This window comes from Bradyrhizobium sp. AUGA SZCCT0169, from assembly GCF_018130085.1.
In the GTDB taxonomy this organism is placed as follows: domain Bacteria; phylum Pseudomonadota; class Alphaproteobacteria; order Rhizobiales; family Xanthobacteraceae; genus Bradyrhizobium.
In genome coordinates this window covers 1-56,218 of the sequence record NZ_JAFCMC010000026.1, presented here as the reverse complement: position 1 = coordinate 56,218, position 56,218 = coordinate 1, and the positions used below count along the sequence as shown (strand labels likewise).

General features: G+C 62.7%; 54 protein-coding genes, 1 tRNA gene and 1 pseudogene (1 of these 56 cut by a window edge). 25 read left to right on the top strand and 31 right to left on the bottom strand.

Annotation, left to right across the window (positions count from 1 at the left end; genetic code table 11):
* Positions 1-529 carry the final stretch of a carbohydrate porin gene (locus JQ609_RS24805; RefSeq protein WP_212275382.1) on the top strand. 1,472 nt of this gene lie to the left of the window's left edge, so only the last 529 of its 2,001 coding nucleotides appear in the window; its start codon lies off the left edge, out of view; its stop codon occupies positions 527-529.
* 24 nt (positions 530-553) lie between these two features.
* On the opposite strand, the gene JQ609_RS24800 is transcribed toward JQ609_RS24805, so the two are convergent.
* The 4 genes from JQ609_RS24800 to JQ609_RS24785 all read right to left on the bottom strand — a co-directional run bounded on the left by JQ609_RS24800 (position 554) and on the right by JQ609_RS24785 (position 5,709).
* On the bottom strand, positions 554-1,858 hold the full coding sequence (locus JQ609_RS24800) for a hemolysin family protein (protein WP_212209700.1): 1,305 nt from the start codon (positions 1,856-1,858) through the stop codon (positions 554-556).
* Positions 1,859-1,970: 112 nt separating this feature from the next.
* Positions 1,971-3,602, bottom strand: coding sequence for an FMN-binding glutamate synthase family protein (locus tag JQ609_RS24795; protein WP_212209701.1), 1,632 nt, complete (start codon positions 3,600-3,602; stop codon positions 1,971-1,973).
* A 201-nt stretch (positions 3,603-3,803) separates the two neighbouring features.
* The gene (locus JQ609_RS24790) at positions 3,804-4,676 is read right to left on the bottom strand and encodes a patatin-like phospholipase family protein (RefSeq protein WP_249128368.1); all 873 of its coding nucleotides are present in this window, start codon (positions 4,674-4,676) and stop codon (positions 3,804-3,806) included.
* Between the two features lie 259 nt (positions 4,677-4,935).
* Positions 4,936-5,709 carry a ferredoxin--NADP reductase gene (locus JQ609_RS24785; RefSeq protein WP_212209703.1) on the bottom strand — a complete coding sequence of 258 codons (774 nt, stop codon included), beginning with the start codon at positions 5,707-5,709 and terminating at the stop codon, positions 4,936-4,938.
* A gap of 303 nt (positions 5,710-6,012) precedes the next feature.
* On the opposite strand from JQ609_RS24785, the gene JQ609_RS24780 reads away from it, so the two are divergent.
* From JQ609_RS24780 to JQ609_RS24770, 3 genes are all read left to right on the top strand, one after another.
* A complete protein-coding gene (locus JQ609_RS24780; RefSeq protein ID WP_212275378.1) occupies positions 6,013-7,017 on the top strand; it encodes a RimK family alpha-L-glutamate ligase in 1,005 nt (334 codons plus the stop codon).
* Positions 7,010-8,326: a glutamate ligase domain-containing protein gene (locus JQ609_RS24775; protein ID WP_212275376.1), complete on the top strand. Its 1,317-nt coding sequence runs from the start codon at positions 7,010-7,012 to the stop codon at positions 8,324-8,326. Before JQ609_RS24780 ends, JQ609_RS24775 begins: the two co-directional genes overlap by 8 nt.
* A 109-nt stretch (positions 8,327-8,435) precedes the next feature.
* Entirely contained in the window at positions 8,436-9,437 is a 1,002-nt protein-coding gene (locus JQ609_RS24770) for an NADP-dependent oxidoreductase (RefSeq protein WP_212275374.1), read from the top strand.
* Between the two features lie 146 nt (positions 9,438-9,583).
* Here the strand turns inward: JQ609_RS24770 and JQ609_RS24765 are convergent, their stop codons facing one another.
* Both JQ609_RS24765 and JQ609_RS24760 read right to left on the bottom strand, forming a co-directional pair.
* Positions 9,584-12,742, bottom strand: coding sequence for an efflux RND transporter permease subunit (locus tag JQ609_RS24765; RefSeq protein WP_212275372.1), 3,159 nt, complete (start codon positions 12,740-12,742; stop codon positions 9,584-9,586).
* Between the two features lie 9 nt (positions 12,743-12,751).
* Complete coding sequence (locus JQ609_RS24760; protein ID WP_212275370.1) at positions 12,752-13,954, bottom strand: efflux RND transporter periplasmic adaptor subunit; 1,203 nt, start codon at positions 13,952-13,954, stop codon at positions 12,752-12,754.
* 206 nt (positions 13,955-14,160) lie between these two features.
* Between JQ609_RS24760 and JQ609_RS24755 the strand changes: the two genes are divergently transcribed.
* Positions 14,161-14,997: a hypothetical protein gene (locus tag JQ609_RS24755; protein WP_212275368.1), complete on the top strand. Its 837-nt coding sequence runs from the start codon at positions 14,161-14,163 to the stop codon at positions 14,995-14,997.
* A 45-nt stretch (positions 14,998-15,042) separates the two neighbouring features.
* Here the strand turns inward: JQ609_RS24755 and JQ609_RS24750 are convergent, their stop codons facing one another.
* The 4 genes from JQ609_RS24750 to JQ609_RS24735 are packed head-to-tail and all read right to left on the bottom strand — an operon-like array spanning position 15,043 to position 17,871.
* The gene (locus tag JQ609_RS24750) at positions 15,043-15,777 is read right to left on the bottom strand and encodes an amino acid ABC transporter ATP-binding protein (protein ID WP_212209710.1); all 735 of its coding nucleotides are present in this window, start codon (positions 15,775-15,777) and stop codon (positions 15,043-15,045) included.
* Entirely contained in the window at positions 15,764-16,414 is a 651-nt protein-coding gene (locus tag JQ609_RS24745) for an amino acid ABC transporter permease (protein ID WP_212275367.1), read from the bottom strand. The genes JQ609_RS24750 and JQ609_RS24745 overlap by 14 nt, the downstream gene beginning before the upstream one ends.
* Before the next feature lie 2 nt (positions 16,415-16,416).
* A complete protein-coding gene (locus JQ609_RS24740) occupies positions 16,417-17,079 on the bottom strand; it encodes an amino acid ABC transporter permease (RefSeq protein ID WP_212275365.1) in 663 nt (220 codons plus the stop codon).
* A gap of 24 nt (positions 17,080-17,103) precedes the next feature.
* Positions 17,104-17,871, bottom strand: a complete 768-nt coding sequence (locus tag JQ609_RS24735) for a transporter substrate-binding domain-containing protein (protein ID WP_249128379.1) — start codon at positions 17,869-17,871, stop codon at positions 17,104-17,106.
* 459 nt (positions 17,872-18,330) lie between these two features.
* Here JQ609_RS24735 and JQ609_RS35820 point away from each other — a divergent pair, with 459 nt between their 5' ends.
* The 6 genes from JQ609_RS35820 (at position 18,331) to JQ609_RS24710 (ending at position 23,472) form a co-directional block, all read left to right on the top strand.
* Complete coding sequence (locus JQ609_RS35820; RefSeq protein ID WP_312014890.1) at positions 18,331-18,489, top strand: hypothetical protein; 159 nt, start codon at positions 18,331-18,333, stop codon at positions 18,487-18,489.
* Entirely contained in the window at positions 18,490-18,675 is a 186-nt protein-coding gene (locus JQ609_RS35815) for a cysteine rich repeat-containing protein (protein WP_409411197.1), read from the top strand.
* Between the two features lie 79 nt (positions 18,676-18,754).
* Complete coding sequence (locus JQ609_RS24725; RefSeq protein ID WP_212275362.1) at positions 18,755-18,964, top strand: hypothetical protein; 210 nt, start codon at positions 18,755-18,757, stop codon at positions 18,962-18,964.
* Positions 18,965-19,129: 165 nt separating this feature from the next.
* A complete protein-coding gene (locus tag JQ609_RS24720; protein ID WP_212275360.1) occupies positions 19,130-20,470 on the top strand; it encodes a TAXI family TRAP transporter solute-binding subunit in 1,341 nt (446 codons plus the stop codon).
* A gap of 258 nt (positions 20,471-20,728) precedes the next feature.
* Positions 20,729-21,868 carry an FAD-dependent monooxygenase gene (locus JQ609_RS24715; protein WP_212275358.1) on the top strand — a complete coding sequence of 380 codons (1,140 nt, stop codon included), beginning with the start codon at positions 20,729-20,731 and terminating at the stop codon, positions 21,866-21,868.
* The gene (locus JQ609_RS24710) at positions 21,865-23,472 is read left to right on the top strand and encodes a benzoate-CoA ligase family protein (RefSeq protein ID WP_212275355.1); all 1,608 of its coding nucleotides are present in this window, start codon (positions 21,865-21,867) and stop codon (positions 23,470-23,472) included. Before JQ609_RS24715 ends, JQ609_RS24710 begins: the two co-directional genes overlap by 4 nt.
* 159 nt (positions 23,473-23,631) lie before the next feature.
* Here JQ609_RS24710 and JQ609_RS24705 read toward each other — a convergent pair whose 3' ends face one another.
* Positions 23,632-24,141, bottom strand: a complete 510-nt coding sequence (locus JQ609_RS24705; protein WP_212209718.1) for a MarR family winged helix-turn-helix transcriptional regulator — start codon at positions 24,139-24,141, stop codon at positions 23,632-23,634.
* Positions 24,131-24,763, bottom strand: coding sequence for a maleylacetoacetate isomerase (maiA, locus tag JQ609_RS24700; RefSeq protein ID WP_212275353.1), 633 nt, complete (start codon positions 24,761-24,763; stop codon positions 24,131-24,133). Before maiA ends, JQ609_RS24705 begins: the two co-directional genes overlap by 11 nt.
* Positions 24,764-24,872: 109 nt before the next feature.
* On the opposite strand from maiA, the gene gtdA reads away from it, so the two are divergent.
* Positions 24,873-25,913: a gentisate 1,2-dioxygenase gene (gene gtdA / locus JQ609_RS24695; protein WP_212275351.1), complete on the top strand. Its 1,041-nt coding sequence runs from the start codon at positions 24,873-24,875 to the stop codon at positions 25,911-25,913.
* A 178-nt stretch (positions 25,914-26,091) separates the two neighbouring features.
* Here gtdA and JQ609_RS24690 read toward each other — a convergent pair whose 3' ends face one another.
* The 4 genes from JQ609_RS24690 to JQ609_RS24675 all read right to left on the bottom strand — a co-directional run bounded on the left by JQ609_RS24690 (position 26,092) and on the right by JQ609_RS24675 (position 30,164).
* Entirely contained in the window at positions 26,092-26,925 is an 834-nt protein-coding gene (locus tag JQ609_RS24690) for an ABC transporter permease (protein WP_212275349.1), read from the bottom strand.
* Entirely contained in the window at positions 26,918-27,691 is a 774-nt protein-coding gene (locus JQ609_RS24685; protein ID WP_212275347.1) for an ABC transporter ATP-binding protein, read from the bottom strand. The genes JQ609_RS24690 and JQ609_RS24685 overlap by 8 nt, the downstream gene beginning before the upstream one ends.
* A gap of 81 nt (positions 27,692-27,772) precedes the next feature.
* Complete coding sequence (locus JQ609_RS24680) at positions 27,773-28,777, bottom strand: ABC transporter substrate-binding protein (protein WP_212275345.1); 1,005 nt, start codon at positions 28,775-28,777, stop codon at positions 27,773-27,775.
* 22 nt (positions 28,778-28,799) lie between these two features.
* Positions 28,800-30,164: an FAD-dependent oxidoreductase gene (locus tag JQ609_RS24675; protein WP_212275343.1), complete on the bottom strand. Its 1,365-nt coding sequence runs from the start codon at positions 30,162-30,164 to the stop codon at positions 28,800-28,802.
* Between the two features lie 116 nt (positions 30,165-30,280).
* On the opposite strand from JQ609_RS24675, the gene JQ609_RS24670 reads away from it, so the two are divergent.
* On the top strand, positions 30,281-30,577 hold the full coding sequence (locus JQ609_RS24670) for a hypothetical protein (protein ID WP_312014585.1): 297 nt from the start codon (positions 30,281-30,283) through the stop codon (positions 30,575-30,577).
* 13 nt (positions 30,578-30,590) lie between these two features.
* On the opposite strand, the gene JQ609_RS24665 is transcribed toward JQ609_RS24670, so the two are convergent.
* On the bottom strand, positions 30,591-31,394 hold the full coding sequence (locus tag JQ609_RS24665) for an enoyl-CoA hydratase-related protein (RefSeq protein WP_212275341.1): 804 nt from the start codon (positions 31,392-31,394) through the stop codon (positions 30,591-30,593).
* 171 nt (positions 31,395-31,565) lie between these two features.
* On the opposite strand from JQ609_RS24665, the gene JQ609_RS24660 reads away from it, so the two are divergent.
* Positions 31,566-32,540: a 2-dehydropantoate 2-reductase gene (locus tag JQ609_RS24660; RefSeq protein WP_212275339.1), complete on the top strand. Its 975-nt coding sequence runs from the start codon at positions 31,566-31,568 to the stop codon at positions 32,538-32,540.
* 43 nt (positions 32,541-32,583) lie between these two features.
* Positions 32,584-33,366 carry an SDR family oxidoreductase gene (locus tag JQ609_RS24655; RefSeq protein ID WP_212275337.1) on the top strand — a complete coding sequence of 261 codons (783 nt, stop codon included), beginning with the start codon at positions 32,584-32,586 and terminating at the stop codon, positions 33,364-33,366.
* 17 nt (positions 33,367-33,383) lie between these two features.
* On the opposite strand, the gene JQ609_RS24650 is transcribed toward JQ609_RS24655, so the two are convergent.
* Positions 33,384-34,112, bottom strand: coding sequence for an aspartate/glutamate racemase family protein (locus tag JQ609_RS24650; RefSeq protein WP_212275336.1), 729 nt, complete (start codon positions 34,110-34,112; stop codon positions 33,384-33,386).
* Between the two features lie 38 nt (positions 34,113-34,150).
* Positions 34,151-34,837, bottom strand: coding sequence for an alpha/beta family hydrolase (locus JQ609_RS24645; protein WP_212275334.1), 687 nt, complete (start codon positions 34,835-34,837; stop codon positions 34,151-34,153).
* Between the two features lie 258 nt (positions 34,838-35,095).
* Between JQ609_RS24645 and JQ609_RS24640 the strand changes: the two genes are divergently transcribed.
* Together JQ609_RS24640 and JQ609_RS24635 are read left to right on the top strand one after the other, a co-directional pair.
* Positions 35,096-36,937, top strand: a complete 1,842-nt coding sequence (locus tag JQ609_RS24640) for a di-heme-cytochrome C peroxidase (RefSeq protein WP_249128366.1) — start codon at positions 35,096-35,098, stop codon at positions 36,935-36,937.
* Between the two features lie 164 nt (positions 36,938-37,101).
* The gene (locus JQ609_RS24635; protein WP_212275332.1) at positions 37,102-38,850 is read left to right on the top strand and encodes an NAD(P)/FAD-dependent oxidoreductase; all 1,749 of its coding nucleotides are present in this window, start codon (positions 37,102-37,104) and stop codon (positions 38,848-38,850) included.
* A 19-nt stretch (positions 38,851-38,869) separates the two neighbouring features.
* Here JQ609_RS24635 and JQ609_RS24630 read toward each other — a convergent pair whose 3' ends face one another.
* Entirely contained in the window at positions 38,870-39,112 is a 243-nt protein-coding gene (locus JQ609_RS24630) for a hypothetical protein (protein WP_211998296.1), read from the bottom strand.
* Positions 39,113-39,404: 292 nt separating this feature from the next.
* Here JQ609_RS24630 and JQ609_RS24625 point away from each other — a divergent pair, with 292 nt between their 5' ends.
* Both JQ609_RS24625 and JQ609_RS24620 read left to right on the top strand, forming a co-directional pair.
* Entirely contained in the window at positions 39,405-40,367 is a 963-nt protein-coding gene (locus JQ609_RS24625; RefSeq protein ID WP_212275330.1) for an alpha/beta hydrolase, read from the top strand.
* A gap of 112 nt (positions 40,368-40,479) precedes the next feature.
* Positions 40,480-41,763: a serine hydrolase gene (locus JQ609_RS24620; protein WP_212209732.1), complete on the top strand. Its 1,284-nt coding sequence runs from the start codon at positions 40,480-40,482 to the stop codon at positions 41,761-41,763.
* A gap of 108 nt (positions 41,764-41,871) precedes the next feature.
* Here the strand turns inward: JQ609_RS24620 and JQ609_RS24615 are convergent, their stop codons facing one another.
* Together JQ609_RS24615 and JQ609_RS24610 are read right to left on the bottom strand one after the other, a co-directional pair.
* On the bottom strand, positions 41,872-43,554 hold the full coding sequence (locus tag JQ609_RS24615; protein WP_212275328.1) for a methyl-accepting chemotaxis protein: 1,683 nt from the start codon (positions 43,552-43,554) through the stop codon (positions 41,872-41,874).
* A 216-nt stretch (positions 43,555-43,770) separates the two neighbouring features.
* A complete protein-coding gene (locus tag JQ609_RS24610) occupies positions 43,771-44,751 on the bottom strand; it encodes a LysR family transcriptional regulator (protein ID WP_212275326.1) in 981 nt (326 codons plus the stop codon).
* A gap of 188 nt (positions 44,752-44,939) precedes the next feature.
* Here JQ609_RS24610 and JQ609_RS24605 point away from each other — a divergent pair, with 188 nt between their 5' ends.
* Positions 44,940-45,464, top strand: coding sequence for a YybH family protein (locus tag JQ609_RS24605; RefSeq protein WP_249128365.1), 525 nt, complete (start codon positions 44,940-44,942; stop codon positions 45,462-45,464).
* A gap of 183 nt (positions 45,465-45,647) precedes the next feature.
* Here the strand turns inward: JQ609_RS24605 and JQ609_RS24600 are convergent, their stop codons facing one another.
* Positions 45,648-46,547 (bottom strand): LysR family transcriptional regulator, encoded by a 900-nt coding sequence (locus tag JQ609_RS24600; RefSeq protein ID WP_212275321.1) that lies wholly within the window; start codon positions 46,545-46,547, stop codon positions 45,648-45,650.
* Positions 46,548-46,688: 141 nt separating this feature from the next.
* Between JQ609_RS24600 and JQ609_RS24595 the strand changes: the two are divergent.
* Together JQ609_RS24595 and JQ609_RS24590 are read left to right on the top strand one after the other, a co-directional pair.
* Positions 46,689-47,141: pseudogene (locus JQ609_RS24595) on the top strand (amino acid ABC transporter substrate-binding protein); the annotation flags it as partial.
* A 166-nt stretch (positions 47,142-47,307) separates the two neighbouring features.
* Positions 47,308-47,871: a putative glycolipid-binding domain-containing protein gene (locus JQ609_RS24590; RefSeq protein ID WP_212275315.1), complete on the top strand. Its 564-nt coding sequence runs from the start codon at positions 47,308-47,310 to the stop codon at positions 47,869-47,871.
* A gap of 54 nt (positions 47,872-47,925) precedes the next feature.
* On the opposite strand, the gene JQ609_RS24585 is transcribed toward JQ609_RS24590, so the two are convergent.
* From JQ609_RS24585 to JQ609_RS24560, 6 genes are all read right to left on the bottom strand, one after another.
* Positions 47,926-48,002, bottom strand: a tRNA-Arg gene (locus tag JQ609_RS24585).
* Positions 48,003-48,121: 119 nt separating this feature from the next.
* Positions 48,122-49,675, bottom strand: a complete 1,554-nt coding sequence (locus JQ609_RS24580) for a heme peroxidase family protein (RefSeq protein ID WP_212209737.1) — start codon at positions 49,673-49,675, stop codon at positions 48,122-48,124.
* 189 nt (positions 49,676-49,864) lie between these two features.
* Positions 49,865-50,134 carry a hypothetical protein gene (locus tag JQ609_RS24575; RefSeq protein ID WP_212275313.1) on the bottom strand — a complete coding sequence of 90 codons (270 nt, stop codon included), beginning with the start codon at positions 50,132-50,134 and terminating at the stop codon, positions 49,865-49,867.
* Between the two features lie 219 nt (positions 50,135-50,353).
* Complete coding sequence (locus JQ609_RS24570; RefSeq protein ID WP_212275312.1) at positions 50,354-51,322, bottom strand: tripartite tricarboxylate transporter substrate binding protein; 969 nt, start codon at positions 51,320-51,322, stop codon at positions 50,354-50,356.
* A gap of 46 nt (positions 51,323-51,368) precedes the next feature.
* Positions 51,369-51,740 (bottom strand): cupin domain-containing protein, encoded by a 372-nt coding sequence (locus tag JQ609_RS24565; RefSeq protein WP_212209740.1) that lies wholly within the window; start codon positions 51,738-51,740, stop codon positions 51,369-51,371.
* A 46-nt stretch (positions 51,741-51,786) separates the two neighbouring features.
* Complete coding sequence (locus JQ609_RS24560; RefSeq protein WP_212275310.1) at positions 51,787-52,425, bottom strand: RraA family protein; 639 nt, start codon at positions 52,423-52,425, stop codon at positions 51,787-51,789.
* Positions 52,426-52,953: 528 nt separating this feature from the next.
* On the opposite strand from JQ609_RS24560, the gene JQ609_RS24555 reads away from it, so the two are divergent.
* Positions 52,954-53,571: a hypothetical protein gene (locus tag JQ609_RS24555; RefSeq protein WP_212275308.1), complete on the top strand. Its 618-nt coding sequence runs from the start codon at positions 52,954-52,956 to the stop codon at positions 53,569-53,571.
* A gap of 171 nt (positions 53,572-53,742) precedes the next feature.
* On the opposite strand, the gene JQ609_RS24550 is transcribed toward JQ609_RS24555, so the two are convergent.
* Together JQ609_RS24550 and JQ609_RS24545 are read right to left on the bottom strand one after the other, a co-directional pair.
* Positions 53,743-53,949 (bottom strand): hypothetical protein, encoded by a 207-nt coding sequence (locus JQ609_RS24550; RefSeq protein WP_249128362.1) that lies wholly within the window; start codon positions 53,947-53,949, stop codon positions 53,743-53,745.
* Positions 53,950-54,021: 72 nt separating this feature from the next.
* Positions 54,022-55,023, bottom strand: coding sequence for a 2-dehydropantoate 2-reductase (locus JQ609_RS24545; protein WP_212275306.1), 1,002 nt, complete (start codon positions 55,021-55,023; stop codon positions 54,022-54,024).
* A gap of 150 nt (positions 55,024-55,173) precedes the next feature.
* On the opposite strand from JQ609_RS24545, the gene JQ609_RS24540 reads away from it, so the two are divergent.
* Together JQ609_RS24540 and JQ609_RS24535 are read left to right on the top strand one after the other, a co-directional pair.
* Complete coding sequence (locus JQ609_RS24540; RefSeq protein ID WP_212275304.1) at positions 55,174-55,776, top strand: YidB family protein; 603 nt, start codon at positions 55,174-55,176, stop codon at positions 55,774-55,776.
* 60 nt (positions 55,777-55,836) lie between these two features.
* Positions 55,837-56,115 carry a GlsB/YeaQ/YmgE family stress response membrane protein gene (locus tag JQ609_RS24535; RefSeq protein WP_212209745.1) on the top strand — a complete coding sequence of 93 codons (279 nt, stop codon included), beginning with the start codon at positions 55,837-55,839 and terminating at the stop codon, positions 56,113-56,115.
* The last annotated feature ends 103 nt before the right edge of the window (positions 56,116-56,218 follow it).

The window sequence follows — 56,218 nt, the reverse complement described above, 5'->3', positions numbered from 1 at the left end:
CGGCAACACCGGCAGCTACCGGAACGCGCTGGGGATAGCAGCGGCGGACCCGACGCTTGACATCAACGACGTCATCGTCGGCATCCGGCGCGAAAACACCAAATACGGATTCTACATCAACGCCGAACAGCAGATCATTAGGGATGTCGGGATGTTCGCCCGCGCGAGTTGGAACGACGGGCGCAACGAAATCCTGTCCTTCACCGACGTGGATCGCAGCGTTTCCGCCGGGTTATCGGTCAAGGGCAGCTATTGGGGCCGCCCCAGCGATACGTTCGGCATCGGCGGCGCCGTCAACGGACTCTCATCTGGCCATCGCGACTTCCTGGCGGCGGGCGGCCTCGGCCTTTTGATCGGCGACGGCCGCCTCAATTACCGCAATGAAAGTATCTTCGAGACCTTCTACGCGTTCGCGATCGACAAGAATTTCACGTTGACCGCCGACTATCAGCGGATTGCCAACCCCGCCTATAATGGCGACCGTGGCCCCGTGCATATTTTCTCCGGGCGTTTGCACGGGGAGTTCTGAGCCTCGGCGTCAGAAGCTTCGGCATCACGCTGGCGTCGTGGCGGCATCGTCGATGCGCGTCGCCAGCGCCTTGTCGATACGCCGGCCGTCGAGATCGACGATCTCGAAGCGCCAGCCCTGCGCCTCCACGTGATCGCCGACGCCAGGTATCGCCCCGAACTGCTGGAGCAGGAAGCCGGCCATGGTTTGATACTGCCGCGACGACGGCAGGACGATCTGGAGCAAATTCGCAAATTCGACGGCGGGCATCCAGCCCGAGATCAGATACGAGCCGTCGTCCCGTTTCACCACCGCCGCTTCGGGCGGCCCCTCTTCGGTATGGAAACCGCCGACGATCGATTCGAGAATGTCGGCACTGGTCACGACGCCCTGGAAGGCGCCGTATTCATCATGCACCAGCCCCATATGCACGGGGGAGTCACGAAGCACCGCGACGACGTCCCTGGCATCGAGGAATTCCGGAATGATCGGCGCATCCCGGACCAGCGTGCGAATATCGGGTGCCTGCCCTGACAAATAGCTGTCCAGCATGTCCTTGGACTGGACAATGCCGAGCGCCGCATCCGGATCCTTGTCGAACACCACAAAGCGGGAATGGTTGCTGCCGGCAAGCGCAGCAAAGATAATTTCAGGCGGATCCGCCAGATTGATCATGCTGACTTCGGGGCGGGGCGTCATGACGGCGCCGACTGGAAGATCGCCAAGACGCATGACGCCCGCGATCATTTCCTTTTCGCCGGGCTCGAGTACCCCGGCGTTCTCGGCCTCGACCACCAATGTGCGGATTTCGTCCTCACTGACCTTGTCTTCGGCTTCACCCCGATGGCCGAGCAGCCACAACAGCCCCTTGCCGGAGCGATCCAGCAGCCACACCAGGGGCGACGAAATTTTCGAGAGCAGCATCATGTAGGGCGCCACGCGCACCGCCACCGATTCCGGATCGCGCAAGGCGATTTGCTTGGGGACCAATTCGCCAATGATGAGTGAGGCGTAGGTGATGACGCTCACCACGACGCCGACGCCGATCGCGTCAGCCAGGCCTTTCGACAATCCCGATTCGACCAGCAGGTTGGTCAGGCGCTGGCCCAGCGTGGCGCCGGAAAACGCACCCGACAGCACGCCGATCAGCGTGATCCCGATCTGGACCGTCGACAGGAACTTGCCGGGATCAGACGCCAGCGCGAGTGCACGGCGGGAACCCGTGACGTTCTTTTCGACCAGCGCGGCGAGCCGTGCCGGCCGCGACGAGACAATGGCAAGCTCCGACATTGCAAGCAGGCCATTGGTGATGATCAGGACCGTCACGATCCCGAGTTCCAGATAAAGCATTGTCTCCCTTTTTACGGGCAGTCATTCCAGAGAGAGGCTTTATCAGAGCAGCGGCCCTGCGGCGATAGCTTGTCGTCCCGGCCTCGAGCCGGGATGACGTAAGCGTGAAGGCTCACCCCGCCGGCTGGAACGAATCCGCCCGGGCCATATCCCAGGCGTCGCGGAAGCGTGCATCGCTGGTGCCGTCGATCAGCTCGCCCGGGCGCAGCGGCGGATAAAGTTTCGCGAACGTCAATGTGTCGTTCGTGGAGGATCGCTGCGAGAAGTGGATCGGCCGTAACTGCTGCGGATGGTCGAGGCCAGCAGCGGCGAGCAGCTCGGCCAACGCATGCAAGGTGGCGTGATGATAGTTGTAGACGCGATCGATCTTGTGCGGCACCACCAGCGCGCGCGCGCGCGACGGGTCCTGCGTAGTCACCCCGGTCGGGCAACGGTCGGTATGGCAGCTCAGCGATTGGATGCAGCCCAGCGCAAACATGAAGCCGCGCGCCGAATTGCACCAATCGGCGCCGATCGCCATCGCGCGCGCCATGTCGAAGGCGGTCGCGATCTTGCCGGCGGCGCCGATGCGGATGCGGTCGCGCGCGTTGATGCCCACCAACGCGTTATGGACGAAATTGACGCCCTCGCGCATCGGCATGCCCAGATGGTCCATGAATTCCAGCGGAGCGGCGCCGGTGCCGCCTTCATTGCCGTCGACCACGATGAAATCAGGATAGATCCCGGTCTGCAGCATCGCCTTGCAGATGGCCAGGAACTCCCAGGGATGGCCGACGCACAGCTTGAATCCGGCGGGCTTGCCGCCGGACAACCGCCGCATTTCACCGATGAAGGCCATCATTTCGAGCGGCGTCGAAAACGCGCGGTGGCTGGCCGGCGAGATGCAGTCTTCGCCCATCGGCACGCCCCGGATCTTTGAAATCTCTTCCGAGACCTTGGCCGCCGGCAACACGCCGCCGTGTCCGGGCTTGGCGCCCTGGCTGATCTTGAGTTCGACCATCTTGATCTGGTCGTCGGAAGCAATGCGCGCGAACAATTCGGGATTGAAGCCGCCGTCCCGGTTGCGGCAGCCGAAATAGCCGGATCCGATTTCCCAGATGATGTCGCCGCCGTTCTCGCGGTGGTAGGGACTGACGCCGCCCTCGCCGGTGTCATGCGCGAAATCACCTTTTTTGGCGCCCGCATTCAACGCGCGTACGGCATTTGGACTAAGCGCGCCAAAACTCATCGCCGAAATGTTGAACACCGAGGCCGAATACGGCTTGGTGCAATCCGGACCGCCGATGGTGACGCGAAACTGCTCGACGGCGCGAGCCTTCGGTGCCATCGAATGATGCATCCATTCATAACCGTCGCGATAGACGTCTTCCTGGGTGCCGAACGGCCGCTTGTCGAGCTGCATCTTGGCGCGCTGATAGACCAGCGCGCGGGTATCGCGGGAGAACGGCATGCCGTCCTTCTCGCTCTCGAAGAAATACTGCCGCATCTCCGGCCGGATCTCTTCCAGCAGAAAACGGATGTGCGCGGAGATCGGATAATTCCGCAGCACCGCGTGGCTCTCTTGCGTGAGGTCGCGAATGCCGAGAACGGTGAGCCCGCCGAAGATCACGATGGGAACCAGCAATATTTCCCACACCTTCAAATTTTGATCGAAGATGCCGATGCCGATCAGCAGTGCCGTGACGACCGCGCAGATCGTCAGCACGATGTAGCGTGGCGAGAACGGCATCAACAGCGTTTCCATGACAACCCCTCAGCCGGAATATTCTTGCGGAATTATTCTTGTCCGCCAGCAGCTTAATCCAACCATTGGCATAAGCACCATACGATATACGGTCCAGCCGTCGCCGACGTGACAGGGGATCGCAAAATATTTGCACAAGCCCGTGGTGGTTGAATCAATTGATCGGAAGCTGCTTTTGCAGTGCAGCGTAACCGTCGTGCCTCAGTGGCTGTGCAGCCGCATTTCCCCGGGAATCTTGCCCTGCTGCAGGCCATGGTGGGCGAGCCACGCATCTGTCGTGGCAATCGCGCGGTCGATGTGATCGGCGGTGCGCGAAAAATCGTAAGGTGATCCCACCAGTGGGCATAGCGGCGGCACCACGAAATATTCGATGCCGGGATCGAGGCCCTCCAGCTCAATGACCAATTGCCGCGCGATCAGCAGCGTCAGCGCGTGCAGCGCATTGGCGACCGCGCCGACGGGAGGAGCCTGCGTGGCGCAGGCGTGCCCGGTTGGCAGGATGATCAACCGCTTGGCGCCTTTCTGAACCGCGACCCGGATCGGCGTGTTGCTGGAGATCGCACCATCGGCGAGATAGTAATTCTTGTAGGGGATCGGCGCGAAAGCGCCCGGGATCGCGGTCGAAGCGACGATCGCCTCCGAAGTCGAGCCTTCCGACAGCACAACGCTGTCGCCGGAAATGATGTCGGTGGTGACGATATGCACCGGCACCTTGGCATCCTGCAGATTGCGATAGGGAATGTGGTCGTCGATCAGCTTGCGGATGCCGTCGTGGGAAATCAGGAAATCGCGGCGCCACAGAAAGCTCAGCACCGCGCGCCAACTCATCGGAAACACGTCGTGCCGGGTTAATCCGCGCCAGATGTCGCCCAGCCGCTCCACGCCCTTGAGCGTCGGATCGCCGGCATAGAAGGCGCCGTTGAGGGCGCCGACGCTGGAGCCGACCACCATATCGGCGGAAATTCCGTGCGCGGCGAGCGAATGCAACATGCCGACCTGAATGGCGCCAAAGCTGCCGCCGCCGGCGAACACAAAGGCGGTCTTCACCGGGCCGATCTGATCGCGTACCGACAACGCCTGGCTCCCTGATCGCCGCGTCGGCACAGGCCGCATGGCGTTGGGAGGGTTATAGCAGCGGGGGAATGGGATGGGCTACTGGGGGAGCGACGCTCTTTCCCCACGTCGTCCCGGCCTCGAGCTCAGATGCGCAATTGCGCATCGGGGGACCCATACGCCGCGGCCCGCGTTGCTGGAAAAAGAAGATAACAACCAGCGTGCAGACCAATTGCCGCCGGTGGCTATGGGTCCCGGCTCAAGGCCGGGACGACAAGCCTCAGCGTTCCACAAACGCCTTTTCGATCACGAAGTGACCGGGCTGGCTGTGGCTGCCTTCGAGGAAGTCGCGGGTCTCGAACAGCTGGCGCAGCTCTTCCAGCATGCCGGGGCTGCCGCACATCATGATGCGGTCGGTCGCGATATCGAGCGGCGGCTGGTGGATGTCGTTGAAAAGCTGTTCCGAGGTGATCAGGTCGGTGATGCGGCCGCGGTTGCGGAACGGCTCGCGGGTCACGGTCGGATAATACAGCAGTTTCTCGGACAAAAGGGGTCCGAACAATTCGTCGTCGCGCAGCTTCGCGACCAGTTCCTCGCCATAGGCGAGTTCGGAAACCTGCCGGCAGCCATGAACCAGCACGATGGTTTCATAGCGCTCATAGACATCAGGGTCCTTGATCAAGCTCGCGAACGGCGCGAGGCCGGTGCCGGTCGACAGCAGCAGCAGACGCTTGCCCGGAATCAGATTGTCGGTGATCAGCGTTCCCGTCGCCTTGCGGCCGACCAGGATGGTGTCGCCTTCGCGGATCTTCTGCAGCTTCGAGGTCAGCGGCCCGTCCGCAACCTTGATCGAGAAGAACTCGAGTTCCTCCTCGTGATTGGCGCTCGCCATGCTGTAGGCACGCAGCAGCGGACGGCCCTCGACCTCGAGGCCGATCATCGCGAACTGCCCATTCTGGAAACGGAAGCCGGAATCGCGGGTGGCGGTGAAGCTGAAAAGCGTATCGGTCCAATGACGGACAGAAAGAACTTTCTCTCTATAGAACGCGCTCATGTGTTTTCGTTTTTCCTGACGTCTTGGTGTAGAACAAATCAGTTTCTTGCCGGTTTTTCGGGGCTCAAAGAGCTAAAAACCCCCGAAATCATTGGCGATTTGACGTTTCAATTGCGCCAATGACAGAGATAGTCAAGATCAATTGGCGTACAATTGAGAACTCGGAATGGCAGTCGGTTTATTTTGCGGAAAGGTTCGATTGGTCTTCGTTAATGGAGATCTCACGCAATTAACTTGCTGAAATTGACGCCGATCTGGCAATAAATTGCTACGCGAATTTTAGAACGCGTCAAAAGAGACCGCATGCGAAGCGTGAAAGAATTTCGACAAGGTAAACCGGGCTTTTATCCGGACCAGTCGATCTATGCCGAATTCGCCTGCGCTGAATTCGGGCTCGCCTTTCGCGATCTCGACGGCGGCTCCGGGCTGCTCTTCAGCGTCGCTTCGCCGAACAAATTGCTGCATTTCGGCGCCGGCCGCTGCTCCTGGTATCCGCAGAACAATGCCACCGCCTCGACACTGGCGTCCGATAAATACTTCGCCGGCAAAGTTCTTGAAGAGGCCGGGATATCGACGATTAGCAGCAAGTACTTCTTCCTCCATGAACGCTATCGCGCACATCGCCCCCCAGGGCATGAGCGCGAGGACGCGTTGACACACTTTCGCGAATTGGGCGCATCCGCCTTCGTCAAGCCGCTGACGGGATCGCGCGGCGATTTCGCGCAAAGGATTCACGGCGAAGCTGCGCTCATTGGATATCTCGACGACGTCGCGAAATATTACGACGCGGTGCTGATCCAGCCGATCGTCGAGGGCACCGAGTACAGGGTCTTTCTGCTCGACGACGACGCGCTGTATTGCGCGCGCAAAAATCCGCCCTTCGTCCGCGGCGACGGCGTGCACACGTTGCGCGAATTATTTACCGCCCATAACGATGCCCTTCGCGCCCGCGGTCTCTCGCCGGCCTCCCCCGGGGAGCGCGACCCCTCGCTCGACGCCGTGCTGCCGCAAGGCGAGCGCCGCGAGATTCCCGGGCGGATGAATCTGAGCGCGGGCGGAACGATGGTGCTCGAAACTGCGCCTTCCGAAGCAGCGGTTACGCTGGCAAAAAAAGCCAGCCGCGCACTTCGGCTTCGTGTCGCGGCCGTCGATCTGTTCGTGGGCATCGGCGGCGATCCCGGCGCCATGACGGTGATCGAAGTCAACTCCAACCCGTCGATTAGGCTGCTGGAAGAATCCGGCCGCGGCGACCTGATCCTGAAAATCTGGCAGCACACGTTTCACACCATGGGACTGCTCGGTGTTTGACCTGCCGAAATATGGCGACGGCATCTGCCTCGCACGCCTGGCTGAATTGCTCGACGCGCTCGGGGTCGATCGCGCGCGGCTTACGCGCAACTCGGTCGTGGTGACCGGCTCGAATGGCAAGGGCAGTACAGCTGCGATGTGCGCCGCGATCGGCCGCGCCTGTGGCCTGCGAACCGGCCTCTTCACATCGCCGCACCTCATGCGCTTCAACGAACGGATCCGGATCGATGATGCCGAGATCGGTGATGATGATTTCGCCCGGTCCAGGCAAAGAGTCGAGACCGCCATCGCCGGAATCTCGCAGCGGCGCGGCGAACAGTTCGGTGCGTTCGAGGCGTTGTTTGCACTCGCCTGCCTGCATTTCCAGGAAAGCGATTGCGAATTCACGGTGTTTGAGGCGGGCATCGGCGGCCGCTACGATCCGGTCCGCCTGGTTGGAGCACTTCAAACTTGCGTGACGTCGGTCGATTTCGAACACGTCGAATTGCTCGGCAACACGCTGGCGCTGATCGCTTCCGACAAGAGCGACGCCTGCGCCGACGGCGGCACCATCATCTATGGCGAGAATTGCCGCGGCCTGCGGCGGCATCTGCTCGAATATAATCGCCATCGTGGAGTCACGTCGCTGTTCGTTCGCGATGAGATCGGTATCGACGGCGAGTCCGCGTCCCCGTCAGGACAGCGGTTCGATTACCGGTTCGGCCATCACCACTATCGCCACCTCGAGATGCGCCTGCTCGGCGCGGTTCAGTTCAACAACGCCGCGATCGCCGTCACGCTGTTCCTGCTCTGGCTGCAGGGCGCGCAGGCGAGCAAGGCGCCTGAGCGGATCGAGCAAGCTATCCGCACCGGCCTGCGCCAGACGCAATGGCCCGGCCGTCTCGAAATCATCGCGCAGGCCCCACTGACGGTGATCGATGTCGGCCATACCCCCGACGGCATCCGACAATCGCTGGCGAGCCTGAAGGCGATCCACGGCGCCGACGACTGGATCCTCGTCACCGGCGCCTCCGGCGACAAGAAGGCGAACGAGATCGTAGGCAGCCTGGCGCCGGCTTTCGACACGATCATCTGCACGGCGGCGTACCACAAGGGCGCCAAGCCGCACGACATCGCTGCCGCGGCGCGGTTCGCCAATCCAGCCGCGGATATTCGTATCGCGGATACGATCGAAGAAGCGGTGCGGCTGGCCGGTGCGTTGGCGGCGTCGCAGAAGCGCAAAGTATATGTCGCGGGCGGACTGTTCCTGGCGATCGAATACGCCACGACCGCCCGCGGCGGACGCGCGCAGGATTTGCAGTTCTTCTGAAGCCTGGATTCTTACAGCTCTGGAGGGAGACACAACACAGCGAGTGCAATTGGCCGCCTGATATGCGATCAACTGCATCAAGAACGATCAAGCCGAGGGAGAAAACGCCATGAACGCCACCGTCAATCGCCAGATCCTGCTGGTGGAAAAGCCGACCGGCAAGCTCGGACCCGAGCATTTCAAGATGTCGGAGGGTGCAGTGCCGGAGCCGAAGGACGGCGAGGTGCTGGTGCGGGCGCGCTATATTTCGCTCGACGCCGCCAACCGCGCATGGATGCACGGCGCCACCTATCGCGCCGCGGTCGAAGCCAACACCGTGATGGCCGGCGGCGGCATCGCGGAGGTCGTGTCCTCGAAAGCTCCCGGCCTAGCCCCGGGTGACATCGTGTTCGGCGACACCGGCTGGCAGGATTACGCGGCGGTGCCCGCAAAGCATTTGACCAAGATGCCGCGGATGGATCCGATGACGCATCTGCTCAGCGTCTACGGCATCGCCGGCCTCACCGCCTATTTCGGCCTGCTCCATGTCGGCAAGCCCAGGGAAGGCGAAACCGTCGTGGTCTCGGCGGCGGCCGGCTCGGTCGGCTCGATCGTCGGCCAGATTGCGAAGATAAAAGGCTGCCACGTCGTCGGCATCGCCGGCGGCAAGGACAAATGCAACTGGCTCACCTCTGAACTCGGCTTCGACGCCGCGGTCGATTACAAGGACGGCGCGATCTACAAGGCGCTGCGGGCGGCGGCGCCGAAGGGCATCGACGTCTATTTCGACAATGTCGGCGGCGACATTCTGGAGGCCTGCATCGCGCTGATGAACAACCGCGGCCGCATCTCCTGCTGCGGCGCGATCTCGCAATATGACGGCGTGCCGTCGGCGACCGGCCCGCGCGGGGTGCCCGGCCTGATCGTGGTGAAGCGCCTGATCATGCAGGGCTTCATCGTGATGGACTACATGAACGAGCGCGACCAGGCCCTGAAGGACCTGCAGTCCTGGGTCGCTTCCGGCAAATTGAAGGTGCAGGAAGACGTCATCAACGGCCTGGAGAATACACCACAGGCGCTGATCGGACTGTTGGCCGGCAAGAACCGCGGCAAGCGGATGGTGAAGGTGTAGGCGCAACTCCATCAACCGCGTCCCCGCGAACGCGGGGACCCATACGCCGCGGCGGTTATTGTTACGGAAGGTATCTAACGCCAGCGTTCTCGCCGATAGGCTGCGGCGTATGGGTCCCGGCTCAAGGCCGGGACGACACCGTGAGTCTAACGCGCACCCGGCGCCACCTGCGCGCCCGCTTTCTTCCGCTTCCGCTCACTGAGCCAGTTCTCGAACCGCTGCACCACGACAAAGAACGTCGGCACGAACAGCACCGCGAGACAGGTCGAGGCCAGCATGCCCGAGAACACGGTGATGCCGATCGATTTGCGAGCGTTGGCGCCGGCGCCGGTCGCCAGCACCAGCGGCACCACGCCGAGGATGAAGGCAAACGAGGTCATCAGGATCGGGCGGAACCGGGCTCGCGCCGCCTCAACCGCGGATTCCAGCAGCGGCTTGCGGTCGCGCACATGAAGTTCGAGCGCGACCTCGACAATCAGAATGGCGTTCTTCGCCGACAGCGCGATCAGCAGGATGATCCCGATCTGGGTATAGAGGTTGTTCTCGATCCGCAGCCCCGTCAGCACGATCATCGGACCGAGCAGCGACAACGGCACCGCTAATATCACCGAGATCGGCGCGAACCAGCTTTCATACTGTCCGGCCAGCACGAGATAGACCAATAGCAGCGCGAGCCCGAACGCCCAGTAGATCTGGCCGCCGACGACCTTCTCCTGGTACGACATTGCCGTCCATTCAAAGCCGGTACCCTGCGGCAGGGTCTTTCCGGCGATCTCCTCCATCAGTTTCATCGACTGGCCCGAGCTGTAGCCCGTGGCGGGCAGGCCGATGATGCTTGCGGACGGATAGAGATTGTACAGGCTGATCAGCGAGGGGCCGACCGAGGGCGTGATCTTGGCGACCGTGCCGAGCGGGATCATGTCGCCATTGCTGTTGCGCACCATCATGTTCGCCATGTCGCGCAAGGTCAGGCGATACTGCGCATCCGCCTGGGCATAGACCTGGAAGGTGCGGCCGAACTTGTTGAACTGGTTGACGTAGGTCGAACCCATGTAGGACGACAGCGTCGAGAAGATCTGGTCGGTCGTGACATGCAGGGTCTGGGTCTTGACCCGGTCGACCTCGACGTCGAATTGCGGCACCATCGAGCGGAACGACGAGCTGACGCGCTGCAGCGCGCTCTGCGTCTGCGCGTTGGAGACGATGGCGCCGGCAATCGCCTGCAGTTTGCCGTAGTCGGCATTGCCGTCGCGCAACTGAACCTGCATCGCAAAACCGGCAGCGTTGCCGATGCCCTGGATCGGCGGCGGCGGGATAACCAGGATTCGCGCCTCCTCGATGGCAGACATCTTCTCGTTCAGGCCGACGAACAGCGAGCGCAGATCCTCGCCCTCGCCGCGCGCGCTCCACTCCTTCAAAATCAGGTAGGCGACGCCGGCATTGGCGAGGCTGGAAGAACTATCCAGCGCCGAGATGCCGGAAATGCTGATGACCTGATCGACGCCGGGGTGCTTGCCGGCGATGTCGCTGACGCGGGTAAGCACTTGCTGGGTGCGGTCGAGCGAGGCCCCGTCGGGCAGTTGCACGGCGACCAGGAGATAGCCCTGATCTTCAATGGGAATAAACCCGGTCGGCACCCGCGACAGGCCATAGCCGGCGCCACAGATCAGGATGAGCGCTGCGATCACCGAGACGTTGCTGTGCGCGACCAGGCGGCCGATCAGCCGGGCATAGCCGCGCTCGAGCCGGTCGTAGACCGCGTTGAAGCCGCGGTAGAAGAAATTGCGCTGTTCCGGCGGCGCCGGTCGGCGCAGCCACAGCGCGCATTGGGTCGGCTTCAGCGTCGCGGCATTGATGGCGCTGAGCAGCGCGGTCGCCGCAATCACCAGCGCGAATTGCGAATACATGCGCCCGGTCAATCCCGGCAGGAAGGCCGACGGCAGGAACACCGAGATCAGCACCAGCGTGATGCCGACGATTGGCGCGAACAGCGCGTCCATCGCCGATATCGCTGCGTCATGGCCGGACATGCCCTTCTCGATGTTATGCGCGGCGCCCTCGACCACAACGATGGCGTCGTCGACCACGATGCCGATCGCCAGCACGATCGCGAACAGGGTCGAGATGTTGACGGTAAAGCCGAGCGCCGCCATCGCGGCGAAGGCGCCGATGATCGTCACCGGCACGGTGGTTGCCGGCACCAGCATCGCGCGCCAGTCCTGCAGGAAGATCAGGATCACGATCAGGACGAGGAAGCCCGCCTCGATCAGCGTCTTGTAGACCTCCTTGATCGATTCCGAGACGAATTTCGTGGTGTCGAACGGCGTGTCATGTTTCACGTCCTGCGGAAACGCCTTGGCGAGCACCGTCATCTTTTCCCTGACGGCCTTCTCGACCTCGAGCGCGTTGGCGCCGGGCGACTGGAACACGCCGATGCCGGTGGCGGGCTTATTGTTGAGCGAGAACGCCTGGCTGTAGGTCTGGGAGCCGAGTTCGACCCAGCCGACGTCGCGGACGCGGGTGACATCGCCGTTGCTGCCGGTCTTGACGATGATGTCCTCGAACTCGCTCTTGTCGCTGAGCCGCCCGCTGACATTCAGCGTATACTGGAAGGCCTGCCCCGGCGGTGTCGGCGGCGCGCCGACCTGGCCCGCGGTGACCTGCTGGCTCTGCTGCTGGATCGAGGTCACGACATCCTGCGGCATCAGGTTGCGGACCTGCAGCTTGTTCGGATCGAGCCAGACCCGCATCGAATACTGGCCAGCGCCGAACACCGTGACGTTGCCGACGCCGGGCAGCCGCGACAGCTCGTCTCTGATGTTGATGGTAGCGTAATTGCTCAGGAACAGGCTGTCATAGGTCGCATTCGGCGACGTCAGCGTCACGAACAGCAGGACCGCCGTCGACTTCTTCTGCACGGTGACGCCCTGGTTCTGCACCGACTGCGGCAGCTGCGCCAGCGCGCTCGACACCCGGTTCTGCACCAACACCTGCGCGAAGTTGAGGTCGGTGCCGATCTTGAACGTCACCGTCAGCGAATAGGTGCCGTCGGCGCCGCTGTAGGACTGCATGTACAGCATGTCCTCGACGCCGTTGACCTGCTGCTCGATCGGCAGCGCCACGGTATCGATCACGGTCTTGGCACTGGCGCCGGGATAGCGCGTCGTCACCTGCACCGTCGGCGGCACCACATCGGGATATTGCGCCACCGCAAGGCGAAACAGGCACACCCCGCCGATCAGGATCATCAGGATCGCGATGACGTTGGAAAGGACGGGCCGCTCGATGAAGAATTTCGAAATCATGGCCGGTCCCTATTTGGTTGGTGCCGGCGACGCTTCGATTTTCTTGATCTGCGGGTCGACCTTCTGACCGGGGATCGCGCGGAGCAGCCCGGCGGTGACGACGCGATCGTCGCCCTTCAAGCCGCCTTCGATGACGCGCAAAGCGCCCTCGAGCGGCCCGGTTTGTACCTTGCGCTGTTCGACCACGTTCTCGCCGTTGACAACCAGCACGTAGCGGCCGGCCTGGTCGCTGCCGAGCGCGACATCGGGCACCAGCAGCGCATTCGACTGCTCGTCAAAGGGCACGCGGACCCGGACGAAGAATCCCGGCAGCAACGCCCGATCGGGATTCGGCAATAGGCCGCGCACCGCGAGCGTGCCGGTTGATTGATTGAGGGTCGGCGAGACGTAGTCGAGCTTACCCTTGTGCGGAAAGCCGCTCTCGGTCTGCAATCCGACCTCGACCGGCAACTGGCGGATTTCCTCGACGGTTATGCCCCGCCGCCTTGCCTCTTCCCGGATCCGCTGCACATCCTGTTCGTTGACGTTGAAGTTCACATAGATCGGATCGAGCGCCACGATGTTGGCAAGCTGCGTCGGCGACGAGACGCCGACCAGTTCGCCGACCGACACCAGATGCGCGCTGACGATGCCGTCGAACGGCGCCGTGACGTTGGTATAGCCGTAGTTGACGGCCGCAATCTTGGTGTTGACCTGGGCCTGCTGCAGATTCGCCTGCGCGTTCTCGCGCGCCGCCGTTGAAGTATCGAGCGTGGCCTGCGAGACCGCCTGTCTTTGCACCAGCTCCGACTGCCGTTTGAAATCGGCTTCGGCCTGCTTCATCGACGCCTGCATGCCGGTTTCGGCAGCCTGCGCTTGATCGAGCTTCAATTTGTAGGTTTCCGGCTCGATCGTGAACAGCGTGGTGCCTTCTTTCACGAAAGTGCCGTCCTTGTAGTTGATCGATTGCAGGAAGCCCTGTACGCGCGCGACCAGATCGACGTTCTTGATCGGCGCGGTGTTGCCGGTCGCCTCCAGATAGCGAGTGATGCTGCGCTGCACCGGCACGGCGACCTCAACTTTCGGCGGCGGCGGCGGTACAAAAGTATTCTGTTCGCAGGCACTTAAGACGCCGAATGCGGCAATGGCGACGACCGCGCGACACGCAATGGTGCCTCTCTGTCTGAAGGTGTCATGTGCTCTGCTGCATGCCAGCGAACGCTCAGACTTCATTTGCGTGCCTCAATACGTTTGTTCTTGCAAAGGGCGTTCTATTCAAATTATGGCGTTCGACCATCCCATAAAAATAGCAACAATCCACTTGCAGGGGAACCGGAAACCGAAAATGATGCCGCGCGCGAAATTTTCTTCGCTTTCTCGTTCATGATTTCACTTCTGTTGAAGCGGCGACTCCAGCGACGACAAAAGGATTTATTCAAATGTTCAACACGTTGACACGTGCGGCAACGCTCGGGGCGTTGATGACGGCAGTGATATTCGCAAGTGCAGCACCAGCTTTTGCACAGGCGCCGAGCCAGGCGCAGCGCGACGCGATCAAGACCCAATGCCGGTCGGATTATATCGCGCATTGCTCCAGCATTCCGCCGGGCGGCGAAGCTTCGCTGCAATGCCTGCAGAAGAACATGTCGAGCCTATCATCGAGCTGTCAAAGCGCGGTGCGCGCCGTGGCAGCGCCGGCTGCCGCCGCGCCCGCGGCCAAGCCCGAATCCGCTCCGACCGCGGCCGGCGCAAAGCCTACCACCACGACCGCGGCGCCCAAGACAGATTCCAAGGCTGATTCCAAGGCTGACGCCAAGCCCGCGGCCGCAGCCGCGGGGCAGCCGTCCAGCGCGCAGGTTTCCGCGGTCCGCAGCGCCTGCCGCTCCGACTATCCAAAAGTCTGCGCCGGCGTGCCGACCGGCGGTGCGCCGGCGCTGCAATGTCTGGACAAGAACAAGGCAAAACTTTCGCCGGCTTGCGAGAAGGCGGTCACGGCGGCTGTGGGCGGTGGCGCCGCACCGGCGGCCGGCGCCGCTCCTGCCGCGGCGGCGGCTCCGGCAGCGGCAGGCGCGGCCGCACCCACCGTGATCGTGCTGCGGCCGCTGCGGCCGCGCGAAGAACTGCTCGTGCTGCGCTCGGCTTGCGGCGCCGATGTCCGCACGATCTGCGGCGGCGTGGCACCGGGTGGCGGCCGTATCGTGCAGTGTCTCGCGACCAACGCGGGCAGGCTGTCGCCGGCTTGCCAGGACGTGCTGGCCCAGTTCAAGGCGCAGTAGCAGGTCGCGCTACCCGGTTCGCGCCGTGAAAACGGCGCGATCGGACTACGCGTGCGCGACGGTACCGACGAACTGCTGCAATTCCGGCGTCCGCGGTGCGGCAAACACCTCTTTCGGAACGCCCTCTTCATGCACCTTGCCGTGGTGCATGAAGACGAGCTTGGTGCCGACGTCGCGGGCGAAACGCATTTCGTGCGTGACCAGGATCAGCGTCATGCCTTCGCGCGCCAACTGCTCGACCACGCGCAGCACCTCGTTGACCAGTTCCGGGTCGAGCGCCGAAGTGATTTCATCGCATAGCAGCACTTTTGGCCGCATCGCCAGCGAACGTGCGATCGCGACACGCTGCTGCTGGCCGCCGGAGAGCTGGTTCGGATAGGCATCCATCTTCTCGGACAGCCCGACCTTCGCCAGCACCTCGGCCGCAATGGCACGCGCTTCCTTGGAAGCCACCTTGTTGACGACGGTCGGCGCCAGCATCACGTTCTCGGCGGCGGTCAGATGCGGAAACAGATTGAACTGCTGGAACACCATGCCGACATGGCGGCGCAGCTCGCGCAGATTGGTGGTGGAGCCGCCGACCTCGATGCTGTCGGCGATGATCGCGCCGGACTGATAGGTCTCCAGGCCGTTGATGCAACGGAGCAGCGTGCTCTTGCCCGATCCGGAGCGGCCGATGATGGCGACCACGTCGCCCTTGGCGACCTCGAGCGAGACGCCCTTCAGCACCTCGTTCGGACCAAAACTCTTTCTGACGTCACGAATGCTAACGAGCGACATTGAGGCGGTTCTCGATTTTTTTCGCCCACCAGGACAGCGGGAAACACAGGCAGAAATAAATCAGCGCGACCAGCGAGTAGACCACGAACGGGCGGAAGGTCGCATTGTTGAGCATGGTGCCGGCCTTGGTCAGCTCGACGAAGCCGATGATCGAAGCCAGCGCCGTACCTTTGACCACCTGCACCGAGAAGCCGACGGTTGGCGCCACCGCGATGCGCGAGGCCTGCGGCAGGATGACGTAACGCATCTGCTCGATGTAGCTCATGGCGAGGCTGGAAGAGGCTTCCCACTGCCCCTTCGGAATCGACTCGACGCAGCCACGCCAGATCTCGGCGAGAAAGGCGCTGGTCCAGAACGTCAGCGCCAGGGTCGCGGCCATCCACGGGCTCACCTCGACGCCGAACAGCGCGATGCCGAAGAAGAACAGAAACAGCTGCATCAGCAGCGGCGTACCCTGGAACAGCTCGATGTAGATCTTGGTGGACCATTCCAGCACCGGGATCCGGGAGGTCCGCATGAACAGCAAGATCAACCCGACAACGCCGCCGCAGACAAAGGCGATCAGCGACAGCACGATGGTCCACTGTGTGGCGATCAGGAGGTTCGACAGGATGTCCCAGAGGCTGAACTGCAACATGCTCACTTCGCCTTGAACAGGATGCGGCCGAGGCCGCGCAGCAGCGAACGCGTCAGCATGGCGAGCAAGAGATAGGCCAAGGCCACCAGCAGATAGACCTCGAAGTTGCGGAAATTGCGCGATGCGATGAGGTTGGCGGCGTAGGTCAGGTCCTGCGCCGAGATCTGCGACACCACCGCCGAGCCCAGCATGACGATGATGATCTGCGACGACAGCGCCGGATAGATCTTCTCGAACGCCTGCTTGAGGACGATGTGGCGCAGCACTTCCCATTTGGTCATGGCAAGGCTGATACCGGCCTCGATATGGCCTTTCGGCACCGCCTCGATGCCGGCGCGGATGATCTCGGTCGAATAGGCGCCGAGGTTGACGGTCATGGCGAGGAATGCCGCGGTCGATTCACTGAGCTTCAGCCCGGCGGCCGGCAGGCCGAAGAAGATAAAGAACAACTGCACGATGAACGGCGTGTTGCGGATCACCTCGACATAGGCCGCAACCAGGCTGCCCAGCCATTTCGGCCCGAAGGTGCGCGCCGATGCGCCGGCGGTGCCGACGGCGATACCGGCGACGGTCGAGACGACCGTGAGTACGACGGTGAACAGCAACCCCCACAGCAGCACATCCCAGTGGGGCAGCAATTCACTGAATTGAAGCTTGTAGTTCATGACGGGCCGGCCCCCGCGACCAGGTCAAAAGCCCGGCGGCAAGGGCGCCTTCAGCCACTTCTCGGACAGTTTGGCGATGTCGCCGGACGTCTTGGCCTGCGCGATGATCTCGTTGAGCTTGGCCAGCAGCTTCGGCTCTTCCTTGTTGAGCCCGATGAAGCACGGGCTGTCCTTGATCACGAATTTGAGCGCGGGCGCCCGGGCCGGGACCTTCTCGGCGATGGCGGCGGCGACCGTATTGCCGGTCGCGATCAGGTCGACCTGTCCGGATACGAAGGCGGCAATGGTGGCGTTGTTATCCTCGAAACGCTTGATGGTAGTGTCAGCCGGCGCGAGCTTGGTCAGCTCCTGCTCCTCGATGGCGCCGCGGGTGGCGCCGATCGTCTTGCCCTTGAGCTCGTCGGCCGATGCCACCTTGATTTCCTTGGTACCGAACACGCCGGAGAAGAACGGCGCGTAGGCGACGGAAAAGTCGATCACCTTCTCGCGCTCGGCATTCTTGCCGAGGCTGGAAATGACGATGTCGGCCTTCTTGGTCTGCAGATAGGGAATCCGGTTGGCGCTGGTGACGGCGATGATCTCGACCTTCACCCCGAGCGCCTTGCCGATCAGGTTGGCCATGTCGATGTCGTAGCCCTGCGGCTTGAGATCGAGCCCGGCGGAGCCGAACGGCGCAAAATCCTGCGGCACTGCAACCTTGATGACCTTGGCCGCCATGATCGAGTCCAACGCGTCGGCATGTGCCGGCGTGGTCAGCGCGGCGGTGACGAGCGCGAAAGCCGCGGCAAGCATCGATTTCTTGATCAGCATCCTATTGTCCCCTGTGCATCGCAACACCGGCGGGTCAGTTTGGCCGATGTCTTCGGATCCCCTTCGCAGTGCGGGACCCTGCCCGATGCTCAATCATCAGGCAATGCCTCGAACTGCTCCTAATTTTATCATCGACTGCCCTGGAATTAGGCTGCATTGGGTGACAGATTCACGTCCAAATGATACACGTCCTGCCATTCGATGCAGGGTTGTGGCGCGCTAATCGCCACGAAACGCGAGGATCAATTGAACCAACCTCACGGATCGCGCGACATAACAAATCGTCATCGCGATCTGACACGCGGTGTGCCAATTGACCTTTGCCCTGCCGATACGATCAACGTTCCGATGATCAATTTTTCGACGTGCAGAAATATTTTCTTGGAAGCCGGCTCGACATGATCGGCACGGAATGAAAGCCATCCGGCTCTGATCTCCGCCATGGGTTCTCCTGATTTCGCAACAAAAAGGGAGCTTCAATACAGCGAGATCGAGAAGCAAGCAGGCGGCCTGGCTGACGCTTTGAGAACAACAATCATCAACCAACGCGAGGAGGAAAAACAGATGCTACGTGCCATCCTGACTGCATCCACCTTGTAGATTGCGTCGCAAGCGTTCGCGCAGGAGCTGACTGCCGCGCAACGCGACGCCTGCATGGGCGACTTCGAAAAATACTGCAAGAGCGTCACCCCGGGCGGCGGGCGGATCATCGCCTGCCTCTCCAAGGAAAGCGACAAGCTCACACCTGCTTGCAAGAAAGTATTGCAGGCGGCGGAGAAGAAATAGACGCGCGGCCTGAGACGCATCCGCAGCACCTTCCAGAAGAAACCTGAACACCAACCAAGATAAATCCAGGGAGAACAACATGCGTGCTTTTCTGCTCATTGCGGCCGCCCTGCTCGCCTTTGGCACCACCATGACCTTCGAGTCGACCGATGCCAATGCCGTGGTCTGTGCAAAAGGCGTAGTCCGCGCCGGCTGCGCCGGGGCTCGGGGTGCGGTCGTCGTCAAGAAGCCGGCGGTCGTGTGCCGCACGGTGATCGTGAACGGCGTGAAAGTTCGCCGCTGCACCTGATCGAAATTGATCCGGCTTCCAAACTGAAGACATATGCACCTGCCGGCCGCTGCCTGCCATCATTGGCGGCGCAGCGGCCGGCTTCTGCCGATTCCTGTTTTGCGGGATCGCAATTGATGTGCCAGCATCGACGGCCTCGAAGCATTCGATGGCCATGAATCCGGAATGAGGAATTATTCAATCGCATTGCCATTCTGGGCCCGGGCGTTCCTGCTGGCGGGCCTTGCCGGCGTTGTCCTCGGCGCCGGCCTCATCGCCTATCGCTTCTACGACAGGCCGACGGTGCTGAGCGTCGCGGTGGGGTCGTTCGACGGTGAAGCTGCCAAGGTCGCGTCCGTCATCGCCGCCCGGCTGCAAGCCACCAAATCCGCGGTCCGTTTGAAGATCGTTCCGGCCGACAACGTGCTCGATTCCGCAAAAATCTTTGCCGAGGGAAAGACCGACCTTGCCGTCGTGCGCGCCGATGTCGGCGATCTCTCGCTGGCGCGGAGCGTGGCGCTGATCACCAAATCGGTCCTGATGATCCTGGCCCTGCCGGGATCGCAGGTGACCAGCATCGAGAAGATGAAGGGCCACACCGTCGGCGTCGTCGGTGGCGAGATCAATCAGAAGATCGTCGAGGCCCTGAAAGCGGAATACGACCTCGGCGACAAGGTGATCTTCAAGAACATGGCGCCGGCGGATACGCCGGGCGCGATCCAGTCGAAAGCGGCGAGCGCGTTCGTGCTGGTCGTCCCGCTCAGCGAAAAGTATATCTCCCTGGTGAGGCGCTTCTTCCGGGGCGGGCATAACTCCTTCCCCGCATTGATCCCGGTGGAATCGGCCGGCGCCATCGCCGATGTCGAAGGCGCCTATGAAAGCTTCGATATTCCGCAAGGCACGCTGCGCGGCAACCCGCCGGTGCCGGACGCCGACCTGACCACGCTCCGCGTCGCGACTTATCTGGTGGCCAACAAGAAGATCGACCCGGACACGATCACGACGCTGACCCAGGCGCTGGTCACCGCCCGCAACGATCTCGTGCGCGACCAGCCGCTGCTGGCCGGGCTGACGGCACCCGATACCGACCCCGGCGCCTATATCCCGGTCCATCCGGGGGCAGCTGCCTACTACAACGGGACCCAGCAGAGCTTCATGGATAAATACGGCAACTGGATTTACCTGACGCCGATGGTGCTGGGCGCGCTGGCCTCGATCTTCGCAACCGCATGGCGGTTTCTTGGCGGCCGGCAGGAGCCAGCCGAGACGACGTTGCGCAGCCTGTTCGCCCTGCCGCGGCGGATCAGGGAAGTGAAGAGCGAGGCCGAACTGACCGAGATCGAAAACCAGGTCGACCAGGCGCTGGATGCCGAGATGGCGAGCGCGATCAGAAGCGAGAACGCGCAGGATATTTCGACGCTGGTTTCAATGGCGCATCGGCTGGAAGATTCGATCTATCGCCGCCGGCAAATGCTGGCGGAGGAGCCTGCCGGCGCTATTGAATCGAATCGGCACACGTCATTCTGAGGTGCGAGCAAAGCGAGCCTCGAAGGATGGGTTACGGGCGCTTCTCATCCTTCGAGGCGCACAAGAGCGCGCACCTCAGGATGACGCGATACGGAGCGAGTGGTGGTATTAAATCTCGGCTCATCACGTTCCAGTCCCGGGTTGCACCCAGACAAGCATCCGCCTGGCCCGTTTTGGCAATTTTTTTGGTAGCGTCATTCCCCGGTCCGGTTTAGGGTGGCTCAAATAGTAAGTATACTGTCAATCAGGAGGGAACCTGTGCGTATCGCCGTCATCGGCGGAGGCCCCGGCGGTCTCTACTTCGCCTATCTCTGGAAGCGGCGTCATCCGGACGCAGAGATCGACCTGTTCGAGCAGAATCCCGAAGGCGCGACCTGGGGTTTTGGTGTCGTGTTCTCCGAACAGGCGCTGGAATTTTTGCGTGCCGACGACCCCGAGACGGTCGATGCGATCACGCCGCGGATGGAAAGCTGGAAGAACATCACGCTCAATTTGCGGGGCGAGAGCGTCGAGATCGACGGCGTCGGCTTCTCCTCGATCGGCCGGCTCGAATTGCTGACTATCCTGCAGCAGCGCGTGCGCGCCGCCGGCATCACGCCGCGATACGACACCATCATCCAGTCGCTGGACGAACTCAGGGGTTATGACCTGATCGTCGCCGCCGACGGGCTGAACTCACTGGTGCGCCGCAACTTTGAGAAGGAATTCGGCGCCTCGGTCTCGCATTCGACCAACAAATTTGCCTGGTATGGCACCAGCAAACGTTTTGCCACGCTGTCGCAGACCTTTGTGAAGACCGATCTCGGGTCTTTCAACGCGCATCACTACCGTTATGCGCCCGCCATGAGCACCTTCCTGGTCGAATGCGACGCGGCGACCTGGCAGGCCTATGGTTTCGAGCACAAGACCATCGAACAATCGCAGGCTATCTGCGAACAGGTCTTTGCCGACACGCTCGACGGCCATTCGCTGGTGTCGAACAAATCGGTATGGCGCAATTTTCCCTGGATCTGGAACGAGAACTGGTCGCACGGCAACATGGTGCTGATCGGCGATGCCCTGCATTCGGCGCATTTCTCGATCGGCTCGGGAACAAGGCTGGCGATCGAGGACGCCATCGCGCTGACCAAGGCGCTGGAGGCGGAAGCGGACATTCCGGCGGGCCTTGCCCGCTACCAGAGCGAACGCAAGCCGATCGTGAAGAAACTGGTGACGGCGGCGCGCACCAGCGCCGACTGGTACGAACATTTCCCCGAACACATGAAGCTCGATCTGATGGATTTTGCCTACAGCTACATCACCCGCTCCGGACGGATCGACGATACGCGCCTGCGCGCGATGTCGCCGGCCTTCATGGCGCGCTATGAGGCAGCAAAGAACAGCGGGAGCCGGTCATGATGATCGACGATCAGGTACCTCTGGAAAATCCCGGCGCGCGCGAAATCGGTTTCGCGATCCCGGAGCGCTACAACGCCAGCCGCATCCTGTTCGACAACCTCGTGCACGGCCGCGGTGAACGCCTGGCCCTGACCGGACCCGCCGGCACACGCAGCTATGCCGAGCTGTGCCGCGAGGCCTCGCAATGGGGTCACGGCTTTCAGTCGCTGGGGCTGAAGCGCGGCAACCGCATCCTGTTGTTCCTCGACGATACGCCGGCTTACCCGGCCGCCTTCTTCGGCGCGGTCCGCTCCGGCTTCGTGCCGCTGTTGATCAACACCCTGACGCCGCCGGACCTGCTGCAGTTTTATCTCTCGGACGCCGGCGCCGCTGTCGCGGTGACCGATGCCGAGTTCACTTCCCGATTCGACGCGGTCGCCTGCAAGGACACGCCACTGCACACGTTGATCGTGGTCAACGGCACCGCCGGCGAGCACGCCGTGCCGAAGACGCTTGCCGCCGATACCTGGCTGAAGGCCTTCCCAACCGAACTCGCGGAGGCCGACACGCACCGCAACGAGATGGCGTTCTGGATGTACTCGTCCGGCTCGACCGGGCGGCCCAAAGGCATCGTACATCTGCAGCACGACATGGCCTACAGCGAAGCCGCGTTCGCACGTAGCGTGCTCAAGCTCGCCCCCGACGATATCTGCTTCTCGGTGCCGAAGATTTTCTTCGCCTACGGCTTCGGCAATTCCATCACCTTCCCGTTCTCGGTCGGCGCCGCCACGCTATTATTGCCCGGCCAGCCGAAGCCCGCCGCTATCTTCGAGGCGATCGGGCGCTACCGTCCGAGCGTGTTTTTCGGATTGCCGACGCTTTATACGTCATTGACCAAGGCCGATGGCGCGGCGGCAGCCGACTTCTCGTCGCTACGGATGGCGCTGTCCGCCGCCGAGGTGCTGTCGGGTGAAGTGTTCAACGGCTGGAAGACGCTGACCGGGCTCGAGATCATCGAGGGCCTGGGTTCGACCGAGGCACTGCACATCTACCTTTCCAACCGGCCCGATCACAAGAAGCTCGGCGCGGCGGGGCTGCGTGTCCCCGGTTATGAAATCGCGCTCCGGGACAAGGAAGGACGCGACGTCGGCGACAACGAGGAAGGGATCATGTGGGTGCGCGGCGATTCCAATACGCCGCTGTACTGGAACCGGCCGGACAAATCAGCGGAGACGATCCGCGAGGGCGGCTGGATCTACACCGGCGACCGTTTTGTCCGCGATGCCGACGGCTTCCATTTCTTCCGCGGCCGCGCCGACGACCTGATCAAGATTTCCGGCCAGTGGGTCTATCCGCTCGAAGTCGAGCTCTGCCTTGCCGAGCACCCCGACGTCCGTGAATGCGCCGTCTTCGCTGCCGAGCTGCCGGACCGGCGCATGACGCTGAAGGCGGTGGTGGTGATGAACCAGGGCGGCTTCGACGCGGGCGATGCCACCAAGCGGCTGCAGGATTTCGTCAAGGCAAAGCTGTTGCCTTACAAATACCCGCGCGAGGTACGATTCATCGATGAACTGCCGAAGACCGGAACAGGCAAGATCGACCGGCAGGCGCTGTTGAGGATGTAGGACATACTCCGTGTCGTCCCGGCCTTGAGCCGGGACCCATACGCCGCGGCCCGCGTTGCTGGAAAGAAAAGATAACGACCAGCGTGCAAGATAATTCCTGCCGGTGGTTAAGGGTCCCGGCTCAAGGCCGGGACGACAATAACTAGTTGTCCGGCCGCCTCAACCCGATTTACCCAGATGCTCGAGCGCGTCCTCGGCGCGCAGCGGCACGCGCGAGGCCTCGTTGTTGAGATCGACGAGTTGCGTCATCAGCGTCAGCAACACCTTGCGGTCGGCGGCCTTCAGCGGCTGCAGCATCCGCGCCTGCGCCCGCTCGACCGATGGCATGATCTCGCGCAGCGTGGCGGCACCCGCTTTGGTCAGATAGAGCAATTTTACCCTCTTGTCCTCGCGGCCGGCCCTGCGCTCGATAAAGGCCTTTGCCTCCAGCCGCTCGATCACATTGCCGAGCGTCGAGCGGTCGAACGCGATCACCGCCGACAGCCGCGTCGCGTCGATGCCGGGATGGGTGTGGATCGAAACCAGCGCGGCATATTGCACCGGCGTCAGGTCGAAGGCCTTGCATTCCTCGACAAAGATCGCGACCGCGATCTGCTGCATGCGCCGAAACAAATAGCCCGGCGCCGCATAGACGGCGTCCATGGTGATGGGCGTGGGCTTACTCGGCATCGGGCTGCTTGTCCGGTGCGGCGTCGACGAACGCCTTGATTTCCTTCGCGGCGGCTTCAGCCTTGAGCAGGCGCGGGAAGACCGAGACATCCACCCCAAAGCGCCGCGCGTTGCCGAGTTGCGGTACCAGGCAGAGATCGGCGATCGTCGGCGTTGCGCCGAAACAGAATGGCTCCTTTTCGCCGGTGGCCAGTGCTTCGCAAGCCGTCAGTCCCTCGCGGTTGACCCAGGCCGCCCACTCCGTCACCTTTTCCTCGGGTAAACCGAGTTGCCGCAGCCGGTTCAACACTTTCAGGTTCTGCACCGGGTGGGTGTCACAGGCCAGCGCCATGGCGAAGGCGCGAACTTTTGCGCGACCCAGCGCATCGCCGGGCAGCAGCGCCGGTTCGGGATAGGTTTCATCCAGCCATTCAATGATCGCCAGCGATTGCGTGAGTACGGCGCCGGCGTCGTCCTCAAGTGCGGGCACGAGCCCCTGCGGGTTGATGGCGAGATAGGCCGGCGCGCATTGTTCGCCCTTGCGAAGGTGATGCGGCAAATGTTCGGGTCGCAGCCCCTTCAGATTCAAGGCGATCCTGACCCGGTAGGCCGCGGCACTGCGGAAATAGCCGTGCAGCTTCATCGGAACCTCCCCGTAAATCTATCGTTGCGGTCTACGCCGTCATTGACGCTACCCATATTGTAAGTATGCTGTCAATAAATGGACGGACAAGAATAACGGGAGGCTATCCATGGAAGCCGTGCAGAAGACCCCGGAACGCGAGGCGTTCTACAAGAAGATCGACGGCGAGAACCTCTCCGCGCTCTGGAACGTGATGGGCGATCTGATCACGCCGGAGCCGCGCAGCGCCTGCCGGCCGCATCTGTGGAAGTTCGACCAGATCCGCGACTACATGACCGAGGCCGGCAAGCTGATCACCGCCAAGGAAGCCGAGCGGCGGGTGCTGGTGCTGGAAAATCCGGGCCTGCGCGGCCAGTCGAAGATCACGACCTCGCTGTTTGCCGGCGTGCAGATGGTGGTCCCCGGCGACGTCGCCCCGGCGCACCGCCACAGCCAGTCGGCGTTGCGTTTCGTGCTCGAGGGCAAGGGGGCGGCAACCGCGGTCGACGGCGAGAAGACGCTGATGGAGCCCGGCGATTTCGTCATCACGCCATCGATGACCTGGCATGATCATTCCAACGAAACCTCCGAGCCGATGTTCTGGCTCGACGGGCTCGACATTCCGATGGTGCAGTTCTTCGATGCGTCCTTTGCCGAAGGCTCGAACGAAGACCAGCAGAAGATCACGCGGCCTCCCGGCGACAGCTTTGCCCGCTACGGACGCAACCTCCTCCCCGTCGACGAGAAGCGAAAGTCGAAGACGTCACCGATCTTCAACTATCCCTACAGCTACACCCGCGAGGCGCTGGAGCAGGCCAAGATCCGCAATGAGTGGGACGCCTGCCACGGGCTGAAGCTGAAATTCTCCAACCCCGAAACCGGCGAATTCGCGATGCCGACCATCGGTACTTTCATCCAGATGCTGCCGAAGGGTTTTAAGACAGCGCGCTATCGCTCCACCGACGCGACCGTGTTCGCCGCGATCGAGGGCAAGGGCCGCACGCGGGTCGGCGATCAGACGTTTGAGTGGGGCGCGCGCGATCTGTTCGTGGTGCCGAGCTGGCAATGGGTCACCCACGAGGCCGATGTCGATTCGGTGCTGTTCAGCTTCTCCGACCGTCCGGTGCAGCAGAAGCTCGATCTGTTCCGCGAAGACCGCGGGAATGCGTGAGGCAACCACCGCTGTCGTCCCGGCCTTGAGCCGGGACCCATAACCACCGACGCTCATTTTGCGGACAGCGTTAGCTACCTCGGGCCATCGATAGATCACGCGGTATGGGTCCCGGCTCAAGGCCGGGACGACGGTGTTGTTTGTCGCGCCAATTTTGGCTCGCTCACGCCGACGCACATCACCGCCAGTGCAGCAGCCTTGCCTCCAGCAAATTAATCCCCTTCCCCACCACCAGCCCGAACACCGACAGGATCACAACGCCGGCCAGCAGCTGATCGGTCTGCATCAGATTGCCGGCCTGCAGCACGAAGGCGCCGATGCCGTATTGGGCGCCGATCATTTCCGCGCTCACCACCAGCAGCAGCGCGACCGACGCCGTGATACGAAAACCCGCGAGGATCGAGGGCAGCGCGCCCGGCCAGATCACGCGGCGCACGATCAAATGGAACGGCACGTTGAAACTCTGCGCCATCCGGATCAGATTGCGCGGCACCGCGTCGACACCGCTATAGACCGAGATCGCGGTGGAGAAGAACACGCCGAGCGCGATGGTCGCGATCTTCGGCTCCTCGCCGATCCCGAGCCACAGGATCAGCAGCGGCAGCAGCGCGATCTTCGGAATCGGAAACAGCGCCGAGATGAAGGTGATGCCGACGCCGCGCGCCAGCGTCGACAGCCCGATCCCGAAACCGACGATGACGCCGGCAGCCGTGCCGAGGACCCAGCCCGATCCGATCCGCATCACCGACCACGACAGATGCTGCCAGAGCGCGCCCGATAGCGCGAGCTTGTAGATCGCAACCGCGATCGCCGAGGGCGGCGGCAGGAACAGCGCATTGACCCAGCCGGCGCTGCCGGCGAGCTGCCAGAACGCGATCACCAGCGCCAGCGCGATCCAACCGGAATAGCGGCCGGCGCTTGGCGTAAAGCCCGCACCGCGAAACGCCACCGGCCGCGGCCCTGCCTTGTCCTTGGCCTCGTCCTGCGTTCCCTGCGGCGCACGGTCAAGCATGCTGGACCTCACGCTCGGCGTCGATCGCCTCCTCACGGATCAGCGACCACAGATCATTTTGTATCGCGAGCAGTTTTCCGCGGGCATTGATATCGCCGCGCTCGTCGCGCGTCATCGGGATGGTCACGACCTCGCGGACGCGGCCGGGACGGCGCGACAGCACCACGATGCGGTCGGCAAGGCGAACGGCTTCTTCGAGATTATGCGTCACGTAGACCGCGCCCATCGAACCATCGGCGAGCAGGCGGATAAAATCCTCCATCAGCAGTTCGCGGGTCTGCGAATCCAGCGCGGAGAGCGGCTCGTCCATCAGCAGGATCGCAGGCCGCACCGCAAGCGCCCGCGCAATCCCGACGCGCTGGCGCATGCCGCCGGACAATTGCTTCGGGTAGGCGCCGCGAAAATCGGTGAGCCCCGTGCGGCGCAGCGCGTCGTCGACCACGGCGCGGCGTTCGCTTATCCCGAGCGCCGTGTGCACCAGCGGAAATTCAACATTTTCTTCCACCGTGCACCACGGCAGCAGCGCAAAATCCTGGAACACGAAGGTCAGCGGGTTGAGGCTGCCCGCCGGCGGCGCGCCGCGCAGTTCGGCCTGGCCTCCGCTCGGCCGCAGCAGCCCGCCGAGGATCGACAGCAGCGTGCTCTTGCCGCAGCCGGAGGGCCCGACGATCGCCACCACTTCGCCGGCACGCACGGTGAACGAGACGTTGTCGAGCACGTCCAGCGTACCGAAGCGGTGGCTGATATGGCCGGCGATCAGGTCCATTGGGTTCTCAGTTCGAATCCTTGCACCGCTGCGCCCCCTCTCCCGCTTGCGGGCCCGCAAGCGGGAGAGGTAAACCTCAAATCAATCCGCCTTCACATATTCCTTGGCGATGATCGCATCCACGCCAAAGCCCTTGTCGACGTAACCCTGTTCCTGCAGCCAGCTGATCTGGTTGGCGACGTTCTTGACGTCGAGTTTGCCGTCGGGATCGATATAGGCGCAATTGCCGACCACCTGCTCGACCGGCAGATTGGTGTATTTGGCGATGATTTCCAGCAGCGGCTTTGTCTTGTCGTTGATCCCGGCCTTGCCGTCCTTCACGGAGGCCAGGATCACGTCATGATATTCGCGGTCGGCGCGGACCAGTGCACCCAGCAATTTCGTCACCAGCGCGTTGTTGGTCAGTGCTTTTGGCGAAGCGAACACCGCGCCGAGCTGCCACGGCGTCTCGTCGCCGACCCAGCCGAGCAATTTGGCGCCGTCGGAATCCATCAGCGTGCGCGCGGTCGACACCGGCAGCAGCGCCGCATCGACGGTCTCGCCCTTCAGCGCCGCGGCAGCGTTCGACAGCGATTGCAGCGGCAGCACCTTGATGTCCGCGAGCTTGAAGCCGTATTTGTCGGCGAGCAGCCCCAGCGAATAATGGAAGCTGGAGCCGACTTGCGTCACCGCGATGCGCTTTCCGGCGAGATCCTTCGGCGTCTTCAGCCCGGCGGCATAGGCGTTGTTGCTGGCGAAATAACCGATCAGGGGATAGCCGGCCTTCTCGCGGCTCATGCCGCCGATCACCTTCAGCGTGCCCTTGCCGGCGAGATTATAGAGCCCCGCGGTGAACGCGGTGACGCCGAAATCGACATCGCCCGACGTCGTCGCCACCGCGATCGGCTGCGCCGCGTCGAAGAATTTCAATTCGATGTCGAGGCCGGCCTCGCGAAAGTAGCCCTTGTCCTGCGCGATGAACACCGGCGCCGACGAGGACAGCCTGAGCACGCCGATCCTGGCCTTCAGCGCATCATCGGCCCGTGCGATCCCGCTTGCCGCGATCGCCAGCAGGGCAGCCGCAGCGAGCCGAGCAAATCCCGTCATACCGTTTCCTCCGTAACTTCTCTTACAGCCCTTCGGGCACGCTCTGGCCGCGGCCGATAAAGGCGCCCTGCTGTTGCAATGCTTGTTGCAACTTTTCAACGGCAATGTCGCGTGGAATCGTGTTGCCGGACAGTGCCAAATCCGCAGCGATCCCAACCGCCTCGCCCATCGCAAAGCAGGCGCCGGAAACCCGCGCCGCCGACTGGCCGTCATGGGTCATCGAGGCGCAGCGCCCGGCCATCAAGAGGTTGTCGATACCCTCGGGCACCAGCATCCGATACGGCAGCTCGTTGAAGCCGCGTGATTCCGGGATCGGCGGGAACTTGAAGACCACGTCGCCCGCGACATGGGATTCCATCGGCCAGCCATTGACACCGATGGAATCCTCGAACGAGGCGCAGCCGAGCACGTCCTCGCCGGAGAGCATGTAGCCGCCAACGACGCGGCGGGTCTCGCGGATGCCGAGCTGCGGCGGCAGATCGACGATGTAGGATTGTTCGAAGCCCGGCACGGTGCGCAGGAACTCGAATGCCTGCACCGCCTGGCGGCGGCCCTCGATCTCGCCGCGGGTCATATCGTCAGGCTCGAGGCCATTCACCGCTGTGCCATCCTCGCGCGCGAGCTGGGTAAAATTCACCCGCCATTCGATCCCGTGGCGCTGTGGCCGGACGATCGCGGCCTTGCGCGGAAACTTGTGCGTGCCTGCGGCCTCGGCCTTTTCCATCAGCGCCGGAATGGTCCGCCAGGCGTCGCCAGCCTTCTCGGGGTCGATGCCGTTGAGGCGGAACATCATCGACGGGTACATCGTGCTGCCGGCGTTATCGCCGACCTCGAACGGCGCGCCGGCCCAGGCCGCGAGATCGCCGTCGCCGGAGCAATCGATGAAGATTCCGGCGCGCACCGCCTGCCGGCCCGCCTTGGTCTCGACGATCAGCGCGTCGATGTGCCTCTCGTCATGCATCACCACGCCGGCGCCGAGCGCATGAAAGAGAATGTCGACCTTGTGCGCGGCCAGGAGATCGTCGGCCGCGATCTTGTAGGCCGCGGTGTCATAGGCCTGCGCGAAAATCTTGCCCAGAATGAGATGCGGCGCGTTCAGCCCGCCGAGCCGGTCGATTCGGTCAAGCAGATCGGTGGCAATCCCCTGCACCACCCGGTGCATCTCGCCATGGACATTGGCATGCAGCCCGCAGAAATTGGTGACGCCCGCGGCGGTGCCCATGCCGCCGAGGAAGCCATAGCGTTCGATCAGCAGGGTACGGCGGCCCGCGCTTGCAGCAGCAACGGCGGCCGCTATGCCTGCAGGCCCGCCGCCCAGCACGGCGACATCGTATTCGCCATAGAGCGGAATTTGGCGCGCAGGCTCGGTGATGGTTTTGGAGGGCAATTTGGGGTTCCCGGCTGAAGTGCCGGCATCATGCCCTTCACAGGCGATTTTGGCTACGTGTCAAACGGTTGAAATAGAGACGGAAGACATTGCTCCCGCTACGCGGAATTGAGAAAGTGGGGACGAAAGGACTGACCGGTTTGAAAATCCTCGCTGCCCTCGTACCCGCCCTGATGCTTGGCGCTTCCCCCGCGCTGGCGGAAGTGGAGCAGTGCCGGTTCATCCAGGCCAAACCCGAGCGCGAGGCCTGTTACACGCGTCAGGAGGCTGCGCTGGCCGCCAAGCGCAAGCCCGCGCCCGCCATTGCCGACACGCGCAGCACCGACGCACGCATGATCGAATCGCTGCAGCAGATGCGGCGCGACGATGCCGAGGTCTACCGGAGTGTGAGCGGCATCTGCCGGGGCTGCTGAGCAGCTCGCAAAACTATCTCTTTCCCACTCCCCAATTCGCCGCGCGCTTTTCGGCGAACGAGGCCAGCCCTTCGGACGCCTCCGATGTCCGTCGCCGATCCGAATGCATTTTGACCAGGCGTGTATAAGCGTCGTCATCGACGCTCATGCCACCGAAGGAGCTTTCCAGCGCCAACGCCTTGGTTTCGGCCAGGGCCTCGGGGCCGTTGGCCAGCAATTGCTTCACGACTTTGGCGCCCGACGCTTCAAGCTCCGCCAGCGGCACCACCTCATGCACCAGACCAATGCGGCGCGCGTCTTCGGCGCCGAAACGCTCACTGGTCAACGCGTAGCGGCGCACCTGACGGACACCGATGGAATCGCAAAGCTGCGGAATAATGATCGCGGCCGTCAGGCCCCAGCGGACTTCCGTGATCGAGAACAGCGCATTGTCGGCCGCGATCACCACGTCGCACGCCGAAATCACGCCGGTGCCGCCGCCGAAGCAGCCGCCCTGGACCAGCGCCACGGTCGGGATCGGCAGCGTATTGAGCCGCTGCACCGCCTCGAAGGTGGCGCGTGAGACCGCCTCGTTCTCTTCGGGCGATTTCGGCCGCACGCCATTGATCCATTTCAGGTCGGCGCCGGCCTGGAAATGCTTGCCGTTGCCCTTCAGCACCACGACGCGCAGGTGGGACTTCTGGCCGAGTTCATCCATCGCCGCCAGCACGCCGTTGATGAGCCCGGCATCGTAGGCGTTGTTCACTTCCGGGCGATTCAGCGTGACCGTCGCGACGCCGCGTTGATCGAGATCCCACAAAACCGGATTGGCAGACATTGACGGTCCTTTTTTGGTTGCAGCAGTTTCGACAGGCAATATGCCGACACAGCGGCGATTGATCTATCCCTTTCCGTGATGCCTGCGATGCAAACGGCATCGCCGGTTGCGCTGCGGTGCAAGCTTGTGGAAACTGTCGCCTCACGGTTCCCTCAGCAGGACATCAACTCGATGCGGATATGCGTTTTCGGTACGGGCGCCGTCGGCAGCCATTTCGCGGTGCGGCTCGCGCTGGCCGGACACGACGTTTCCTGCGTGATGCGCGGCCCGCATCTCGACGCCGTGAGGGCCAACGGCCTGACGCTGCGTGTCGGCGAGGCCGAGTTCAAAGCCAAAGTCGGCGCCTCCGACGACCCGGCGGATCTGGGTCCGCAGGATGTCGTGATCAGCACGCTGAAGGCGACGGGGGTGAGTGCGCTCGCCGCCGGTCTGCAATCCCTGTTGCGCGACGATACCGCCGTGGTCTTGGCCCAGAACGGGATCCCCTGGTGGTACGATATCGGGCTCCCCGCAAAACATCCGCCGACGCCCGATCTTGGCTTCCTCGATCCAAACGGCAAGCTGCGCGCGGCGATACCCAAAGAACGGATTATCGGCGGCGTGATCTATTCATCCAACGAGATTGTCGCACCCGGTGTGGTCGCGAATCTCTCACCTGATCGGAACCGGCTCCTGATCGGCGAATGCGACAATCGTCACAGCGAGCGGATCGCGCGGCTGCGCGCAGCGCTCAATGAAGCTTCGATCGAATCGCCAGATGTCGCCGAGATCAGGGAAGCGATCTGGTCCAAGCTTTTGACCAACATGTCGATGTCGGTGCTGTGTCTGCTCACCGGCCAGACCGCCCGCGGCGTCCGGGACGAACCGGCGCTCGCCGAGGTGATCCCGCGTTTGCTGGATGAAGCCAACAGCATCGCCCAGAGCTGTTATCCCGAGGTCAAGCGCGTCACCCGCTCCGGCCCCGCGCCCGCCCACAAGCCATCGATCCTGCAGGACTTTGAGCTCGGCCGCGCCATGGAGATCGACGTACTGGTCCGCGCACCCGCCGCATTCGCACGGGCCGCCGGGCTTTCGACGCCGATGCTCGATTTGATGGCGGGACTTGCAATTCGTCAGGCGCGCGACAAGGGGCTTTACCGGACTTGAACACCACACGCGGGACACGCCGAACAAAGAAGGAAGCTTCAGCATGAACGTCAAAGGCAAGGTCTGTGTCGTTACCGGCGCCGCGAGCGGCATTGGCGAAGCGGTGGCGCGTGCTTATGCCGAGGCCGGCGCGCGCGGCGTGGTCGTCGCCGACCTGAAAACCTCGCGCGACCGGCTGGCGAATGTCGCCGGCGACATCGATGGATTGGCCGTGACCGCCGACGTCGGCCTTGAAGAAGACGTCAAGGCGCTGATCGCGGCAGCCGAGGACAAATATGGCCCGATCGACGTGTTCTTTTCCAACGCCGGCCTGTCGCGCAAGGGACAGGAAAGCGCGTCCGACGCGGACTGGGACGTCAGCTGGCGGGTCCATGTCATGAGCCACGTGTTCGCGGCACGCGTGCTGGTGCCGGGCATGCTCGCGCGGGGATCGGGCTATCTGCTCAACACCGCATCCGCCGCGGGCCTGTTGGCGTCGCTGAACTCGATGCCCTACGGCGTCACCAAGAATGCCGCGGTGGCGCTCGCCGAACATCTCGCCATCCAATATGGCGACCGCGGCATCCGCGTGTCGGTGCTTTGCCCGCAATCTGTACAGACCGGCATGACGACGCCCGGTCCCAGCGCCGCGCGGGTCGATGGCGTGCTGCAGGCGCCCGAAGTCGCCCGCATGGTTATCGAGGCGATGGAAGCCGAACGGTTTTTGATCCTGTCGCACCCGCAAGTCGCCGAATACATGCTGCGCAAGGCTTCCAGCCGCGAGCGCTGGCTGGCCGGCATGCGGCGGCTGCGCGACAAGATCTACGGCCCGCCGCAATCAGCCTAAAGCCTTCTCAGTTCTGCTCAACTCTTGGGCGCAAACGGCGCCAGCAGGCCGGTGTAGTCCTTGGCGCCCGGCAGCGCGTAGGAACCGCGCCGCGATGTGGTGAGTTTCAAGCCGACCAGCGCCTCGGCCTGCTTCACCGCGGCCGCGACGCCGTCGACGACGGGAACGCCGAATTTTTGCGAGAGCTTGGCTGCAAGGTCGGCCATCCCGGCGCAACCGAGCACGATGGCTTCCGCGCCCTTGTCGAGCGCGCGCGCAATCTCGGCGTCGAGTTTCTCTTCCGCGCCGGAGCCGGGCTTTTCGAGATCAAGCACCGCGACATTGCAGGCGGTGACATGCGCCCGTTCCGCAAAGCCGTAGCGCCGCACCAGTTCTTCCAGCGGCACGATCGAACGCGGCAGCGTGGTCACTATTCCGATGCGTTTTGCCAGTTGCCCCGCCGTCACCAGCGCGGCCTCGCAAATCCCGACCACCGGATAGGGGGCGACCGATCGCGCGGCGTCGAGGCCGGTGTCATCGAAGCAGGCGATGATGCCGGCATCGGCATCCCTTGCGTTCAACAGCGCCTGGATCAGGCCGGGAACGGCGAAGGCTTCGTCATAAAATCCCTCGATCGAGACCGGCCCCATCGCCGACGTCACGTCGACGATCTCGGTGCCTGATGCCGCGACCGCGCGCGCGGCCTCGCCGATGGTTTTCGTCATTGACGCGGTCGTATTGGGATTAACGATGAGGATCTTGGCCATGGGGCCTGATTAGCATCCGCTGCGCCGTTCTGCCAACGCTATCCTGCGCCGATCGTCCCGGCCCACGCCGCGAACGCATCCAACACCTCGGTCATCACTTCGCGGTCGTTGCGGCCTGAACTCTTCAACACGTGGAAGGAATGATCGGCTTCCTTCACGAGATGCAGCGTCGCCTGCTTGCCCAGCTTCTTGACCACGGGTTCGAGCAGGCTCAATTCGGCCAGCGCATCGCGCGTCCCCTGCAGGAACAGCATCGGTATTTCGACCGCGGTGAGATGCTTGGCGCGGTCGCTGGAAGGCTTTCCGGCCGGGTGCAACGGAAAGGCGAAGAAGGCGAGCCCGCGAACGCCCGGCAAGGCATCGATCGCCTGCGCCTGCGAGGTCATGCGCCCGCCGAACGATTTTCCGCCCGCGATCAGCGGCAGCCCGCCGCAGCAACGCGCGGCTTCCGCCACGGCGGCCCGCACCGCGGCGTGCGCAACAGCCGGCGCATCGGGCCGCCTGCTGCCCTTTTCCATGTAGGGAAACTGATAGCGCAGCGTCGCGATGTCGCGGTCAGCGAGACCTGTTGCAATCGTCTCCATCGAAGCATGGGCCATGCCGGCGCCCGCCCCATGCGCGAACACGTAACACGCGCGCGCCTGCGGCGGATGGATCAGCAAGGCAGACACCGGGTCCGCAGCGGTGATTTCGATCTTGAGCGGTTGCACGGCGGCGGCTTTCAAATCGGCGATCCCGGGGTATGCTACCGCTTGATTCTACATTCAGGGGCGGCGCGTGCAAACGCGCTCGGCGAACCCATCCGGCGGATTCGAAACGGCACCTTCCGCTGCAGCAGAACGGCACAACGCGCAAAGCCGGCTTTATGGACAGCCGGCTTATGCTACTATAAGATGGCGAGATATTTGATCGCACGCCAAGGCTGAGTACGTGTTTGGCGATTTTTTAATGAGATACGCATATTTCGCGCTCAGGCGGCGCAATTGAACAAAGGGCTGATCATGCGGGGCAGGACCAAAATTGTTATCGCAGCCTTGATCGCCGTCGCCGGTTACGTCGCTTTCAAGGACGACATCGCAAAACTCTGGGAAAACCTTCACGTCAGGATCGCGGAGTACCCGCAGCCGAAGAAGACTGTCTGGCTCGACCAGGGCATCAGCAAAGAAAAACTCAGCTGGTTCTACCACGCCGACCAGGGAACGCGGACCTTCGGCATGCCCTTTGAATGGTTCATGGCGCTGGAGCAGCCGACGATTCCGTGGCTGGTCTTCACCGAGGCCGACCCGTTAAGCGACCCGGCCTATCTCGATCGCTACGGCTTCATTCCGGACACCATTATCCCCGGCAAGAAGGCGCTCCCGATCGGCATTGCGCAGGGCGGCCCGATGCTCGACCCGTCGGGCGCGCCCTGGCGCAACCCGCGCAACAAGCAGGACATGACCGGCGTCGGCCTGACCTGCGCGGCCTGCCATACCGGGCGGTTCACCTACAAGGACACCGCTGTCATCATCGATGGCGGGCCGGCGCTGACAGATCTGTTCAAGCTGAAGCAGGGAATGGGCGTGGCGCTGCTCTATACGCGGCTGATCCCCACACGCTTCGATCGGTTCGCCGCACGGATCCTGGGGCCGGACTCGGCGGTCGCGGATCGCGAGATCCTGAAATACCAGATCGACCAGGTCCTCACGCAATTGAAGGCCGTCAAGAATCTCGAGGAGGCCGTCGCTTCCCAGAGCGTGCTCGAAGGCTATGGCCGGCTGGACGCGCTGAACCGGATCGGCAATCAGGTGTTTTCAATCGACCTGAAGAAGCCGGAAAACTACGCGGGCTCCTCGGCGCCGGTGCATTACCCGCGGATCTGGAACACACCGTGGTTCGATTGGGTGCAGTATAACGGCTCCATCATGCAGCCGATGGTGCGCAATGCCGGTGAAGCGCTGGGCGTATCGGCCGAACTCAATCTGCTCGACCCGTCGAAGGGCCTGTTCAAATCGAGCGTCGACATCGACCGGCTCAACGAAATGGAGCAAATGATCGCGGGCGATCCGCCGAGCCTTGAAAAAGGCTTCTCGGGCCTGAAGTCACCGCGCTGGCCGAGCGACATCCTGCCGCCGATCGACGAAAAGCTCGCGGCCCAGGGCGGCGAACTCTACAAGGTGCATTGTCAGGAATGTCACCGTCCGCCGGTTTCGACCAAGGCGTTCTTCGATTTCAACAACAAGGATTGGTGGACCAAAAACGAGATCGGCCAGCCGATCCTCAAGATCGAAAACATCCCGATCGAGCATATCGGCACCGATCCTGCCCAGGCCGCGGACATGATCGCCCGGACGGTCGCGATCCCCCCGCATCTCGGAATCACGGAGACCGGATTCGGATTCGCGCTCGGCAAACTGGTCCAAAAGACCGTCGACGTCATTTATGATCAGCGGAAACTGGACGAGAAGCAACGCAATGCCCTGAACGGCAACGTGCCCAACGAAATCCAGGGCAAGCTTGAATACAAGGTCCGTCCACTGAACGGCGTTTGGGCGACCCCGCCCTACCTCCACAACGGCTCGGTTCCAAATGTCTACGCGCTGCTGTCTCCGGTCGACGAAAGGCCGAAGAAATTCTATCTCGGCAACCGCGAGTACGACCCGGTGAATCTCGGCTACAAATACGACAAGCTCACGAACGGCTTCGAATTCGACACCTCGATCCGCGGAAACTGGAACACAGGCCACGAATTCGCCGACAAGCCGCCGAAGACCAAGGGCGTGATCGGCAAGAAACTGGCCCCCGACGAGCGCAAGGCGATCATCGAGTACCTCAAGACGCTCTGAGACATGATGCCGCGCAGGCCGGGCTGGCTCCGGCCGCGATGCAACACGCTTGCGGAAACGAACGGCCGCGACCCTGCGCAACCCGCCCATGCGGTGGCGCGATTGACGCTTCGCGCGCTTTGGTCTGATGTAGGCGCAGCTTTCGTCTTCATCGGGAAAAACGCATGGCTGCGGGCAAGCAAGATCAACAACAGCGTCCGGCCGAGGTTGATGCGGTGTTTGACGCCGTCATTGTCGGCGCCGGCTTCGCCGGCATGTACATGCTGCACCGCCTGCGCGGGCTTGGCTTCACTGCGCGTGTCTATGAGGCCGGGGGCGGCGTCGGCGGCACCTGGTACTGGAACCGCTATCCAGGCGCGCGCTGCGACGTCGAGAGCATGCAGTATTCGTTCTCGTTCTCGGAAGAACTCGATCAGCAATGGGACTGGTCGGAGAAATACGCGCCGCAGCCGGAAATCCTCGCCTACGCCAACCATGTCGCCGACCGGTTCGATCTGCGCCAGCACATCCGGTTCGACACCCGCGTCACGGATGCGAGCTTCGACGAAATTGCAAAAGGCTGGCGTATCGAAACCGACCGCGGCGACAGGGTGTTCGCCAAGTTCTGCATCATGGCGATCGGCTGCCTGTCGGCGGCAAACCATCCGCCCTTCAAAGGACGTGAGGACTTCAAGGGGCCGGTCTATCACACCGGCGAATGGCCGCATGAAGGGGTCGATTTCACCGGGCTTCGCGTCGGAATCATCGGCACCGGATCGTCGGCGATCCAGTCAATTCCGATCATCGCGCGAGAGGCCTCAGCGCTTACCGTATTCCAGCGCACCGCGACCTATTCCGTGCCGGCCTGGAACGCGAAACTGACGCCGGAATACCGCCAAACGATCAAGGCCGATTATCCGGCGCTCCGGGCGAAAGCGCGGGCGCGGCCGACCGGCTTCTATTTCCCCTTCAACATGAAGCCGGCGCTGGAGGCCTCGCCGGAGGAACGCGAGCGACAATATGAAGAAGCCTGGGAGCGCGGCGGGCTGCCGTTCCTCGGCGCCTTCGGCGACCTCTTGTTCGAGAAGGAAGCCAACGACACCATCGCCGAATTCGCGCGCAACAAGATCCGCGGCATCGTGAAAGATCCCGCGACCGCCGAGCTGCTGTGCCCTTCCAACGTGTTCGGCTGCAAGCGTCTTTGCGTCGATACCGGCTATTTCGAAACCTATAATCTGCCGCATGTGAAACTGGTCGATGTGTCCAAAACACCGATCGAGCGTTTTACGAGCAAAGGTATCGAGGTCGACGGGTCAGAATATCAATTCGACGCCATCGTCTCCGCGACCGGCTTTGCCGCAATGACCGGCTCGTTCGACAAGATCCGCATCACCGGCCGCAAGGGGCAGACGCTCTCTGAGAAATGGCGCGCCGGTCCCCGCGCCTATCTCGGCGTGGCGACCGTAGGCTTTCCCAATTTGTTCACCATCACCGGGCCGGGCAGCCCGTCGGTGCTGGCGAGCATGATCCAGGCGATCGAGCAGCATGTCGATTGGATGGCCGACTGCATGGCGCATATCCGCGACATCGGTGCTGATACAATCGAGCCCATCGAGCAATATCAGGATGAATGGGTCGAGCACGTCAACGAGGTCTCAAAGATCTCGCTGCGGTCGACCTGCAGTTCCTGGTATGTCGGCGCCAACATCCCCGGCCGGCCGCGCGTCTTCATGCCCTATATCGGCGGCTTTCCGATCTACGTGCAGAAATGCAACGAGGTCATGAGCAACGGTTTTGAGGGTTTTCTGATCGACGGCGCCGACCCGCGCAACGAAGCGCCGCGCGTGCGGCTGACCGAGCGCTGGCGCGTCCCGCTCGACATCGACGTCATTTCGCCGGCGGCGGTCGCCGCCCGGCGCGTGCCCGTGGTTTGAAACGCTTACTCTGAAGCGTTTATCTGGAGACCACCAGCCGCAACCGCGGCTTGATCGTCTCGTCGAGTTCGGCCTTGAGCTCGTGCACGCGCGGATCGTCGGAACGCGCGGCACACACCGAGTATTGGTTGACCGAACGCACCAGCGCGCGTCGCTCATCGGCCCGTTTCGTCACCTGCGGGCTGGAGAGCCTCAGAACCATTTGCCCGAGTTGCACCAGCACTTCGTCGATCGCACGGTCTATCGCGGCAACTTCCTTCATCGCGCACCTCCTTCCCAAGGAGCAATGAACGGCCCGACCGGCCGTTCCCTGCGCTCCGCCGGTACGGATAATCAGGAGTAAACGAGGAACCAGCCTACCAAGCGACGCGCAAATTCTGCTTGATGGAATTCTTCGCAATTTAGCAAACTCGGCGGCATTCCCCGCTCGATGTTGCGTCGCCAAAGATGAGCGGGCGCAGCAGCGCGGCATCCTCGAGCCATGCGGCAAACCTAATTGCGGCAGCTTTGCGCGCGACCTAAGGTGCGGCCCTGTCCAACGCGAGGCATTCTACATGGTTACGCCGCTCGATCCCGTCATCGCCCAGATCATTCCGCTGTTGCCGCTGCGCGACCCCACGACGATGACGCCGCAGAGCGCGCGCGATGCGCTTCGCGCGCTGGCGGATGTCCGTGCCGCGGTGCCGCCGCCTCCGGTCGCCAGCGCAGAAAACACCAAGGTCAAGGGTGCTGCCGGTTTCCTCGCCGCGCGGGTCTATCGCAACACAGACGAAAAATCGCCGACGGTGGTGTTCTTCCATGGCGGCGGCTGGGTCGCCGGCGATCTCGAAACCCATGACCGGCAAGCGCGCCTGCTTGCGATCGAGACCAGCGCCGTCGTCATTTCAGTCGACTACCGGCGGCCGCCCGAGGTGCGCTTTCCCGGCGCCTTCGAGGACGCGTTCGCTGCCTTGAGGGACATCGTCGAACGCATCGCCGAGTTCGGCGGCGACATCAAGCGCGTCGGCGTCGCCGGTGACAGCGCCGGCGGCAATCTGGCGGCGGTGACCGCAATCGCCTGCCGCGACGCCGGCATCAAGCTCGCAGCGCAATTGCTGGTCTATCCCGTCACCGATGTTTTCGGCAATTTCGCGGATATCAAAGAGAACGCGCGCTTTCCCTCCCGCACTGAAAACGCCGAGGGCTATTTCCTGTCGCGCGCCGTCATGGAATGGTTCTGCGTTCATTATCTCGAGAGCGCCGCCGACGGCGCCGATTGGCGCGTCTCGCCGCTACGCGCAAGAAGCCTCGCCGGGCTCGCGCCGGCGATCGTCACCACGGCATGGTTCGATCCGCTCCGCGACGAGGGCAAGGCCTATGCGGATGCGCTCATCGCCGCCGGCGTCGCCACCAAATACTATGACGGCCCAGGCCTGATCCACGGCTATTTCGGGCTCGGAGAAGCCTCCGAGGCAGCTAAATGCGAAGCGCAACGCGCCCGCGCCGATTTCAAGGCGCTGCTTGAGCAGGGCGTATAGACACAGCGGGCCTTGTCAGCGCCATCGAGCTAAGCAACTATCCCGCATCATCGGGCCACCGTCAGTGCGGCCGGGGCGTTCGGACGTCAAGATCCGACCAGGGGGGATAGAAATGCTCGCATCCATCCGCTTGCGCGGCGTTGCCGTCGCCGCATTGTTGCTCGCGACCGTCTCCGTCGCATTCGCCGAAGGCCCCATCATCGCCAAACCGGAGGAGACGGGTTTCTCGAGCGCAGGGCTCGCGCGCATCGATGCCTATCTCAAGAACGAAATTGCCACGGAGAAGATTCCGGGCGCGATCATGATGATCCAGCGCAACGGCAAGACCGCCTATTTCAACAGTTTTGGCGTTCGCGATCCCGGCACCAAGGCGCCGATGACGCCGGACACCATTTTCCGCATCTATTCGATGACGAAGCCGATCACCACGGTGGCGGCGGTGATGCTGGTCGAGGAAGGCAAGCTGCAGCTCGATGAGCCCGTGTCCAAATACATCCCGGCTTTCGCTGACGTGAAGGTTGGCGTCGAGAAGAAGGGCGAGGACGGCAAGATCGGACTCGATCTGGTCGCTCCCAGGCGACCGATGACGATCCAGGATTTGATGCGCCACACCTCCGGCCTGACCTACGGTGTCTTCGGCGATGGCGCCGTCAAGAAGCTCTATCGCGAGGCAAACTTGTTCGAGGGCGATCCTGACAACGCCCTGTTTGCCGAACGTCTGGCCAAATTGCCGCTGGTCTATCAACCGGGCTCGACATGGGAATACAGCCAGTCGACCGATATCCTCGGCCGCGTGATTGAGGTGGTCTCCGGAAAATCGCTCTTTCAGTTCATGAAGGAACGCCTGTTCGACCCGCTCGGCATGACCAATACGAGCTTTTTCGTCACCGATGCGGCCAAACAATCGCTGGTGGCCGAACCGTTTCCGAGCGACCGCAAGATCGGTCCCGGTGCGGAAATGGGCGACCCGCGCGTCGCCCGCAAGTTTGAGGCCGGCGGTGCCGGCCTGGTTTCAACCATCGGCGATTATTCGCGCTTCGCCGCGATGCTGGTCAATGGCGGCACGCTCGACGGTAAGCGATATCTCAGCCCGAAGACGGTCGCCTATATGGGCTCGAACCATATCGGGCCGGGATCGGGCGTGACTCCCGGACCCGCCTATTCGCCGGGACCCGGTTTCGGATTCGGGCTCGGCTTCGCCGTCCGCATCGACGCTGGCGTCAGTCCGATCGAGGGATCGGTCGGCGAGATGAACTGGTCAGGCGCTGGCGGGACGACTTTCTGGGTCGATCCGAAGGAAAACATGTTCGCTGTCTTCATGTCGCAGACGGTCATGCACCGCGGCAGGCTTCGCATCGCTCTGAAAAATATCGTATACGGCGCTTTCGAAAAATAGCGATTTATCGAGCGACCGCAGAACGCTGCTTGGGCAGGGCGCATGGACGCCCTGCCCTTGAGCCTGAACTAGAGCTGCGGTCCTGATTCAGCCGAACCGTACCCGCGCCTATGCCGCCCGCACGCCGGCCAGGAAGCTCGACACTTCGTCCTGCAGTGCCTTCAGCTTGCGGCCGAGCCGGTCGCTGGACTCCAGCACCCTGTGCGCCTTGGCGCCGGTTTCCGTCGTCGCCGCGGTCACGTCCGAGATGTTCTGCGAGACCTGATTGGTGCCGGCGGCGGCCTTCTGCACGCTGGACGCAATTTCCTGCGTGGCCGCGCCCTGCTGCTCGACAGCGGCCGCGATCGAGGACGAAATCTCGTTCACTTCCATGATCGTCGAGCGAATGCTCTGGATGTTTTCGACCACCTGCTGGGTCTCGGCCTGAATGGCGTTGATCTGCGCGCTGATCTCTTCCGTCGCCTTGGCGGTCTGGCTGGCGAGCGACTTGACCTCGCTGGCGACCACCGCAAAGCCCTTGCCCGCCTCGCCGGCGCGCGCCGCTTCGATGGTGGCGTTGAGCGCCAGCAGATTGGTTTGGGACGCGATGTCGTTGATCAGGCCGATCACTTCGCCGATCTTGTGGGCGGCAGTCGCGAGGCCCTGAACGGTTTCGTTGGTGCGCTGGCCGTCGGCGGCAGCCTTGTCGGCGATCTGGGCGGCGTGACCGACGCGCTGGGTGATCTCGGAAATCGACGCGGAAAGCTCTTCGGCGGCCGACGCCACCGTCTGCACGTTCGACGACGCCTCCTGGGAAGCCATCGCCACCGCCTTGGAGCGGTCGCTCGCCTGGCTGGCCGTATGGGACATCCCTTGCGCGGTGCCCTGCATTTCGCTCGCATCCTTGATGACGTCGCCGACGACGGCCTGGACGCTGGCTTCGAACTTGCTGGCGAGATCCATCATCGATTTGCGCTTCTCGGCATCGGCATCGGTCTTCAGCTGGGCCTGCTCGGCGTGCATCTTGGTCACCGCCTCGGCATTGTCCTTGAAGACGCGCAGCGATTTGGCGAGCGCACCGACCTCATCCTTGCGCTGCGTATAGGGGACCTCGAAAGCGGTATCGCCGGACGCCAGCCGGTCGGTCAGGTTGGTGATGGTCGTGAGCGGCCGCGTCACGCTGCGGCCAATGAAGAACGAGCTGATCAGCACCAGCGCGAACACGGCCAGACACACCAGCGCGAACATCTGGGCGGTCTGCCGGAACACCGCATCGACGTCGTCGAGATAGATGCCAGTGCCGATGATCCAGCCCCAGGGCGCGAAGCCCTTCACATAGGAAATCTTCGGCACCGGTTGATCGAAGCCGGGTTTCGGCCACAGATAGCTGTAGAAGCCGGCGCCCTTCGACTTCACGACGTCGACGAATCCGATGAACAGCCGGTTGCCGTTCGGATCCTTCATCTCTCCGAGATCCTTGCCGTCAAGCTCGGCCCTGATCGGATGCATGATCATCTTCGGCGACATGTCGTTGATCCAGAAATACTCGACTTTGTCGTAGCGCAGGCTTTTGATTTCCCGGATCGCCGCCTTCTGCGCGTCGTCGCGCGACAGCTTTCCGTCGGTTTCGAGCTTCTGATAATGGGTCAGGATTCCATTTCCGATGTCGACCATCTGCTGCGTCTTGACCTGACGGTCCGACATCATCTGCGCGCGCATGGTGTAGAGCGCGATCGGAGCCATCACGACCATGCCGGCGAGACTGAGACCAATCATGACGGCAAGCTTGAAGCTGATGCGGGAAAAGAACATCGGGTCAAATCCTGGGCCTGGGATGGGAAAACGACTGTCTCAATATAGCCGGGACTTGTTAGCGAACTTTTAAGCATGCACTGGGCGGCGGCAGGGACTCGGTTGTATTGATATTGTTGAGCTTTGTGGTCGCCCTGGAACACCTGAGTACCCGGCCGACGTTACCGTCTCGCGCAGGTAGCCAGGTGCGAGGGGGCGTGTTTTCGTGCCGATCGCTCAAATGGAGTGCTTTGGTTTGCGTGCACCGGGCGTCTTGGGCGTCTTGATCTGGTCGAGCGCCGCGACAAGCCAGGCAATGCCCGCATCCATCATTGCAACCTTTGGGAGAACCGCATTGATGGCGAAGTGGGGCAGCGCGATCGGCGCCTTGATAGCGACAATTCCAAAGCGCGGACCGTGCATCTCGACGAACCGTCGCGGCAACGCCGAAACCAGATCGGTTTCCGCCAGCACGCCGAGGGCAAAAGCGAAGTTCGGCACCGTCAGCGCAACGCGCCGCGCCAGCCCCTGCTTGGTGAGTTCGACATCGACGAAGCCATAGGCATCAGCGGTGTGCGAGACGACGAGATGCTGCATGTCGCAGTAGTTCCGCAAGCGCGGTGCCTTCTGAAACGGGTGGCCCGCGCGCGCCGCGATGACAAACTCTTCCTGATAGAGCGTTTGCTTGTGGAAGCGCACCGGCACATCGTCGAACGGGATCACGGCAATATCCATGTCTCGCGCTTCCAGATCGGCCAGCGCCTGCTTCCAGGCGAGGTCGGGCGTGGGCTGGCCCTGCGTCGGCAGAATCTGGCGGATGCCGATATCGATGCCCGGCGCGGTCTTCCGTAACGCTTCGAGCAATGGCGGCAGGAACACCGCCGACGTTCCATCCGGCGCGCCGATGACGAAGCGGCGGGTCGAGCGCGCCGGATCGAACGGCGCACCGTTCGACACCACGCCCCGGATGCGCGTCAGGATTTCGGCCACTGGCGCCGCGAGTTCGGTGGCCCGCGCGGTCGGCACCACGCCCTTGGGCGTCCTGAGAAACAAGGGATCATCAAGCAGTTTACGCAGGCGTCCAAGGCCATGGCTGACCGCCGATGGCGACAGGTTGAGCCGCTCGGCGGATCGCCCGGCGTGGCGCTCCTCCATCAGGATTTCGAACAGCACCAGCAGGTTCAGGTCGGCTCTGGATAGATCAATCTTGTTCACCATATCGGTGAAATCATATCATTTTGTTCATCTGCGATGAAGTGGCAAATGCACCCCGCCGGACGTCCTGGATCCGGCCGAAACAAATCGGGAGTGCTCACATGTTCGGATTCCTGCGCAGGACACGACGGCCGTTGGACCAAGGTAAACCTTCTGCTTGCCCGCTAGCCGGCATGTCTAGGCGCGCGGCGATGACGGCCGCGCTGACGGCATCCCTGTCGTTCCGGCCATCGGAATGCCTGGCCAATTCAGCCGCCAGCGCGGGACAGCCGGTCGCGGAGCTGATCCAGCGCACCGAAGCGCAAGCGATCGCCTTCATGCGCGGCGAGATGGAGCAATGGTCTCGCATGATCCGCATCGCCGATGACTTCACGCTGATGCAGCCGTTCGGCGGCCCGGCCAGCCGCGGCTTTGATGCCAGCCCCGAACGCCTGGCGCAACTCGCCAAGTACTTCAGAAATGGCGACGCGAAACTCGAACTGGTGCAGAGCTACGTATCCGACGGTCTGGTGGTTCTCGTGATGATCGAGCGCCAGCATGGCGAGGTCGGCGGCCTGCCCGATCAGGACTGGTCACTCCGCGTCACTCAGGTCTATCGCAAGCAAGGTTCGGAATGGCAGCTGGTCCATCGCCATGCCGATCCGCTGGTCCGTTACGTCGGCCTGGAGACGGCCGCGGGCGTCGCCCGCGGCGCGCGGCTCGGCGAAAGGTCCTGAGGCCGTGGTGTCTTCAGGCGGCGCGGACCAAGACTCAAGAACTGGCCGACCTCGCGCTTGAGCCGACTGCTTTCGCCGGAAAGCGACTTGGCCGCAGCGATCACCTGGGAAGAAGCCGATCCGGTCTCGCAGCACGCATGCTGCTGGCGCCGCAACACGAAAATGCGGATCGTCAGCCACCGATCAACCCTGTAGCTGACGCGAGAAATCGCAGGTGGTCCGCGCGAGTTCGGCGACACCAGCGGTGAAGGCGCTGGGGCGGTCGTGGCGATACATCGCGACGTAGGGAATCGCCGGCAGCTCCGGATCGGTCCGGATGATCCTGAGGTTCCCCTCAGCGACAAGTGGCTTGAAGCATTGCAGCGGCAGATATGTCACGCCGAGGCCAGCGACGGTCAGTCCGAGCAACGCGATCAGACTGTCGCTGGAAAACAGGCGGGGAAGCATTGCACCTTCAGACTTCAGCCACTTGCTCACCCAAAGGCCGGTGCCCGATCGGTTTCCCTGGACCAGTATCGTGTACTCAGCCAACTCCGCGATCGAGAGCTTGCGCCGCGTACGTACGAGCTTTGGACTTCCCATCCACACGTTTCGGTTCTGGGCTAGCTCGACCGCGGTGATGTGTGCATCAGAAAACGCTTCTGGAATGATGATGACGTCGAGCCTGTCTTCCTGGAGCCGATCGTAGAGATCGCGGCTCATATCGACCTCGGTCTCGATCGTGACCCTTGGATATTTCGCGCGCAGACTCGCGATGAGGTGCGGAAACCACGTCAGGGCAGTCAGTTCGGTTATGCCGAGCCGAAGCCGGCGTACCGGTATCTCGTTTCCGTCTTTCAGATGAAGCACGCGTTGCTGCAACGCCAGCATTTCCTGCGCGAGCGCGAGCAGCTGCTCGCCCTGCTCGGTCAGGCGGGCGCTCCGCTGGCTCCGGTCGAACAACGGCGTGCCGGCAACGAGTTCGAGCTCTTGAATGCGTTTCGAGATGGCTGACTGGGTGGTGTTCAGTTTGGACGCGGCGCGTTCGAACGTCCCGAGCCGCGCAATCCAATACAGTGCTTCGACCTGCTTCAGACTGAACATGCGTTCCCCGTTTCGATCTAGCCATCGCGCGAGAGCTGAACCGCGGCCATGCGCGCCGCTCCCCAGGAGCGTTTCGGTCGCGCGCTCCATTCATTCTTCCATGGAATGAATTTACATTCGATAATATCACTTTTTTATCGTGTCGTTGCGATCTCAGGCTCGACCAATATGGTGCAGCTCACCCAGGCCAGCAGCGCACGAAATCTCGGCGTTGCGGTGCTGGCCGCCAAGGACCAGGCGGAGGCGTTTCTGATGCTGGAGACCGGCCGCGCCGCCGCCTACGTCCTCGATGATGTGCAACTCGCCGTCGCGATCGCGCGGTCAAAGGACCCGTCGGCCTACATCATCAGCGAAGAGGCCTTTTCGAAAGCCGAGCCCTACGGGATCATGCTGCGCAAGGACGATGCGCCGTTCAAGACCGTGGCGGATCGCGCGACTGCGAACCTGTACCGCAGCCCCGAGATCGAGGTGATCTACAAGAAGTGGTTCGAATCGCCGAACGGCCTCAATTTCCGCAATCCGATGCCTAAGGTTTTGCGGAGCGCATTCGCAAATCCGTCAGACAGCGCGGACCCGGCAAGCTACGAGCGCTGAGGGCGCGAATGGCCAAGGGCGGGCTGATGTTGCAAGGAACCAGCTGAACCTTCAGAGATCGCCGACAGCCCCTCCTCGAACACGTGTGCGTGTTCGATCCGCGGCGGCGTAACGCATGATCCTTGCCCCCGTAGGATAAAGGCTGGGGAAAGCAAGGAGACTTGCCATGAGCACATCCGTGCTGTTTTGGCGCCGGACCGATATCGAGGGCCTCGAGCGCCTGGAACTGACAATCGAGCCTGACCGGATCACGGCCACCGCGACCACGATCTGCCTCGACGCCGGCGGCTATCGCATCGACCATCGCTGGCGGCTCGATGCCGAATGGCACGCGCTGACCGTCACCGTGGAGCGCTGGAACGCGCAAGGCCATGGTCTGCTGCATCTGGAACGCGCCGGAACCGGCTGGCGGGTCGATGGTTTGCTGCGGCCGGACCTCGAAGGGGCCGAGGAGCCGGACCTGTCGGTCACGCCATTCTGCAACAGCTTCCCGATCCGCAGGACGCCGCTTGGCGCCGGAGAAAGCCTGCCGCTTGATACCGCCTTCATCGATGGCCCGGCGCTGACGGTGGCGCGGTCGCGCCAGCGCTACGACCGGCAAGGCCCCGAACGGCTACGCTACGTCGATCTTGGGCTGTCGCTCGGCTTTGAAGCCGATCTGGTGGTCGACGAGAACGGACTGGTGCTGCATTACGAGCACCTGTTCGAGCGCGTTCCGCCGACCGCCTGACATGCGCGCGTCGCGAAATGCCGTCTTTAATTTGCGTTGCTGGATTCTGAAAACTGGCGATCCCGGCATGACTCGAACATGCGACCTACGGTTTAGGAAACCGTCGCTCTATCCGGCTGAGCTACGGGACCGCGAACCCGCTGAATCGGGCGGGTATCGCGATTCCATACCAGAGCGGAAGCCTGATCGCCAGCCTGCGATTGCGCCGTGATTTACAACGCAATCGCAGGATTCATCGGTGATTTTACCGCTACACCGTCGAAATGCCGTCGATCGGGCTGACATCGCCGACGAACCGCAGCAAATCGGCCATGGTGAAATCGCCCGGCGTCTTCGAAGGCAGCGTCGGCTTCCAGTTCTTGCCCTTGAGCCACAGATACGACTGGCGGTCGCCATGCACGAGGCCGACGAAGACTTCGGCGATGATCGTGGCGCCGACCGGTCCGAGTTTTTCGCCGCCGCCGCGTTGCTCGGCCTCTTTCAGGATGTAGTACCAGAGCGGGGTATGCTCGTGCAGGCCATGCTTCTTGGCCACCGCGCCGTCGGTGCCCTTGGCGATCTCGGCCGAAGTCAGCGGGTTTTTGATCCGCATCGCCTTGGCGACATCCTGTCCCGACGGCAATCCGAGCAGCACGCCGCGCTTCAAATTGCGGAACGGCAGGCTGCCGCCGCCGCCCGGCAGCGTATGCAGTTGCGGCACCACGAACGGATCGAGCTTGCGGGAGGGATTGAGCCTGACGTCAGCGGGATTGGTGGCCAGCACTTCAAAGTAGCGCCGCCAGTCGATGATCCAGTTGCTGGACAGCAGTGGCAGCGGTAGCGGCGGGGTCGGCGGATTGGGCGCGAGATCGCCGATGATGCCGCCGGACAGTCCCGTGAACTTGAACAGCAGGTCGAGCGTGGCCGGGATTCCGCCGCCGCCGGGCGTGAAGATGCGGTTGTGGCTGTAGACCTCGCGCACCATGCTGTGGCCGATCCGGTAGGCGGCCGCGGAAAACTCGACCGGCATGTAGGGCGTCTTCCTGAAGCGGTAGAAGCGGCGGCCCTGCTCGAGGATTTTTGCGACGATGCCTTTTTCGGTGATGCGCTCGACGAAATCGTGCAGCACCATCCACTGATAGTGCCAGGTCACGATCTGGCGTGCCTCCGCAAAGATCTCGCCGACCGGCGTTCCCTTCGCCGCCAGCTGATCGCACACCTTGTTGTGGAATTTCAGCATCGCCAGATGCGTCTGCGCAACGACGAGGTTTTCATCATTGCGGTGATCGCCGATCAGCGCAAAGCCTTCGGGACTGCGCGGCAGATCGTTGCGAAGATCGCCGGTCACGCCACCGAGCGGCACGTTGATGGTCTTGCCGATCAGGAGTTTCGGACCCGGCGTCTTGCCGTCGAGGTCGCCGGGATTGCGCGCGTAAAGCTGCCGGCTGCCATCCGGACCGAGACCATAGACGTTGTCCAGATCGAGCGCCGGCGTGCGGAAATTTTCCACCGCGTTGGGATCGGCCTCCTTGTCGCCGAATGAGGTCAGATCGAGCGTGATGTCGTGATCGACGAACTGCCCGAGATAGGTGAAGCCGGCCGGCACCTTGGTGTTGTTCCCGGCGGGGTCGCCGGGGTTCGGGTCTTTCATCGCGTCGGCGAGTTCCTGCAGCGGCTTGTCATCGACCGCCAGCGGATCGAGGGTCGGAAACATCCGACCGAACATGCCGGGATCGTCGTGCCCGGAAAGCGTATCGAGAAATTGCCTTGTCGGATGACGGCCAGCTTTGCCATGGCCGGGCTGGACATTCACTTCTGTTGCCATCACGTTTCTCCAATCAGGAAAATGCTGCGAGGAGAGGGGCGCCAGTTGAGTCGTCTCAGTTCCTTAAAATGCGATTCGAAATTTCAGCATTGCCCCTCTGGGTGAGTGACAACAGATATAATCCCATAGATTGTGGCTGATTGTTGCGTGGTTCACACTTCGCCGCGAAGTTTGCTGCGTCAATAGCGCTCAGGTGATTTCGAACTCTTTGCGGATTTCGGCGTCGGTGTAGAAGCAGATGCCGCCGTCGAGATCGTGGACCAGCCACTCTCCGAGATAGACGATCTGCGCGCCGCTCCGTCGCTCGTGTCGAAGCTCGAGTTGTCCGTCGTCGCCGCGTTGAAGCGAGCAGCTCGACTGCACCCAGCTCGGCCATTCGTACAGAGGCTGCCCTGTGAACTGCCAGGCGATCAATGCCGTATTGCTGGGACGGGGCTTCAACGTGAGTGTGCTGTTCACAACGATCTCCGAAACGGTGACTTTCGTAGTCTGACAACGCGCGGAAGCCATAAAGGTTGGCGCGGTTCCCGGAACTTCGCCACGAGTCGACCGCTTTTCCTATGCGTCTTTGGGATAGTCCGGGATCATACGGGCACGTTGCGGCAGCCGCCGCAGCCGCCCCTGCCAGGCGGGCCGCCGGATCGCGTCCCGAAAAATCAAGAAGATGAATACCGGGCCTTACGCCTTGATGTTGTTCTCGCGCACGACCTTGCCCCAGGCGCTGACCTGCTTGGCGAAGAACGTGCCGAAATCCTTGGCGTCGGCCAGCAGCAGCGTCATTTGCTGCGTTTCGCGCAGCTGCGCCGCGACCGCGGGCTCGCTCAGAATTTCGCGGACCGGCTTTGCGAGGCCATCGATGACATCAGGCGGCGTACCCTTGGGCGCAAAAATGCCCCACCAGGCCAGCGTCTCGGAATCGGGGTAGCCGGCTTCGATTCCCGTCTGCGTGTCCGGGAGCGATGGCATCCGCTCGCGCCCCAGCTGCAAGATGGGGCGAAGCGTATTGGTCCCCAACTGCGCCATGATCAGCGCCGCCGATCCCGCGATCAGGTCGACGTGTCCGCCGAGCACGTCGTTCATGGCCGGTCCGCCGCCGCGATACGGCACATGCGTGATCTCTGCGCCGGCCTGCTTGGCGAGCATCGTCATCGCCAGATGGCCGAGGGTGCCGATGCCGACGGAGGCGTATTTGATCGAGCCGGGTTCTTTCTTCGACGCTGCAACGACATCGGCAAAATTCTTGAACGGCCGGCTCGCGTTCGCCGCGATCACATAGGGCGCGGTGCCGACGAGGAACACCGGCACCAGATCCTGCTCGACGTCGACCTGCGGCTTTTCGAGGATGGCCGGGATCACCGCGTGAGAATCGAAGGTCACCAGAAACGACGATCCGTCCGGCGGGCTCTTGGCCACCTGCGTCGCGCCAAGTGAACCGGCGGCGCCCGACTTGTTCTCCACCAGCACGATACGGCCGAGCTTGGTCTGCAAGTGAGACTGCAGCAGCCGCGCCAGCGCGTCGGTCGAGCCTCCCGGCGGGAATGGCACCACCAGCGTCAAGTTCTTCGCCGATTGTGCCAAGGCCAGCGACGGCGCGAAAGTGAATGCGGCCGACGCCGCCAGCATCGACCGTCTCGTGATCTTCTTCATTTCTCTCCCCCTGATTATTGCTGCGTTTGTTTTTTGTTTCGCAGAGCTATTGATTACCGAAGCCCGATCCCGGTTTTTTGTACTCCGGCCGCGGCGGGCTGAAAATATCGAGCACGCGGGCACCGTCCGGCCCGGCGCGCATGGTGTGCGGCACGTTTCCCGGCGTGCGCCAGAAATCGCCCTTCTTCACCGCGATCTCCTCTTCGCCCTGTACGCGGATGGCCGAACCCTCGAGCAGCACGCCCCATTGCTCCTCGGGGTGATGATGCAGGGTGCCTTGCGAATGCGGCGCCAGCGTCACCACCGACAGCATGGCCTGCTCGCCGGCGAAGATGCGCGTGGTGAGGCCCGGCGCGAGATCGCGAAACAGGCCGTCATCCGGGTTGTCCAGATTGTGAAACTCGTCCCTCTGACTCATCGTCGCTTCCTCAACGTCAGTTGTCCCAATGTCCGTTGCGTCTTGATCATGATTTGCCGTAGGAGCCCTGATAGCGCCCTTCGCGGATCGCTACCAACGTTTCCTCTTCTCGCCTGGTCTGGGCGCGCACCGCCTCGAGCAACGAAGGTGCGATCACGGCCGGAAAGGACACCACGCCGTCCTCGTCTCCCACCACGATATCACCTGGCGATATCACCGACCCGCCGATCGAGACCGGCACGTTGATCTCGCCGGGGCCGCTCTTGTAGGGGCCGCGATGAATGACCGAACGGGCAAAGCACGGAAAGTCGGACGCGGCGAACGCGGCAACGTCGCGGATCGCGCCGTCGATCACATAGCCGGCAGCGCCGCGATACTCAGCGATGTTCTTCATGATCTCGCCGACCAGTGCCCGGCTCTCGTCGCCGCCGCCATCGACCACGATCACGTCGCCGGGTCCAACCAGTTCGAGCGCCTTGTGAATGGCCAGATTGTCGCCCGGCCGGGTGCGGACGGTAAAGGCAACGCCCACGAGCCTGCCGCTGCGATGGAACGGCCGCAACCCCACGGCGCCCGGCAGCCGGGCAAGGTTGTCGCTGATGATCGACGTCGAGGCGCTCCTGAATGCCTCGATTAAGTCAGACGCCGGCTTTGGCACGCTATCCATGGCAATGGTGACGCTCATGCAGTTGGTTTCCCCTGATGCTTCTTCTTGTTCGCGGACATCTTTGATAGCGCCAAACTCAGGCAATCAAATACCTTTTTGCACAGATTGGTATGCCCAAATTCTATTCCATTGGGCTGTATCGGAATCGGCATCGCAGGAGATCGCCGGAAAATCGGGCGGCCGGTCGAGCGGATTTTCATCAGATGTGAACTCGCCCCTTCATTGGTGCACGATGTTCGGCGAAACCGCGCCGGGCCGGCGCTGGGAATAAATGGCAAAGTCCTGCCACAATGCGTCAACAGGGGTGACTGCGGCGCAAGCCGCCTCCGGCCGGCTTCCGCCCAACGGTCCAAACCGCTTTCGCGTTGAATTTCCAGAATAAATTCCAACGCACCGCCGGTCGGTTCCATCGATCACAGGCAAGAAATCAGCGCTGGAAAATCAGCGGGTTCCGGGGGTGACAAGCCCTGTCAAAATGGCGACAATCCGTTTAATCCATGACCGCAAATCAACTTTGGAACTCGCGTTGTTGAGGAAACTCCGTCCGTGATTGCGTCACTATCATCGCTGCTCGCTATCGCAGCCGTCGCCGGCCTCGTCGTGCTGGGCCCGGTGCATGCGCATGCGCAGTGGTGGCGCGGCACGCCGGTCGATTTCGAATCTTGCGCTGACGCCGCCGAGAAGGCGAAGACCAAGGAAGACAGGACGTCAGCGCTTGCCGAATGCAACGCGAAGTTCGCCGGCCGCCGCAAGCCTGGCGGCGGCTACACCTATTACGACTTCATGCAGGACCGGACCTTCGACATCGCGGGGCCCAACCCGACGCCGGAAGAGCAGAAGAAGATCGACCAGCAATATACCGCCTATCTCGAAAGCCAGCGCCGCAGCAACATCGCGGCGGCCTTGACGGCCAAGCAACAACAGCAGCAAGAGCAAGAATCGCAGCGCGCCGTGCAGCAGGTGGCGTTGCGAACCGAGGTCGAAAGAATCCCTGTGCCGGTGGCAAGCCCGGTCAAGCAGGCCGCGCGCATCAAGGCTTCCAACTGCAAGAAAGATTCCTTCTCCTGCGAATGGCCGCGACTGTCGCAAAGCATCGACGATCTGAAGAAGCTGTTCAACCCGACGCCGAGCAACCCGCCGCCGGCCAAGCCGAAGCGGGGCTGATGTATTCCGTCGTCCCGGCGAAGGCCGGGACCCATACCCACCAGCGATCGTTGTTTTGCAGGCTGGTTATTGTCTTCCTTTTCCAATAACACGAGCCGCGGCGTATGGGTCCCGGCCTTCGCCGGGACGACAACATCAATCCGCAATCACCCTCGCATCAACACGATCAGTTCACCGGGCGCGCTTGGTCCGGCGCGGCGGCTTTAGCACTGGCGCGACCGGTCTGTGGGCACGCGCCGCCGCGGCCCGCTGCTCCTGCAGCCGCGCCTCATAGCCCGGCGACGGCGTCGCAACGGGCGGCACGGCATACGCGGGAAGCACGGATAGCCAGCCAAGAAAAGCGGCGATCGTCAGAGAGACTGTTCGTGTCGGTGTCATGCCGCTTCTCCCAGTGAACGCTCCCCGGCAAAACTCGCGCGCATCGGCGCCGTTTCAAGGCAACCAACTGCTTCATCTGCGGATCTGATCCGGTGTCAGCCCCGGCGAACCCTGGCCGGCGGCCTCGGCTTTGCGGATCAGTTCGACGACCCGGCGCGACAGCGGCACGTCCAGCCCGCGCCGCTCGGCGATCTCGGTGATGACGCCCTGAAAATAGTCGATCTCGGTGCGGCGGCCGCGTTGCAGATCTTCCCACATCGAGGAGCGCGCTTCGGGATCGATCTTCATCGTCCGCCCCAGCACGGCTTCGAAGATCATATCCGGCAAACGCAATAAAGGCGGCATCCAGCCCGCCGGCAGCGGCGTCGGCGAAACCGGCTTGATGCCCTCTGCGCGCATCGCCGCCAATCCTTCCGTCACCTGGTCGGCAAACAATCGCCGCCAGGGCCGTTGCACGAGTTGGCGGCGCAGCGGCAGATCGGCCAGCGCATTGAGCGCGTTGTTGAGATTGAGCAGCAGCTTGCCCCATTGCACGCCGTCGATATTGCCGGTGGGGCCCATGTTCAATCCGGGCACTGAAAGCTTTTCGGCGGTACCGGCGTCGTCCTGTTCGATCACGATGTCGCCCGAGGTGGCGCGATGAAACCGCCCCTCGCCCGCGGTGATCACATTGAACGGCACCATGCCGCCGAGCACGCGCCGACCGGGCAAGCGATTGCGCAGCACCGCAACATTGCCGACACCGTTCTGCAGGCTGACGACAATGACATCTGATGGCGCGTGCCGTGCGATGATATCCGCCATGTCAGCGGTATCGGCGCTTTTGACCGTGACCAGCACAACGCCAGCATCCGCAAAGATCGACGGGTCATCCGACAATTTCAGCGCCGTCGCTTCGATCGTCCGGTCAAAACCTTCAAAGCTCGTCGGCCGCAGGCCTTTGGCCTCGATCTCGGCGATCACGCGCGCTCGTGCCAGCAAGGCGACACGACGGCCGCCGGCCGCCAGCATGCCGCCGACGAAGCAGCCGATGCTGCCCGCGCCCGCCACGCCAATCGTTCGGCCTGCGTTCATCTTCAATTGTCTCTATTGCCGGCCCTTCGATAGCAGAACCGGCACCCGGTGCCTATCGAAGGCGCAAACGCTTATCCGGGCGCGCCTTGTAACCGTCATGGGCCACCGTTATGTTTCGCCCGGGGGCTGACCACGCTGCAGGAGACCACCATGGGTTTACTCGACATACTCAACGGCATGCAGAACGGCCCGCGCGGCCCCGGCAACCCGAACGCGCAATCGGACAGCAAGGAGGGCATGTCGCCGATGACCATGGCGATCCTGGCCCTGCTGGCCTGGAAAGCCGTGAAACATTTCGGCGGCAGTCAGCCCGGTGCAGCGCCGTCGACGCCTTCTGCCCCGCCGAAACTGCCCGGTAACGTGACTGCGGGCCTGCCCGGCGGCCTGGGTAACGCCATGGGCGGAGGCGGCCTCAGCGATCTGATGAAGGGCGGCCTCGGCGGCTTGCTCGCGGGCGGCGCCGCCGGCAGCATCCTCAGTGGCGGTCTCGGCGACCTGCTCAAGCAGTTTCAGGAAAAGGGCCAGGGCGACGCGGCGAGTTCATGGGTCAGCAACGGCCCCAACAAGGAGATCGCACCGGGCGATCTCGCCAGCGCGCTCGGCGCCGATCAGATCGAATCGCTGTCCTCGCAGACCGGCATGTCGCGCGATGATCTGCTGCAGGGTCTCAGCCAGTATCTGCCCGACGTGATCAATCACCTGACGCCGGACGGAAGGCTGCCGGACGAGAACGAAATCTCAGGCCGGCTTTGATACCGCGGCGCGCTCGCGCGCCGCATTCTCCCTCATAGAACATTGCAAAGGACCATCGCCATGGGTGGCATTATCTGGGTCATCGTCGTCGGCTTTGTCGCCGGAATTATCGCGCGCCTGCTTTCGCCCGGCCCCAACAACCCGAGCGGCTTCATCCTGACCACGGTGCTCGGCATCGCCGGCGCGTTTCTCGCGACCTTCATCGGCCAGGCGATGGGCTATTACAGCGCCAACCAGGGCGCCGGCTTCGTCACCGCCACCATCGGCGCGCTGATCGTGCTGTTCATCTGGAATCGGCTGGTCGCCAGCCGCGTGATTTCGGATCCGGGTAACAGATAGAAAAACTATCCGTCGTCCCGGCGAAGGCCCTAGGGCATGCACACATCTGATGTCGGGGATTCCCGAATCGGCATTTTGTGTGATTCATATTGTGACACTTCGG

What these genes read in the sequence shown, in the direction of transcription:
- JQ609_RS24800 (WP_212209700.1), bottom strand. Translation starts at nt 1,858, where the DNA reads ATGCTTTATCTGGAACTCGGGATCGTGACGGTCCTGATCATCACCAAT.
- JQ609_RS24795 (WP_212209701.1), bottom strand. Translation starts at nt 3,602, where the DNA reads ATGGAAACGCTGTTGATGCCGTTCTCGCCACGCTACATCGTGCTGACG.
- JQ609_RS24785 (WP_212209703.1), bottom strand. Translation starts at nt 5,709, where the DNA reads ATGAGCGCGTTCTATAGAGAGAAAGTTCTTTCTGTCCGTCATTGGACC.
- JQ609_RS24780 (WP_212275378.1), top strand. Translation starts at nt 6,013, where the DNA reads ATGCGAAGCGTGAAAGAATTTCGACAAGGTAAACCGGGCTTTTATCCG.
- JQ609_RS24770 (WP_212275374.1), top strand. Translation starts at nt 8,436, where the DNA reads ATGAACGCCACCGTCAATCGCCAGATCCTGCTGGTGGAAAAGCCGACC.
- JQ609_RS24765 (WP_212275372.1), bottom strand. Translation starts at nt 12,742, where the DNA reads ATGATTTCGAAATTCTTCATCGAGCGGCCCGTCCTTTCCAACGTCATC.
- JQ609_RS24760 (WP_212275370.1), bottom strand. Translation starts at nt 13,954, where the DNA reads ATGAAGTCTGAGCGTTCGCTGGCATGCAGCAGAGCACATGACACCTTC.
- JQ609_RS24755 (WP_212275368.1), top strand. Translation starts at nt 14,161, where the DNA reads ATGTTCAACACGTTGACACGTGCGGCAACGCTCGGGGCGTTGATGACG.
- JQ609_RS24750 (WP_212209710.1), bottom strand. Translation starts at nt 15,777, where the DNA reads ATGTCGCTCGTTAGCATTCGTGACGTCAGAAAGAGTTTTGGTCCGAAC.
- JQ609_RS24745 (WP_212275367.1), bottom strand. Translation starts at nt 16,414, where the DNA reads ATGTTGCAGTTCAGCCTCTGGGACATCCTGTCGAACCTCCTGATCGCC.
- JQ609_RS24740 (WP_212275365.1), bottom strand. Translation starts at nt 17,079, where the DNA reads ATGAACTACAAGCTTCAATTCAGTGAATTGCTGCCCCACTGGGATGTG.
- JQ609_RS24735 (WP_249128379.1), bottom strand. Translation starts at nt 17,871, where the DNA reads ATGCTTGCCGCGGCTTTCGCGCTCGTCACCGCCGCGCTGACCACGCCG.
- JQ609_RS35820 (WP_312014890.1), top strand. Translation starts at nt 18,331, where the DNA reads ATGGGTTCTCCTGATTTCGCAACAAAAAGGGAGCTTCAATACAGCGAG.
- JQ609_RS24725 (WP_212275362.1), top strand. Translation starts at nt 18,755, where the DNA reads ATGCGTGCTTTTCTGCTCATTGCGGCCGCCCTGCTCGCCTTTGGCACC.
- JQ609_RS24720 (WP_212275360.1), top strand. Translation starts at nt 19,130, where the DNA reads ATGAGGAATTATTCAATCGCATTGCCATTCTGGGCCCGGGCGTTCCTG.
- JQ609_RS24710 (WP_212275355.1), top strand. Translation starts at nt 21,865, where the DNA reads ATGATGATCGACGATCAGGTACCTCTGGAAAATCCCGGCGCGCGCGAA.
- JQ609_RS24705 (WP_212209718.1), bottom strand. Translation starts at nt 24,141, where the DNA reads ATGCCGAGTAAGCCCACGCCCATCACCATGGACGCCGTCTATGCGGCG.
- maiA (WP_212275353.1), bottom strand. Translation starts at nt 24,763, where the DNA reads ATGAAGCTGCACGGCTATTTCCGCAGTGCCGCGGCCTACCGGGTCAGG.
- gtdA (WP_212275351.1), top strand. Translation starts at nt 24,873, where the DNA reads ATGGAAGCCGTGCAGAAGACCCCGGAACGCGAGGCGTTCTACAAGAAG.
- JQ609_RS24690 (WP_212275349.1), bottom strand. Translation starts at nt 26,925, where the DNA reads ATGCTTGACCGTGCGCCGCAGGGAACGCAGGACGAGGCCAAGGACAAG.
- JQ609_RS24685 (WP_212275347.1), bottom strand. Translation starts at nt 27,691, where the DNA reads ATGGACCTGATCGCCGGCCATATCAGCCACCGCTTCGGTACGCTGGAC.
- JQ609_RS24680 (WP_212275345.1), bottom strand. Translation starts at nt 28,777, where the DNA reads ATGACGGGATTTGCTCGGCTCGCTGCGGCTGCCCTGCTGGCGATCGCG.
- JQ609_RS24665 (WP_212275341.1), bottom strand. Translation starts at nt 31,394, where the DNA reads ATGTCTGCCAATCCGGTTTTGTGGGATCTCGATCAACGCGGCGTCGCG.
- JQ609_RS24660 (WP_212275339.1), top strand. Translation starts at nt 31,566, where the DNA reads ATGCGGATATGCGTTTTCGGTACGGGCGCCGTCGGCAGCCATTTCGCG.
- JQ609_RS24655 (WP_212275337.1), top strand. Translation starts at nt 32,584, where the DNA reads ATGAACGTCAAAGGCAAGGTCTGTGTCGTTACCGGCGCCGCGAGCGGC.
- JQ609_RS24650 (WP_212275336.1), bottom strand. Translation starts at nt 34,112, where the DNA reads ATGGCCAAGATCCTCATCGTTAATCCCAATACGACCGCGTCAATGACG.
- JQ609_RS24635 (WP_212275332.1), top strand. Translation starts at nt 37,102, where the DNA reads ATGGCTGCGGGCAAGCAAGATCAACAACAGCGTCCGGCCGAGGTTGAT.
- JQ609_RS24630 (WP_211998296.1), bottom strand. Translation starts at nt 39,112, where the DNA reads ATGAAGGAAGTTGCCGCGATAGACCGTGCGATCGACGAAGTGCTGGTG.
- JQ609_RS24625 (WP_212275330.1), top strand. Translation starts at nt 39,405, where the DNA reads ATGGTTACGCCGCTCGATCCCGTCATCGCCCAGATCATTCCGCTGTTG.
- JQ609_RS24620 (WP_212209732.1), top strand. Translation starts at nt 40,480, where the DNA reads ATGCTCGCATCCATCCGCTTGCGCGGCGTTGCCGTCGCCGCATTGTTG.
- JQ609_RS24615 (WP_212275328.1), bottom strand. Translation starts at nt 43,554, where the DNA reads ATGTTCTTTTCCCGCATCAGCTTCAAGCTTGCCGTCATGATTGGTCTC.
- JQ609_RS24610 (WP_212275326.1), bottom strand. Translation starts at nt 44,751, where the DNA reads ATGGTGAACAAGATTGATCTATCCAGAGCCGACCTGAACCTGCTGGTG.
- JQ609_RS24605 (WP_249128365.1), top strand. Translation starts at nt 44,940, where the DNA reads ATGACGGCCGCGCTGACGGCATCCCTGTCGTTCCGGCCATCGGAATGC.
- JQ609_RS24600 (WP_212275321.1), bottom strand. Translation starts at nt 46,547, where the DNA reads ATGTTCAGTCTGAAGCAGGTCGAAGCACTGTATTGGATTGCGCGGCTC.
- JQ609_RS24590 (WP_212275315.1), top strand. Translation starts at nt 47,308, where the DNA reads ATGAGCACATCCGTGCTGTTTTGGCGCCGGACCGATATCGAGGGCCTC.
- JQ609_RS24580 (WP_212209737.1), bottom strand. Translation starts at nt 49,675, where the DNA reads ATGGCAACAGAAGTGAATGTCCAGCCCGGCCATGGCAAAGCTGGCCGT.
- JQ609_RS24570 (WP_212275312.1), bottom strand. Translation starts at nt 51,322, where the DNA reads ATGAAGAAGATCACGAGACGGTCGATGCTGGCGGCGTCGGCCGCATTC.
- JQ609_RS24565 (WP_212209740.1), bottom strand. Translation starts at nt 51,740, where the DNA reads ATGAGTCAGAGGGACGAGTTTCACAATCTGGACAACCCGGATGACGGC.
- JQ609_RS24560 (WP_212275310.1), bottom strand. Translation starts at nt 52,425, where the DNA reads ATGAGCGTCACCATTGCCATGGATAGCGTGCCAAAGCCGGCGTCTGAC.
- JQ609_RS24550 (WP_249128362.1), bottom strand. Translation starts at nt 53,949, where the DNA reads ATGACACCGACACGAACAGTCTCTCTGACGATCGCCGCTTTTCTTGGC.
- JQ609_RS24545 (WP_212275306.1), bottom strand. Translation starts at nt 55,023, where the DNA reads ATGAACGCAGGCCGAACGATTGGCGTGGCGGGCGCGGGCAGCATCGGC.
- JQ609_RS24540 (WP_212275304.1), top strand. Translation starts at nt 55,174, where the DNA reads ATGGGTTTACTCGACATACTCAACGGCATGCAGAACGGCCCGCGCGGC.
- JQ609_RS24535 (WP_212209745.1), top strand. Translation starts at nt 55,837, where the DNA reads ATGGGTGGCATTATCTGGGTCATCGTCGTCGGCTTTGTCGCCGGAATT.